At 29.8% G+C, this 45,195-nt stretch carries 42 protein-coding genes, 1 pseudogene, 1 riboswitch and 1 other annotated feature; of the genes and pseudogenes, 25 read left to right on the forward strand and 18 right to left on the reverse strand.

Translation table 11 applies throughout. The annotated features are described in order from the left end of the window. Nucleotides 1-135: 135 nt before the first annotated feature. The gene (locus I6U48_RS25840; RefSeq protein WP_218323361.1) at nt 136-459 is read right to left on the reverse strand and encodes a CC/Se motif family (seleno)protein; all 324 of its coding nucleotides are present in this window, start codon (nt 457-459) and stop codon (nt 136-138) included. Between the two features lie 249 nt (nt 460-708). Between I6U48_RS25840 and I6U48_RS25845 the strand changes: the two genes are divergently transcribed. The 3 genes from I6U48_RS25845 (at nt 709) to I6U48_RS25855 (ending at nt 3,047) form a co-directional block, all read left to right on the forward strand. Further along, complete coding sequence (locus tag I6U48_RS25845; protein ID WP_218323363.1) at nt 709-1,404, forward strand: GGDEF domain-containing protein; 696 nt, start codon at nt 709-711, stop codon at nt 1,402-1,404. A gap of 112 nt (nt 1,405-1,516) precedes the next feature. Next, on the forward strand, nt 1,517-2,455 hold the full coding sequence (locus I6U48_RS25850; protein ID WP_218323364.1) for a DMT family transporter: 939 nt from the start codon (nt 1,517-1,519) through the stop codon (nt 2,453-2,455). 307 nt (nt 2,456-2,762) lie between these two features. Next, nucleotides 2,763-3,047, forward strand: a complete 285-nt coding sequence (locus tag I6U48_RS25855) for an ArsR/SmtB family transcription factor (RefSeq protein WP_218323365.1) — start codon at nt 2,763-2,765, stop codon at nt 3,045-3,047. A 97-nt stretch (nt 3,048-3,144) separates the two neighbouring features. On the opposite strand, the gene I6U48_RS25860 is transcribed toward I6U48_RS25855, so the two are convergent. Next, on the reverse strand, nt 3,145-3,432 hold the full coding sequence (locus I6U48_RS25860; RefSeq protein WP_218323367.1) for a hypothetical protein: 288 nt from the start codon (nt 3,430-3,432) through the stop codon (nt 3,145-3,147). Nucleotides 3,433-3,455: 23 nt separating this feature from the next. Next, on the reverse strand, nt 3,456-5,270 hold the full coding sequence (locus I6U48_RS25865; RefSeq protein WP_218323368.1) for an urease accessory protein UreH domain-containing protein: 1,815 nt from the start codon (nt 5,268-5,270) through the stop codon (nt 3,456-3,458). A 447-nt stretch (nt 5,271-5,717) separates the two neighbouring features. Here I6U48_RS25865 and I6U48_RS25870 point away from each other — a divergent pair, with 447 nt between their 5' ends. From I6U48_RS25870 to I6U48_RS25885, 4 genes are all read left to right on the forward strand, one after another. After that, on the forward strand, nt 5,718-7,745 hold the full coding sequence (locus I6U48_RS25870) for a methyl-accepting chemotaxis protein (RefSeq protein WP_246615561.1): 2,028 nt from the start codon (nt 5,718-5,720) through the stop codon (nt 7,743-7,745). A gap of 68 nt (nt 7,746-7,813) precedes the next feature. Next, nucleotides 7,814-8,039: a binding site (T-box leader), on the forward strand. A gap of 99 nt (nt 8,040-8,138) precedes the next feature. Next, nucleotides 8,139-9,830: an arginine--tRNA ligase gene (argS, locus tag I6U48_RS25875; RefSeq protein ID WP_218323369.1), complete on the forward strand. Its 1,692-nt coding sequence runs from the start codon at nt 8,139-8,141 to the stop codon at nt 9,828-9,830. A gap of 132 nt (nt 9,831-9,962) precedes the next feature. Next, complete coding sequence (locus I6U48_RS25880) at nt 9,963-10,757, forward strand: ribonuclease H-like domain-containing protein (protein WP_218323370.1); 795 nt, start codon at nt 9,963-9,965, stop codon at nt 10,755-10,757. Nucleotides 10,758-10,815: 58 nt separating this feature from the next. After that, a complete protein-coding gene (locus I6U48_RS25885; protein ID WP_218323371.1) occupies nt 10,816-11,193 on the forward strand; it encodes a CBS domain-containing protein in 378 nt (125 codons plus the stop codon). A 50-nt stretch (nt 11,194-11,243) separates the two neighbouring features. Here I6U48_RS25885 and I6U48_RS25890 read toward each other — a convergent pair whose 3' ends face one another. Genes I6U48_RS25890 through I6U48_RS25900 form a run of 3 tightly spaced genes read right to left on the reverse strand, consistent with a single transcriptional unit; the run spans nt 11,244 to nt 13,429 of the window. Further along, entirely contained in the window at nt 11,244-11,390 is a 147-nt protein-coding gene (locus I6U48_RS25890) for a FeoB-associated Cys-rich membrane protein (protein ID WP_218323373.1), read from the reverse strand. Between the two features lie 21 nt (nt 11,391-11,411). Further along, the gene (gene feoB, locus I6U48_RS25895; protein ID WP_218323374.1) at nt 11,412-13,172 is read right to left on the reverse strand and encodes a ferrous iron transport protein B; all 1,761 of its coding nucleotides are present in this window, start codon (nt 13,170-13,172) and stop codon (nt 11,412-11,414) included. Between the two features lie 29 nt (nt 13,173-13,201). Beyond that, nucleotides 13,202-13,429: a FeoA family protein gene (locus tag I6U48_RS25900; protein ID WP_218323376.1), complete on the reverse strand. Its 228-nt coding sequence runs from the start codon at nt 13,427-13,429 to the stop codon at nt 13,202-13,204. Between the two features lie 188 nt (nt 13,430-13,617). Then, a riboswitch (SAM riboswitch) is annotated at nt 13,618-13,728 on the forward strand. A gap of 90 nt (nt 13,729-13,818) precedes the next feature. Here I6U48_RS25900 and I6U48_RS25905 point away from each other — a divergent pair. The 13 genes from I6U48_RS25905 to I6U48_RS25965 all read left to right on the forward strand — a co-directional run bounded on the left by I6U48_RS25905 (nt 13,819) and on the right by I6U48_RS25965 (nt 29,717). After that, on the forward strand, nt 13,819-14,775 hold the full coding sequence (locus I6U48_RS25905) for a methionine ABC transporter ATP-binding protein (protein ID WP_218323377.1): 957 nt from the start codon (nt 13,819-13,821) through the stop codon (nt 14,773-14,775). Further along, nucleotides 14,776-15,423 carry a methionine ABC transporter permease gene (locus tag I6U48_RS25910; RefSeq protein WP_218323378.1) on the forward strand — a complete coding sequence of 216 codons (648 nt, stop codon included), beginning with the start codon at nt 14,776-14,778 and terminating at the stop codon, nt 15,421-15,423. Nucleotides 15,424-15,588: 165 nt separating this feature from the next. After that, on the forward strand, nt 15,589-16,314 hold the full coding sequence (locus tag I6U48_RS25915) for an HAD-IB family hydrolase (RefSeq protein WP_218323379.1): 726 nt from the start codon (nt 15,589-15,591) through the stop codon (nt 16,312-16,314). Between the two features lie 120 nt (nt 16,315-16,434). Continuing rightward, the gene (locus I6U48_RS25920; protein ID WP_376774604.1) at nt 16,435-17,079 is read left to right on the forward strand and encodes a ribonuclease H-like domain-containing protein; all 645 of its coding nucleotides are present in this window, start codon (nt 16,435-16,437) and stop codon (nt 17,077-17,079) included. Between the two features lie 44 nt (nt 17,080-17,123). Then, nucleotides 17,124-17,819 carry a FadR/GntR family transcriptional regulator gene (locus I6U48_RS25925; RefSeq protein WP_218323412.1) on the forward strand — a complete coding sequence of 232 codons (696 nt, stop codon included), beginning with the start codon at nt 17,124-17,126 and terminating at the stop codon, nt 17,817-17,819. A gap of 486 nt (nt 17,820-18,305) precedes the next feature. Beyond that, nucleotides 18,306-19,814 carry an L-lactate permease gene (locus I6U48_RS25930; RefSeq protein ID WP_218323381.1) on the forward strand — a complete coding sequence of 503 codons (1,509 nt, stop codon included), beginning with the start codon at nt 18,306-18,308 and terminating at the stop codon, nt 19,812-19,814. Between the two features lie 86 nt (nt 19,815-19,900). Continuing rightward, nucleotides 19,901-21,175, forward strand: coding sequence for a nickel-dependent lactate racemase (larA, locus tag I6U48_RS25935; RefSeq protein WP_218323383.1), 1,275 nt, complete (start codon nt 19,901-19,903; stop codon nt 21,173-21,175). A gap of 34 nt (nt 21,176-21,209) precedes the next feature. Further along, nucleotides 21,210-21,998 carry an electron transfer flavoprotein subunit beta/FixA family protein gene (locus tag I6U48_RS25940; protein ID WP_218323384.1) on the forward strand — a complete coding sequence of 263 codons (789 nt, stop codon included), beginning with the start codon at nt 21,210-21,212 and terminating at the stop codon, nt 21,996-21,998. 159 nt (nt 21,999-22,157) lie between these two features. Next, nucleotides 22,158-23,357, forward strand: a complete 1,200-nt coding sequence (locus I6U48_RS25945; protein WP_218323385.1) for an electron transfer flavoprotein subunit alpha — start codon at nt 22,158-22,160, stop codon at nt 23,355-23,357. 77 nt (nt 23,358-23,434) lie between these two features. Continuing rightward, a complete protein-coding gene (locus I6U48_RS25950; protein WP_218323386.1) occupies nt 23,435-24,850 on the forward strand; it encodes an FAD-binding oxidoreductase in 1,416 nt (471 codons plus the stop codon). Between the two features lie 119 nt (nt 24,851-24,969). Continuing rightward, nucleotides 24,970-26,709 carry a sigma-54 interaction domain-containing protein gene (locus I6U48_RS25955; RefSeq protein ID WP_218323389.1) on the forward strand — a complete coding sequence of 580 codons (1,740 nt, stop codon included), beginning with the start codon at nt 24,970-24,972 and terminating at the stop codon, nt 26,707-26,709. A 339-nt stretch (nt 26,710-27,048) separates the two neighbouring features. Then, on the forward strand, nt 27,049-27,552 hold the full coding sequence (locus I6U48_RS25960) for a peptide deformylase (RefSeq protein WP_218323390.1): 504 nt from the start codon (nt 27,049-27,051) through the stop codon (nt 27,550-27,552). Nucleotides 27,553-27,863: 311 nt separating this feature from the next. Continuing rightward, nucleotides 27,864-29,717, forward strand: a complete 1,854-nt coding sequence (locus I6U48_RS25965; RefSeq protein WP_218323391.1) for a type IA DNA topoisomerase — start codon at nt 27,864-27,866, stop codon at nt 29,715-29,717. A gap of 185 nt (nt 29,718-29,902) precedes the next feature. On the opposite strand, the gene I6U48_RS25970 is transcribed toward I6U48_RS25965, so the two are convergent. The 4 genes and pseudogenes from I6U48_RS25970 to I6U48_RS30590 form a co-directional block, all read right to left on the reverse strand. Next, the gene (locus I6U48_RS25970) at nt 29,903-30,325 is read right to left on the reverse strand and encodes a SoxR reducing system RseC family protein (protein ID WP_218323392.1); all 423 of its coding nucleotides are present in this window, start codon (nt 30,323-30,325) and stop codon (nt 29,903-29,905) included. Nucleotides 30,326-30,491: 166 nt separating this feature from the next. Beyond that, complete coding sequence (locus I6U48_RS25975) at nt 30,492-30,920, reverse strand: EamA family transporter (protein ID WP_218323393.1); 429 nt, start codon at nt 30,918-30,920, stop codon at nt 30,492-30,494. Between the two features lie 49 nt (nt 30,921-30,969). After that, the gene (locus I6U48_RS25980; protein WP_376774605.1) at nt 30,970-31,635 is read right to left on the reverse strand and encodes a tyrosine recombinase XerC; all 666 of its coding nucleotides are present in this window, start codon (nt 31,633-31,635) and stop codon (nt 30,970-30,972) included. 36 nt (nt 31,636-31,671) lie between these two features. Continuing rightward, a pseudogene (locus I6U48_RS30590) lies at nt 31,672-31,851 on the reverse strand (recombinase XerC); the annotation flags it as partial. Between the two features lie 1,067 nt (nt 31,852-32,918). Here I6U48_RS30590 and I6U48_RS25985 point away from each other — a divergent pair. From I6U48_RS25985 to I6U48_RS26005, 5 genes are all read left to right on the forward strand, one after another. Next, the gene (locus tag I6U48_RS25985; RefSeq protein WP_218323396.1) at nt 32,919-33,842 is read left to right on the forward strand and encodes an acyl-CoA dehydratase activase-related protein; all 924 of its coding nucleotides are present in this window, start codon (nt 32,919-32,921) and stop codon (nt 33,840-33,842) included. Beyond that, a complete protein-coding gene (locus I6U48_RS25990) occupies nt 33,814-34,911 on the forward strand; it encodes an acyl-CoA dehydratase activase-related protein (protein ID WP_218323397.1) in 1,098 nt (365 codons plus the stop codon). The genes I6U48_RS25985 and I6U48_RS25990 overlap by 29 nt, the downstream gene beginning before the upstream one ends. Further along, on the forward strand, nt 34,892-35,854 hold the full coding sequence (locus tag I6U48_RS25995) for an acyl-CoA dehydratase activase (protein ID WP_218323398.1): 963 nt from the start codon (nt 34,892-34,894) through the stop codon (nt 35,852-35,854). The genes I6U48_RS25990 and I6U48_RS25995 overlap by 20 nt, the downstream gene beginning before the upstream one ends. Nucleotides 35,855-35,900: 46 nt before the next feature. Beyond that, nucleotides 35,901-36,212: a hypothetical protein gene (locus tag I6U48_RS26000; RefSeq protein ID WP_246615562.1), complete on the forward strand. Its 312-nt coding sequence runs from the start codon at nt 35,901-35,903 to the stop codon at nt 36,210-36,212. Between the two features lie 136 nt (nt 36,213-36,348). Then, nucleotides 36,349-36,810 (forward strand): ribonuclease H-like YkuK family protein, encoded by a 462-nt coding sequence (locus tag I6U48_RS26005; protein WP_218323399.1) that lies wholly within the window; start codon nt 36,349-36,351, stop codon nt 36,808-36,810. A 106-nt stretch (nt 36,811-36,916) separates the two neighbouring features. Here the strand turns inward: I6U48_RS26005 and I6U48_RS26010 are convergent, their stop codons facing one another. The 8 genes from I6U48_RS26010 to I6U48_RS30390 all read right to left on the reverse strand — a co-directional run bounded on the left by I6U48_RS26010 (nt 36,917) and on the right by I6U48_RS30390 (nt 45,019). After that, nucleotides 36,917-37,693, reverse strand: coding sequence for a formate/nitrite transporter family protein (locus I6U48_RS26010; protein WP_218323400.1), 777 nt, complete (start codon nt 37,691-37,693; stop codon nt 36,917-36,919). A gap of 148 nt (nt 37,694-37,841) precedes the next feature. Next, nucleotides 37,842-38,231: a hypothetical protein gene (locus tag I6U48_RS26015; protein WP_218323401.1), complete on the reverse strand. Its 390-nt coding sequence runs from the start codon at nt 38,229-38,231 to the stop codon at nt 37,842-37,844. 191 nt (nt 38,232-38,422) lie between these two features. Further along, a complete protein-coding gene (locus I6U48_RS26020) occupies nt 38,423-38,569 on the reverse strand; it encodes a hypothetical protein (protein WP_218323402.1) in 147 nt (48 codons plus the stop codon). Between the two features lie 162 nt (nt 38,570-38,731). Next, entirely contained in the window at nt 38,732-39,787 is a 1,056-nt protein-coding gene (locus I6U48_RS26025) for an HD-GYP domain-containing protein (RefSeq protein ID WP_218323404.1), read from the reverse strand. Between the two features lie 285 nt (nt 39,788-40,072). Continuing rightward, nucleotides 40,073-40,762, reverse strand: a complete 690-nt coding sequence (locus tag I6U48_RS26030; RefSeq protein ID WP_218323405.1) for a Crp/Fnr family transcriptional regulator — start codon at nt 40,760-40,762, stop codon at nt 40,073-40,075. 93 nt (nt 40,763-40,855) lie between these two features. Then, a complete protein-coding gene (clpA, locus tag I6U48_RS26035; RefSeq protein ID WP_218323406.1) occupies nt 40,856-43,093 on the reverse strand; it encodes an ATP-dependent Clp protease ATP-binding subunit ClpA in 2,238 nt (745 codons plus the stop codon). Between the two features lie 2 nt (nt 43,094-43,095). Further along, nucleotides 43,096-43,395 (reverse strand): ATP-dependent Clp protease adaptor ClpS, encoded by a 300-nt coding sequence (locus I6U48_RS26040; RefSeq protein ID WP_218323408.1) that lies wholly within the window; start codon nt 43,393-43,395, stop codon nt 43,096-43,098. 136 nt (nt 43,396-43,531) lie between these two features. After that, nucleotides 43,532-45,019: a S24 family peptidase gene (locus I6U48_RS30390; protein ID WP_218323409.1), complete on the reverse strand. Its 1,488-nt coding sequence runs from the start codon at nt 45,017-45,019 to the stop codon at nt 43,532-43,534. Nucleotides 45,020-45,195: the final 176 nt, after the last annotated feature.

The raw sequence follows: 45,195 nt of genomic DNA on the forward strand, positions 1-45,195 counted from the left end.
TAAGATTATTGACATATTTATAATATTGGGTTGAACCACACAGGGATTACAGTGGTAACAGCTATATGGGAGGGAAGGACCTCCCATAATTTTTAATATATTTAAAAACAAAGATTTAATTTATAAAAAATGTTCTTAGTATTTTTTCTTCCCCCAATTTTTTTCTTTATATGCAAGAACTCCATGTACAATTAAAGACTTATGCCCTAAAATATTCCGAAGTTTAATTGTAACATTAGGGTTTTCTTCATTATCCATTTTTTTAGGAATATAAACTGTGATTTCATCCTTTACAAAAGTCTCATAAATATCAATATCGTCTGGTCTTCCTAATTTTACTACAGGAACAAAAACGGGTCCTGAACAGCATCCTCCTCTGTTATCCATACCGATATAAATATCTTGAATGTTTTTTTGATTTAAGTACTCTTTAACATCTTGTTTAAATTCTATATTCATGACAACACATCCTTTACTTGAATTTTTAAATTTAAAAGTACTAAATTAATTATATCAAGTAATGGCAGTATATGTTACCCCTCTATAATGAATTAATTGATTATTTTCCTTTAATTACTTATAACATAGAAGTTTAACTTACTATCTTAACAATTATAAAGAGCAGAGGGTGTTTTGTCTTAAAAATTCAGCCTATACACCCCCTTATATTTAATACAATCTACGTATATATTGCTGGAGGTGTTATTAATGAAACAACTATATATAAAATTCTTTCCCATCATATTATCAGCATTTGTTCTACTTTTGCACATATTAGGATATATAGTTACAGTACACTTAACAAATTATTCAATACTTTTAATATGGTTATTATCAGGATGTATTGATACTATTTTTATTCTTATGCTTGGAAAAATAACACGTTCTTTTCATAAATCTATGTATATAGACACTTTAACGCAACTAAATAATAGGGACTTCTTTTATGCAAATATTTCTGTTTCAATGGAAAGACTACAAAAAAAGCAGTCATATATTTCTTTGCTAATAATAGACTTAGATAACTTTAAAGCTATTAATGATACATATGGTCATATTGCAGGTGATGAAATATTAAAACAACTTTCAAATGTTATAAAACGCAATATTAAAGCTACTGATATAGCAGCTAGATGGGGTGGTGATGAATTTGTTGTAACTCTTCCTGGAGTTACTGCAAAAGATGCATTAACTATTGCAAATAGAATCAAAAGCATTATATACAACCATGACTTTTATTACAATAATATTCTCTTTAAAATTACTGTTAGCATAGGAATTACTTCAATAGAGAATAAAATGGATATAAATGCATTTATAGACTTAGCGGATAAAGCTCTATATAAGGCAAAGACCAATAAAAATTCAGTAGCATTTTTAGATATGCCTATCCTGGATTTATAACTCAGAAAAGATAAATAAAGTCAGCTGATTTTTTTAAAAAAGTGTACTAATTAATAAATATATATTATACTTATATTTATACTTAAATTTGCATAAAAAGGGGCTGACTTAAATGAAAACACAAAGAATTAAATCCAATCTTTTACTGTTACTCACTGCTACCATATGGGGCTTTGCTTTTGTTGCTCAAAGAGTTGGTGGACAATATATAGGAGCTTTTACTTTTAACGCTATAAGGTTTGCCATTGGAAGTATATCTTTAATCCCACTCATTCTTTTTTTTAATAGTTCTAATAAGAAAAATGGGCATGTTAAAGAATTTAAAGAAGCGCTTTTACCAGGATTTATTGCTGGAGTTTTTATATTTTTGGGTTCATCCTTTCAACAGATAGGTATAACTCATACTACAGCAGGTAAAGCAGCTTTTATAACCGGTTTATACATTATAATAGTACCAATTTTAGGTGTATTTCTAAAACAGCGTATTGGTTTGAACACTTGGATTGGAGCCGTAATTGCTGTTTTAGGATTATATTTTCTATGTATAACAGATAAACTTTCCATATCCTATGGAGATTTTCTTGAACTAATATGCGCTTTTTTCTTTGCGGTTCAAATACTTTTAATAGATAATTTTTGTAAAAAAGTTAATAATTTAAAACTGGCATTTCTTCAATTTTTAGTCTGTTCAGTACTTAGCCTAATAAGTGCTTTGTTTGTTGAAAAAATAGCTATAAGTTCAATTATGTTAGCGGCTGTGCCTATTCTATATGGAGGTATTCTTTCATCTGGTGTAGCTTATACACTTCAAATTGTAGCTCAAAAAAATGCTGAACCATCTCAAGCAGCCATTATAATGAGCATGGAATCAGTATTTGGAAGCATAGGTGGCATTCTAATTTTGAACGAAAGTCTTGGTTCTCGAGGTATTTTAGGCTGTATACTTATGCTTGTAGGCATGCTATTAGCACAATTTCGCATTGGAAAAAGCGATAACTCAATTTCGGAGTCTACAAATGAAAAACTAAAGAACGAAAATAATTATTCTTAAAGAAAACTGAATTGATAAATAAAATAAGATATCAACTAACCTGATATCTTATTTTTGAGCTTTTTATTATTTTTATAGTAATACATCAATTTATCTACATGATTAATATATTCATTAGCATTCATTTCAAAGTATTTCATGAAAAAATTAATATTAGTTCATCCTAATTAAAGTTGTTATTTTAAGAAAAAATATTGACAAAACAAAAAATACAGAATACTATATGCATATAAGATTTTTCTAATATACTTATATTATTAGAATTTGTAGAAACTTAATATAAATATTATTTTTAGGAGATGGTTATATGTTAGTTGAAAGGGCAAAAGAAGTTTCAGAGTTATTAAAAGTAATATCTAATGAAAATAGATTAGTTATTGTATGTTACCTAATTGATAAGCCCATGACAGTTAGTGAACTCCATGAAAAATTAGATAACTTAACTCAGTCTGCATTATCTCAACACTTATCAATTCTAAAGGCTCATAGAATATTAGATTCTGCTAAAAATGGTTTAAATATTACTTATTCAATTCAAGATCAGAGAATTATTAAAGTAATTGAGACCTTAAAACAAAACTATTGCCATTAAGTTTTGTGGAAAATCAAATGATTTATAATATTTTTAAGAAGAGAACTTCTCATTATCGAGCATTCTCTCCTTAAAAATAATTTTATTATTTTAAACCTTATATTACTTCTTTATTATTGGAATTAATTTTTTTAGTATCGCAGCAGCTATCTTTTTTAGTACTACCCATCATCATTGGTACCATAAGAAGCATCATTAGTGGACATATAAATGGTGTTATTTTCCCAATTACATTACCAGCACTAGGACTAAATTTGGCTATAAACGGTAATAATGCTATGATAATTATAGGTAATCCACAACAGATAATCATATGAAGCACATGCTTTAATGAATTATGCTTATGTGTCGCTTGCTTTACTTTATTATTTCCATGACAATTCATACATATCCCTCCAAATTGTTTTTTTATTGAATATATGTTTGTCTAATCTTTTCTAAATCAGCCTTTTTAATATCATCGACTACTTCAATAATGCCAAGAATTTTACCATCTTTCATTATGTCGTAAGCGGAAGCTTCATTAAAAGTAATGTCTAGATCTATAACTCCCTTTCTTCCATCAAAAGATTTAATAGTATTAGAACTTTTTGCTAATACTATTTCAAATTTTCCTTCTGGGTTATCAAAGTCATTCAGGTCAAAAGTTAGTTTAGTTTTAATATTTTTATCTACTACAACTATAAGAGGTTTGAGCTCATATCCGATTCCCTTAATCGTTGAACTTTGGCTGTTGCCAATTACCGTTGCAGTTTTAACTATAATTTCAGTTGGAACTTTGTTCATATCGCTTCCGTAGATGCTTGAAGCTTGCTCCACAGTTGACGAGTTAGCACTAGGCGGTGTACTCACACTGCAGCAACTAGGAGCACCAACGGGAGGAGCCGAAGGATCTGTCTTAGACGTATCAACAGTATCTAAGTTATCTACTACCCGGATTACACCCCTTATCATTCCCATCCAACAGCTAAAGTTTATATCCTTGTCACTCGGAGTAAACTCTATTGTGTTTTCACCATTCTCTAATTGTTTCTTTATATTTAAGGATGGAACTACAATTGCATTATTACAGGAAGTTATTTGTTTTCCATCTATTATCCACTTAACAGGAACACCTTTCTTTACGTATAATACATTAGGCACATATCCATTTGCATCTGCAGTCATATTTATTATCTGAACCCCATCCTTTAAGATAGCTTTAGTACTGTTGCTTCCAGAAGAAGCAAGGGATTGGTTATTCCAAGGTAAAAGTGAAGCTATAGGTGGAACAAAGTTTATTCCAGCTAAAGACAATCCTCTGTTGCCCATTATCAGCCCTAGCACAACTACAAGAATTCCACTAAATTTTAAAATATTTTTGGTGTATCCTTTGCTTAGTAGACCTGAAACTGCACCAAAGGTTAACATTAAAGGCACTGTACCTAAAGCAAATATAAACATAGAGAGAGCACCTTTAGTAAAGCTACCTGTAGAGAGAGCATATAACTGCATAGTTTGAAGAGGTCCACAGGGCATTAAACCGTTTAAGATACCTACTATAAATGGATTCTTAGGCTTATTCTTTACAGAACAAAAGGACCAAGGGAGTTTTATTTGAAGCTTTCTAAATAGATTAAAGCCAGCCATATTAAAGCCCATGATGATCATAAATAAACCAGCAAACATTTGAAGAGCAGCTTGAGCTTTTATAGATAGTGAAAGTACAGACCCAAGAGCACCAACAATTGACCCTAGAACTGTATAGGATATTACTCTTCCTGCATTATAAAGTAGTGCGGGTTTAATTGCCTGAAGCTTATTTATGCTCTTAGTAGACAAGCTTTGAGAGAGCATTATTCCACCGCACATTCCTACACAGTGTATGGAGGTTAGAATTCCAACTACAAAGAGTATAAAATAGGTTGCTCCTTTAAGCATACTATTCATATCAAAACCACCAGTAGAATTACCTATAAGAATAATAGCGATTGCTACTATTAATATTCCGGCAAACCCAAAGTTAGAGGAGCTCTCAGTACTATAACCAGAATTACTTATAGAATCTTTTATATCCTTTAGGCTACAAAGCTCAGAATCATATTCTATGTCCACAAACTGACCACTGTAGTTAGCCTTTACATTAAAAACTCCTACTAATTTTTTTAATGTTCTTTCTATAGTTTTTTCACAAGATGTGCAGGTCATATTATATACTTTTAGTCTTATATTTTTGACACTCATAAATTCACCTCTTCAGTATATTGTTAATATTTAAATATTATTGTATATGGATACATATCACTTAATATAAATACATTTAATAGCTATAATATACAGAATAGTTGTGTAGAAGTTATGAAGATTCATATAAAAATGCTTGAATGCTAAAATTTGGTTTAAAATAAATTATTTAATCTTTATTTTTTCTACACATAAGACTTATATATAAGATATAAACAATGAAAAACGATTGAAAATAATAATTTTAAATAAAACAATAGATTTTTATAGTAAGTTATCTGTAGAAATCTATTGTTTCTTGTTGAATTTTTGTGAAAAAAATACTATTATAAGATTTTTTATAACTAATTATCTAAACAATTATTGATATTAACAAAAAATTAATATAAAATTTAAATATATAATAGTAATCGTTAAATTAATTAAACAAAAGAAGAGGTGTTTTTATTGGAGAGTATTAAGTTTAATAAAAAGTCATTAAAATTTAAAATAACTATCAGTTCACTAGTAATAGTTTTGTTATCTACATTATTACTTGCAGTGATTTCTTACAATGTTATTAGTCAAAAACTTCAAAATCAACTTAAAGAAGATGGGATGAATTTAGTAGAAGAGATTAGTTCTGAAATTAGTACAAACAACAATGTACTTAATCAGGTTGACAAATTGTTAGGGGAAAAAATTATATCTGCTGCATATTTAGTAGGAGAAAATCCGAATCATTCAAATGAGTCTCTTACCGAAATTGCAAAAACTATAAATGTACAAGAAATAAATGTAGTTAATGCGGATGGAGTAGTTATAAACTCTAATCTAGCAACAAACATTAACTATAAATATCCGACTGATCATGCTATACAGCGTCTTTTAAAGGGAGAAAGTAATCAAATAATTGAAAAGATAAGAAAAAGCTCCAGTTCATCTGACCAAAATTATTATAAATATGGAGCTGTTGCTTTAAAAGGTGGAGGAATTGTACAAGTAGGTGTAATTGCAAATGAAGTTGAAAAATTAAGCAAGGATGTTGAAGATCAAACATTATTAAATAGACTAGGGAAAAGTCCTAATATCGTCTATGCCTTAACAATTGATACAAATTTAAAAGCTGCAGCTCACACTGATAAAAGCAGGATTGGCATTACATTAGACGATGAAGGAAGTAAAACTGCTATAAAAGATGGAAAACCTTACTCTTCAGTATATAATTATAAAGGTCAAGAAAAAGTATATGATGTTATACTTCCCATAAAAGATGCTAATGGAAAAGTAACTAAGGCTATCGATATTGGAGTTTCACTTAAAAATCAATTCAATGCTTTAAAGAGCATAGTAATATATTTTGCAATAGCTTCAATTCTTATTGTTGTAATAAGCGGAATAATATTAATAAGGGCAATAAGTAGAAATTTAAAACCTCTAGACAAATTAATATGTACAGCTGAAAGTGTATCTCAAGGAGACCTTACTAACAATATTGAAGTAAACACTGAAGATGAAATAGGTGATCTTGGAATAAGTTTTAATAATATGGTGGATAACCTTAAAAACATAACTACTAAAATCAATGAAGTTTCTAATAACCTTGCAGATTCTTCAAAGGAATTACTGCTATCAACACAGCAAGTATCCCAAGTCTCAAGTGAAATTTCTAACTCGACTCAAGAAGTTGCAAATGGAGCAGAGAAACAAGTTAGAGCTACAGACGCAGTATCAGTTAACATGAAGAATGTTGTTAAAAATATAACTACTATACAAGAGCAAATTGGAAATGTAATGAATTCATCAGATGATACAAGCAGACTTGCATCGGATGGAAGAGAAAAGATGGGCAACATGGTTAAACAGATTAATATAATAAAAGATAGCGTAAATTACTCTTCAAAGGTAATAGAGGAACTTCAGAAAACATCAAAAGAAATTGGAAATATTGTAGAAATAATTGATGGAATTGCTGATCAAACTAACTTATTAGCACTCAATGCTTCTATTGAAGCTGCTAGAGCTGGAGAAGCTGGAAAAGGTTTTGCAGTAGTAGCTGAGGAAGTTAGAAAGCTAGCGGAAGAATCTATGCGGTCTTCAAATAGTATTAAGGACTTAATTATTACCACTCAACAAAAAACTGATAAAGCTTTAATCTCAATAGAAGAGGGAAACCGTGAATCTGAAAAAGGTCATACTATTGTACAAGTTGTAGGGACTTCATTGAACGAAATACTTAAATCCTTTGATGCTACTAGAATTAATCTTGAAAAAGTTAATGAAATCATTAATAATTCTAAAGAATCCATCGATACTATGAGCTCTAATATAAATGAAATACAAGCAATTGCTACCAATACTGCTGCAAGCACAGAAGAGGTTGCTGCTTCTACTGAAGAGCAAAATGCCGTATTACAACAAGTTAATGCAAGTGTTGAACAGCTTACTGAAATGGCAGTAAAGTTGGAAGATAGCATAAAGATATTTAAATTATAAGATATAATTACAATTTAAAATATTGACAAAAAAACACATATAGTAATATAATTAATTGTAAATTATATAATAATTCATTGAAGAGAAGAGTATTCTTTAGAGAATCTTAAAAAGCGAGCAGAGATGGTGAGAGCCTGTAGGAAATTTAGAGAAGAAAAGAGTCTTGGAGAAACTTATGAAAAAGATTTGGTTTTAAATCAGAAGTAAGTCGTTGACTGCGTTAAAGTTTTAAGTGGATTTGACAAGAAGTCATTTCAATAAGAGTGGTACCGCGGATAAATACCCGTCTCTGTTTTATACAGAGACGGGTATTTTTAATTTTATCTATCCCACTGAAAATATATATTATTTTATATAATTTATCATAAAAATAAACAATATGGAGGTAGCAATATGGATTATAAAAGATTAGTTGCAGAAAGAATAAAGGAAAATGTTGATTTAGAATTAGATTTAATCGAAAAACTAATAGAAATACCGCCTAAATCAGACATGGGCGATTATGCATTCCCATGTTTTCAACTTTCAAAAACTTTAAGAAAAGCTCCAAATATGATTGCTCAAGAGTTAAAAGAAAAGATAAATAATAAAGGCTTTGAGAAAATAGAAAATTTAGGACCTTATCTAAATTTTTTCGTTGATAAAGCATCTTTTACTAAAGATATAATAGAAAAGGTATTGGCCCAAGGTGAAAAATATGGATCGTCGGAAATTGGAAAGGGTAAAAATATAACTATTGACTACTCTTCTCCTAATATTGCAAAGCCTTTTCACGTAGGTCACTTATTCACCACTGCTATTGGTAATGCTATCTACAAAATGATGTCATTCCAAGGGTATAAATGTATAGGAATAAATCATCTAGGAGATTGGGGAACTCAATTTGGGAAACTAATATCTGCATATAAAAGATGGTGTAATGAAGAAGCTTTAGAAAAAGATCCTATAAACGAGTTATTAAGAATATACGTAAAATTCCATGACGAAGCTGAAAAAGATCCATCACTAGAAGATGAAGGAAGAATGTATTTCAAAAGACTTGAAGATGGATATGAAGAAGAAACTGAGCTTTGGCAAAGATTTAAAGATTTAAGTTTAAAAGAATTTAAAAGAGTATATGATATGTTGAATGTAGAATTCGATTCCTATGCTGGCGAAAGCTTCTATAATGATAAAATGGATGCTGTAATTGAAGAGATAGATAAAAAAGGCTTGCTAGTAGATAGTAATGGTGCTAAAGTTGTAATGCTTGATGAGTACAATATGCCTCCATGTATTATAAAAAAGGCAGATGGAGCTACTATATATGCAACGCGTGACTTGGCTGCAGCAACATACAGAAAGAAAACTTATGATTTTTATAAAAGTATATATGTAGTTGGAGTTGACCAATCACTTCACTTTAAACAATTATTTACTACTCTTAAGCTCATGGGACATGAATGGGCAAATGATTGTAAGCATATAGCCTTTGGTTTAGTTAGATTTGCTGATAAAAAACTATCTACAAGAAAAGGTGATGTTATATTCCTTGAAGACTTATTAAATGAATCTATAGATAAAACCTTAGAAGTAATAAATGAGAAAAATCCGAACCTAGAAAATAAGGAAGAGGTTGCTAAAAAGATAGGAATAGGAGCTGTAGTATTTACTTATTTAAAAAATAATAGGGAAAAAGACATAATATTTGATTGGAAAGAAATATTAAGTTTTGATGGTGAAACAGGTCCTTATGTTCAGTATAGCTATGCTAGAGGTAAGAGTATACTTAGAAAAGCAGGAGCAATCGAAGGCAATGCAGACTACAGTAAATTAAATTCAAAGGAAGAATTTGAACTTGCAAAAACTCTTGAAGGATTTAACAAATCAATATTGTACGCTATAGATAAATTAGAACCTTATGTAGTGACGAGATATGTTATATCAGTAGCTAAAGATTTTAATAAGTTCTATAACGCTCATAATATAATGAATACTGAAGATGAAGCAACAAAGATAGCTAGATTAAAACTAGTAGAAGCAACCTGTCAGGTAATAAAAAATGCTTTAGGTTTACTTGGTATAGGAGTTGTAGAAAAAATGTAAAACTCTATAAAAGGTGATGGATTTTTATTCATTGCCTTTTATAGAGTTTTCAAATTTGCTTTATTATTATATAATAAATACTATAAGTTAAATTTTGAACATACATAGTAGCACTAATTTTGGAGGATTGCAATGTTAATTAAAGAATATAATGAGTTGTTAAGCATAAGCGATAATGTGTTCAGCAGCTACAACATGGATATAATAGCTTATTTTGATATAGAAACTACAGGCTTTGATAAGGATGAGGATAGTATAATATTAATATCTTTTGGAAAATTCAATAATAAAATTTTTTGTATAAAACAGTATTATGCTGAAACTTTAGATGATGAAAAAAATATATTAAATAGCTTTTTAATTGATCTAAAGTCATATAGCACATGGTGTTCTTATAATGGTATAGCTTTTGATGAACCCTTTATAGTAAGTAGAATGGAAAGACATAATATTTCTCTTAATATACCAAAAAATCATATTGATTTGTATAGAAGCATAAGACCATATTATAAGCAACTTGGTATGGAAAGATGTAACTTAAAAGGTGTTGAAAGATATATAGGAATAGATAGAAAAGATCAGATAGATGGTGGAATAAGTGTAGATTTATACAAAGAATTTTTAGTTACTGGAGAAAGTAAATTAAAAGAAATAATTATGCTGCACAATTATGAGGATGTTTTAAATTTGCCTAAAATCCACGAATTTATTTTTGAAGTTGAAAATAATAAAAATCTGGTTAGAGAAAATGTAATTACCGATAAGCAACTTAACTATCTAAAAAACCTATTGAAGAAAAACAATATTTTGTTAAATATAGAATTAGAAAAAATGTCAAAAAAGGCTGCTTCTAGGACTATAGATCAAATATTAAAGGGCTGTAGAGATCGTGATGAGTTAAATAACATAATAAATAACAGCTATTAAAAATATTGTTGTATTTATTATATATTTTAATTTATAATTGAAACTAAGGGGGGATATTATGATAGAGAATATAATGAAACATGACATTATTAAACTAAGACCAGAAGATACTTTAATAAAAGCCTTAGATATTATGAATGATAATAACATTAATGGTGCACCGGTAATCGATGACAATCAAGAATTGGTGGGAATAATAGTTAAAGCAGATATATATAGATTCCTTATGGAGGAAGGACATTATGATACATGCCCTGTAGATTGGGCAATGACTAAAAAAGTTATATCTGCATCAAAAGATGAAGACATAACTGAAATAGCTAGAAGATTAAGAGAAAATGATATAGTGGCCATTCCAATATTAGATGGAAGTAATGTAATAGGCATAGTTTCTATCGAAAATATAATAGATTATTTTATAGACATAAACAAGTGATATAATTAAGAAAAAACCATGTATTTTATTTGGAATACATGGTTTTTTCTTTAGTTATTTGAATTTTTATAATTAGGGCAGTGACTTGAACAAGATCCACAATCACACTTACCTTGAGCTTTTTTCTTTAAGTTTTTATAAAAAATAGTTACTGCACATACACCTATAATAGCTGTAATTATTATTTCTATAGCCATTATAACACCTCCATATTACTTTTATAGTAGAGATCCTATTCTAAATACCACAAAGGATACAACCCATGCAAGAATTAATTGGTATGCAACTGAAAATACGGCCATCTTATTACCATATTCTTTTTTCATAGTTGCAATAGTAGAAACACATGGAGTATATAAAAGTACAAAGACTAGAAAGGCATAAGCTGAAACTGGTGTGAAATGTTGAGCAAGTGATACTTCTAGGTTTCCGCCAAAAATGACTCCCATAGTTCCAAGCACTACTTCTTTAGCCATGAGTCCTGTCAATAAGGAAATAGAACTTTGCCAATTTCCAAAACCTAAAGGTGAGAATATTGGAGTTATAACCTTTCCTATGCTTGCTAAAATGCTGTTATTTATATCTGTCATACCATGAAAATTAAAGTTAGATAAGAACCAAACAATAACAGATATTGCAAATATTATTCCTCCAGCTTTTTTCAAAAACCCTTTACCTTTATCCCAAGTGTGAAGCATTAAATTTTTAAATTCAGGCATTTTGTACTCAGGAAGTTCTATTATAAAAGGTTCTTCATCTTTTTTAAATAATGTATTCTTAAACAGTAAGCCTATTACAAAGGATAATATAATTCCTAAAAGATATAGTGAAAACACTACCGTAGTAGCCCTACCAACAAAGAAAACAGAAGTAAACATTGCATATACTGGTAACCTAGCATTACAAGACATAAGGGGTACTAAAAGGGCAGTTAACTTTCTATCCTTTTCACTTTCTAATGTTCTGGCAGACATTATACCTGGAACAGAACATCCAAAACCAACAATAAGAGGAATAAAAGCCTTACCAGATAGTCCTACTTTTCTCATTAATTTATCCATTATAAAAGCTGCTCTTGCCATATATCCACTGTCTTCGAGAAAAGATATTCCTAAGAAGAGAGCAAGTATAACAGGCAGGAATACTACCACAGAACCTACTCCGCCAACAATACCACCTACAACTAGTGACTTAAACCATGGGCTAGAATTAGCTAATATTGAGTTTATATTAGGCACTATTATATTATCAAGTAATTCACCTAATAAGTCCGCTAAAGGTTGTCCCACCCAACTGAAAGTGAATTTAAATATTAATGCTAATATCACAAAAAAGATTGGATACGCTAAATATTTATTAAGCAAAATTTTATCTAACTTTTCTGTTGGTGAGGATGTCTTACTTTTGTTATAGGACAAACACTTCTTGAGGACATCTCCTATGTAAGCATAGGCCTCTTTCTCGTGCTGAAATTGATAACCATTCTCAATTATTGGATTTAAAAAATCGCCACCAATAAGCATTTTCTTTAACTCATCAATTCCCTTGCTTTTGGAAGCTATTATAGGTAAAACAATAACATTTAATTCTTTAGATAGAATAGAGTAATCTATTTTTACACCTTTAGCTTCTGCCACATCTATCATATTAAGAACTAATATTATTGGCTTATTAAATTCTTTAAGCTGGGTTGTTAAATATAAATTTCTGTCTAAGCTAGAAGCATCTACTATGTTTATTATTACATCTGTATCTCCATTAATTAGAAAGTCTTTAGAAACCTTTTCTTCATTTGAATAGGTATCCATAGCATATATTCCAGGCAAATCAACTATTTTTACCTCATTTTCTAAATAACCTTCTTTTTTTTCAACAGTTACTCCAGCCCAATTCCCTACATATTGATTAGAGCCAGTTAAAATATTGAAAAGAGAAGTCTTACCTACATTAGGATTGCCAACCAAAGCTGCTGTTATCATATAAAAATCCTCCTATTTATTGCTGCATTTTAAAATGAACTTTTAACAAATATATTCTCTGCATCTTTTTTTCGTATAGCCAAATCAAAGCCTCTTAAATTTATAACTAAAGGATCTCCAAAAGGAGCTGTAACTTTTAAAGATACTTCCGTTCCTTCTATACATCCTAGAGCTAACAATCTTTTAATTAATTTTTCATCTCCACTAATTCCCTCAATTAGGGCTCTTTCACCAGGTCTTAAATCACATATACTCATATCCATCACCTCATAATGAAAATCATTATCATTTACTATGTATTAATAATATCATCATTAATTGATTATGTCAATATCATCAAAGAAGGCTTTGAATATAATTTTATCAATTTAAACATTGTTAACAACTGTTGACATTAAATTTTTCTGCTGTTATAATAATGGATGTCAATTGAATACATATATCTAACTTATCAAGAGTGGTGGAGGGACTGGCCCTATGAAGCCCAGCAACCAGTATTATATTTATATATAATACAATGGTGCTAAATCCTGCAGCAGTAGCTGGGAGATGAGAGGGAACTGTGAGTTTTTAACCCGAGGTTTTCCTCGGGTTTTTATTTTACTATTGATTTTATGAAACTAACGAAGTTAAAGGAGGAAATGTAATGATAGAAATTAATAGAGTCAATAAAAGTTTTTCAGAGAAATCCGTACTAAAAGATGTAAGTTTAAACATAGGAAAGGGAGAAATATTTGGTGTTATAGGCCATAGTGGTGCTGGTAAATCAACATTGCTAAGATGCTTGAATGGATTAGAATCCTATGATAAAGGTAGCATAAAAATCATGGAAAAAGAGGTAAAGAATCTTAATGCACAAGAATTAAGAGCTTTCAGAAAAAATTTAGGCATGATATTTCAAAATTTTAATTTATTAAATAGAAAAAGTGTTTTCGATAACATAGCGCTTCCTTTGGAAGTTTGGAGGGAAAATAAAGCTAGTATTAAAGATAAAGTTGAAAACTTATTAAAACTAGTAGGGCTCGAAGATAAAAGAAATAATATGCCCAGAGAGTTAAGTGGTGGCCAAAAACAAAGAGTTGCAATAGCAAGAGCACTTGCATTAAATCCGAAAATTCTACTTTGCGATGAAGCAACCTCAGCTCTTGATCCAAATACTACTAAATCTATATTACAACTTTTAAAAACTATAAATGAGGAATTAAATATCACAATAGTCATTGTAACTCATCAAATGGAAGTAATAAAAGAAATTTGCAGTAAAATTGCAATTATGGATGCTGGCGAAGTAAAAACTGTTGGAGATGTAGAAGATTTATTCCTAAAGCCAGATATCAACTTGAAAAAATTGCTAGGCGAGGATAAGACACTTCCTGAAAGTGGAGTGAACATAAGGATATTCTTTCCTAAGGCAATAAGCCAAGACAGCATAATAACTTCTATGGCCAGAGCTTTAGATATTGATTTTTCAATAGTTTGGGGAAAATTAGAAAGATTTCGAGATGATGTACTGGGAAGCCTAGTTATAAATACTAATGAAAATGACAAGATAAGAATTTGTGATTATTTAACATCAAAATCTATAATTTGGGAGGTAGAATAAATGGATTTATTTAATGAGGTTTTGTTTCCTGCTTTAGCTGAAACTTTTTATATGGTATTTGCTTCAACTTTATTTGCAATAATTTTAGGTTTTATTCCAGCAATTTTATTAATTTTAACACAAGAAGGTGGTTTAAAACCTAATAAGACTGTTCATAAAATTCTCGATGTTATTATAAATTTATTAAGATCATTTCCTTTTATTATATTGATGATTGCAATATTTCCATTTACTAAATTAATAGTTGGAAAATCAATTGGTACAACTGCAGCCATAGTTCCACTTACTTTAGCATCAGCACCTTTTGCTGCCAGAGTAATAGAGTCTTCTTTAAAGGAAGTAGACCCTGGAGTAATAGAAGCTGCAAAATCCTTTGGTGCTTCTAATTTTCAAATTATCTTTAAGGTTATGATTAAAGAGGCAATGCCATCTATTATTCTTGGCATAACCTTGACAATAATAAGTATAGTAGGCTATTCTGCTATGGCTGGTGCTGTCGGTGGTGGCGGGTTAGGTGCCGTAGCTGTAAATTACGGTTACTATAGATTTAAAACTGATGTTATGGCATACACTGTAATAATGCTCATAATTTTAGTGCAACTTTTCCAGAGCATAGGTAATCTAATTTATAAAAGATTAATAAAATAGTTACAAGCTCCAAGAGAAATTAATTCTCACGGAGCTTATTATTACGAAATAAACATCTATGTATAAAAAAATTTAGTTGGAATAATCTAATTTTAGGTGTAACATTATAATGTATTAGCATATATTGATTTAAATAGTATAATAAAGCTTTTTAGGGAGGAAACTATGAATATAGCAGCATTTTTTGATATTGATGGTACTTTATATAGAGAGGGACTAATTGCTGAAGTTTTTAAGAAATTAGTGAAATATGAACTCATACCTTCTGATAGGTGGTATAAAGAAGTAAAGCCTGAATATGAAAAATGGGATAAAAGGCAGGGAAACTATGATAATTATCTGTTAAAAATGGCAGATATATATATTGAAGCTATAAAAGGACTACATAAATCACAAATTGAGTTTATAGCAAAAACTGTAGTTTCACAAAAAGGAGATAGAGTTTACACTTTCACTAGGGATCGAATTAAGTGGCATAAGGAAAAGGGGCATAAGGTTATAACTGTTTCTGGAAGCCCATCTGAGCTTGTAAGACAAATGTCCATAAAGCACGGTTTTGACGATTATAGAGGTGCCATATATTTAATGGATAAAAATGATATATATACTGGCGAGGTTCTTTCAATGTGGGATAGTGTAAGTAAGAAAAATGCTATTAATGCTTTAATAAAAGAATATAACATTGATATGTCACAAAGTTATGCATATGGTGATACTGCTGGAGATTTTTCTATGCTCAAAATGGTGAAATATCCAGTTTGTGTAAACCCAACAAAGGAACTCTTAAAGAAGGTTTTAAATGATGATGAGGTAAAAGAAAAAATAAAGATAGTGGTTGAAAGAAAAGATGTAATATATAACTTAGAGCCAGATTGTATTGACATATTTTAATTTAAAATATAATAATGTAATTTTATATTAAAAAGTGTTATAATATAACAGCATAGAGTAATTTGCATAACTAATTTAGAAAAGAGTGGTAGAGTGATAGAAAGACAGAATATTGTAAAAATTGGTAATTTAACAGAGGGAAACTCTTTAGTGATAGATGAAAGATGCTCCTTGTATAAAGAAGCCATTTTTTTTGATTTAGAACATTATATTTATAAAAAACCAATTTGCATAGGAGTGTTTGGATGCTGTTATTTTAGTGAAGAAGAAAATATTTTAAAGGTAACTCAATATATGATAGAAAATAAGAATGATGTGAAAAACATCCTTTTTCTTGCAAAAGATTATTTTAATTTAATGCAAAGCAAATATAAGAAAAAATATATAGTTACTTTTTCTGGAAACAACGATTTTACAGTAATTAATTATTTATTTAAAAAATATAATATAGAGTTTGATATAGAGCAATATTTTTTCCATATAGACTTACAAAAACAGTATGAGAAAGAGAAACTTACATCCATAGGATTGAAAGCATTAGAGGTAAAGTTTAATATTTTTAGAGATACTGAACTTATAAGTGGGTCTAACTTAGCTAAAACCTTTAGCAAGATTATAAAAGATAATGATTATATAACTAGGATGCCTAAAGAAAAAAAGGAAAAGATCCTCTTATATAATGAACAGGATGTAGTTAGTTTATTTCATATATACACTAATTGGAATAATGCTATTAATAATGATTTAATCGTTGCTGAAGAATAAGTCGATTTAATTTATTTTACAATGGAGATAGGGGTTTGATTAAGTTGTTTAAACCAATAAAAAGTACAAAAGTTTACGAACAAGTAATAGAACAAATTAAAGGTATGATTGTAGGTGGAAATCTTAAAAAAGGAGATAAATTGCCTTCTGAAAGGGAACTAGTTGAACACCTTCAAGTGAGTAGAACTTCTATAAGAGAGGCATTAAGAGCTCTTCAAATTATAGGATTAATTGAATGTAGACAGGGTGAAGGAAACTATATAAGAAATAATGTAGAAAATAGTCTTTTTGAGCCTTTATCCATAATGTTCATGCTTCAGGAAAGCACTCCTGCTGAAATTATAGAAATTAGAAAAATACTTGAAGTTGAAACGGCTGCATTAGCCGCTCAAAGAATCTCAAGTGAAGAAATAGAAAATTTAGAAATATTAATAAAAGCTTTTAAAAGTTCCGATAGTGAAAATGACAATGTTAAAATAGATAAAAAGTTTCATTATCTAATAGCACAAGCTTCAAGAAATTTTTTGATTGTTAATATTTTAAATGCCATATCATCTTTAATGGATTCATACATTAAAGAAGCAAGAAAAAGAATACTTTTAGATGAGAATAACAGAGAAGTATTATCAAAGCAGCATGAAGATGTCTATGATGCTCTTAAATCTCGTAATTCTAAGAAAGCAGCAGAAGCAATGAAAAAACATTTGGATTTTGCGAATGAATATTATAGAGAATTTTAATTTAAAAAGAGTATTAACTTAATGAAAAAAGTTAATACTTTTTTTAAATTAAAGCAAACCAAGATGATTTTTATCAAAGCTGGTCATACCATACTACCAAAACTTTTGTAATATGATTATATAAAAACTAGGGCTGTCGCACTTAGCGAAATATAGCCGACACTTAACTTATTCTCCGTGATATATTATCACTCTTCTGGAATATGAGTTAAGTATCTGGAGTTTTTACATTCAACAATTGTCTTTTACATATTTGTTAATTAAATAACCTTAATTCAGTTTTTATATAGATTTAGCTTAAGAGTTTTAAAAACTTTTTTAAAATAATAATTATATTAAACTCTTGCAAGTGTAACGTTTACATGGATTTATAAAATTTTAACATTGATGTTAACAAAATAACTATTGTAGCAATAGTATGAATGTTATGCTAAAATCAAATTATTCAATGGTCATACCATACTACCAAGTTAGGGGGATAAAAAAATGAATATGTATTTACTCTTTGTTATTGCATTAATTCCAATAATTTGGCTCATGCTTTCACTTGGAATTTTAAAAATACCAGGACATAAAGCAACGCCAATAACTTTAGTTATAACGTTACTATTAGCAATTATTGTTTGGAAAATGCCTCCAGTCGATGCTGTAAAAGCTGGACTCGAAGGTGCTGCAAATGCGTTATGGCCAATAATCATAGTTATAATCGCAGCGGTATTTATCTACAACTTATCTATACATACAAAAAGTATGGACCTGATTAAAAAGATGATGACTGGTATTACGACTGACCAAAGAATTTTAGTTCTTATCTTAGCATGGGGATTCGGTGGCTTCCTAGAGGCTATTGCAGGATTTGGAACAGCAGTTGCAATTCCTGCTAGTATAATGGCTGCACTTGGCTTTGATCCTATATTTGCAGCAATTATATGCTTGATAGCAAATACCACCCCTACAGCTTTTGGTGCCATAGGTCTTCCGGTATCAACACTAGCTAAGCTTACAAATTTAAATCCCAATTTACTAAGCTATGCAGTGGGATTACAACTTTCACTATTAATTATCATTGTGCCAGTAGTACTAGTAATGCTTACTGGTAAAAGCGTCAAAGCTATTAAAGGAGTTCTTGGTATAGCATTAATATCTGGATTATCTTTTGCAATACCAGAAGTATTAGCAGCAAAATATATGGGAGCTGAACTTCCAGCAATACTTGGTTCTGTAGTCTGCTTAGCTGTAACTATAGGTTGGGCTAAAGTATTTCATAAAGATAAAGCTGCTAAAGATGCTGAACAAATATCTTTTAACAAAGGTTTTATGGCTTGGGTTCCATTTATATTAGTATTCGTAATAATAATATTTACAAGTTCTCTGTTCCCAGGAGTTAGTAAGAGCTTGTCAAAGCTCAGTACTACAGTTACGATTTATCATCAATACACATTTGCTTGGATTAATAACCCAGGTTCACTAATTATAATAGCAGGAATTGTAGGTGGATTAATTCAAGGTGCTAAATTAGGTGAAATTTTACGAATTCTTGGAAAAACTGCTAAACAGATGACTAAATCAGCTGTTACAATAGTGGCAATAGTTGCACTTGCAAAAGTTATGAGCTATAGTGGAATGATTAAATCTATAGCAGTAGTTTTAGTTGCAGTAACAGGACATACGTATCCAATAATATCACCAATAATAGGAGCACTTGGAACTTTTGTAACTGGAAGTGATACATCTGCTAACATATTATTTGGTCCACTTCAAGTAGAAGCGGCTAAATCCTTAGGATTAAATCCTTATTGGTTAGCAGCAGCAAACACTGGAGGAGCTACAGCAGGCAAAATGATATCGCCTCAAAGCATAGCAGTTGCTACAGCAGCTACAGGACTTGCAGGGGCAGAAGGTAAAATATTAAATGCTACTCTTAAATTCTGTATAGTATATGTAATCGTTTTGGGAGTTATAGCATATTTTGCAGGCTCTATGTTCGGTTTTTAGAAGCATTCTTAATTTAAAACTTTAAATATAATAAACTCAAGTTTAATAATATATTAAAATTTAATAATTATAAGGAGGTACCACATATGACAAAAATCAAAATACCTTATCACAAGGAAATGTGGGAAATAGAAGTTGAAGACAAGAATCTCGTAGGAATTTTAGAATCAAAGGCTGCAGAGTATAGAACAGAACTTACTGAGCAGCAAATTGTAGAAAAAGCTTTAGACAACCCTATAGATAGTCCTACGCTGGAAGAGTTAGTAAAAGGAAAAAATAACATGGTTATTATAACGAGTGACCATACAAGGCCAGTTCCAAGTAAAGTTACAATGCCTATACTACTTAGAAGAATCAGAGAAGTAAATCCTAAAATAGATATAAAGATTCTTATTGCCACTGGTTTTCATAGAGCAACTACAAAAGAAGAACTTATTAATAAATTTGGAGAAGAAATAGTTGAGAAGGAACAAATTATAATCCATGACTCAACAGATAATAATAGTTTAGTGAAATTAGGAACTCTACCTTCTGGTGGAGAGCTCATAATAAATAAATTAGCCGTTGAAACCGAGCTGCTTATTGCTGAAGGATTTATAGAAGCTCACTTCTTTGCTGGATTTTCTGGTGGAAGAAAGAGCATACTTCCTGGAATAGCATCTGCTAAGACTGTAATGGCAAATCATTGTTCAGAATTTATAGCTAGCCCTTATGCTAGAACCGGTATACTTGAAAATAATCCAATCCACAAAGATATGCTTTATGCAGCAGAAACAGCAAAACTTGCTTTCATATTAAACGTAGTAATAGATAGTGATAAAAAAGTAATAAATGCTTTTGCTGGACATAGTGAAAATGCTCATAAACAAGGATGCAATTTTGTGTTACAACTTTCAAAGATTGACAAAGTCGATGCAGATATCGCAATTTCAACTAATGGTGGATATCCTCTTGATCAAAACATCTACCAATCAGTAAAAGGTATGACTGCTGCTGAAGCTACTTGCAAAGAAGGTGGAGTAATCATAATGGTATCAGCTTGCAATGATGGACATGGAGGACAATCCTTCTATGATAACCTAGCGAATGCAAAGTCACCAGCTGAGTTACTGGATAGGATATCTAAAGTACCAAGAAATGAAACTGCCCCTGACCAATGGGAATTTCAAATATTAGCTAGAATGCTTAATAAATACACAGTTATATTAGTAACTGATATGTGTGATCCAACAATGATAAAAAATATGCATATGGAACATGCATTTACCTTTGAAGAAGCCCTTGCTAGAGCCTATGAATTAAAAGGTAAAGATGCAAAGGTTGCTGTTATACCTGATGGTGTTTCAGTTATAGTTAGATAAACAGATTTTCAATATAGATTTTGGAGGTATAAAAATGGATATATTAGTATGTATTAAACAAGTACCAGGAACTTCAAAAGTAGAAGTAGATCCAGTAACAGGTGTATTGAAAAGAGATGGAGTAGATTCAAAAATGAATCCATATGACTTATATGCACTTGAAACTGCATTAAAAATAAGAGAACAAGTAGGGGGAACAGTAAAAGTAATCAGCATGGGACCTCCTCAAGCAGCAGAGGTTATAAAGGAAGCCTATATGATGGGAGCAGATGAAGGAGTACTACTATCGGATAGAAAATTTGCTGGCGCAGATGTTTTAGCCACTTCCTATACAATTTCACAAGGTGTTCAGCAAATGGGAAATGTTGATTTAATACTTTGTGGAAAACAAACAACAGATGGAGATACAGCACAGGTTGGACCAGAAATGGCAGAATACTTAGGAATACCTCATATAGCTAATGTAATAAAACTAGAAGAAATAAAAGATAACGCAATGGTAGTTGAGATGGATATGCCTAATACAATCGAAATTGCAGAAATTAAATTTCCTTGCTTGCTAACTGTTGAGAAAGATATATTTCAACCAAGATTACCATCCTATAAGAAAAAACTTTCTACTAAGGATAGAGAAGTTAAGATGTTAAGTCTAAATGACTTTAAAGATCAAAATGAAAAAAGATATGGACTAAATGGATCACCAACACAGGTTGAAAGAATATTTCCACCAGCAGTTAATACAGATAAAGAAATGTGGGAAGGTAATGGAGATGAGCTTACAGACAAGCTCACTAAGAAACTTAAAGAACTAAAATTTATATAAATATAATATTATGATTAAAATTAGAAATTATAGATGTTAATATACAAATGCAGTAGAAGAATAGGAGTTTAAAGGCCTAAATGACACTTAACGAATAGTTCATAAGCGGAAGCGAGTAGTATTGACTACTCTGTGTTCCGACTAAAAGGAGGAATAAAAGTGGGTAAATTAATTGTAAATGCGGAGAAGTTAACTCCTTCAATTATAGAAGAATTAGTAAATGTATGTCCATTCGGAGCAATAGAAGAAAAAGACGGAAAGATAGAAGTAAATGCAGCTTGTAAGATGTGTAAGCTTTGCGTTAAAAAGGGTCCAGCTGGTGTAATGGAATTTATCGAAGAAGAAATTCCACAGATAGACAAGAGCTTATGGAAGGGTGTAGCTGTATATGTTGATCACGTTGAAGGAGATATTCACCCTGTAACTTATGAATTAATTGGAAAAGGCAGAGAGTTAGCAGCTAAAGTTAACTATCCGGTTTATGCAGTGTTTGTTGGACATAATATAAAAGACAAAGCTCAAGAAATATTACATTATGGAGTAGATGAAGTATTTGTATATGACTATGAAGAATTAGAAGACTTTAGAATAGAACCATATACAGCAGCAATGGAGGACTTCGTAAATAAAGTAAAACCATCAACATTACTAGTAGGAGCAACTACAATAGGAAGATCTTTAGCACCAAGAGTAGCTGCAAGATTTAAAACAGGACTTACAGCTGACTGTACAATACTTGATATGAAAGAAAATACAGACTTAGTTCAAATAAGACCAGCATTTGGTGGTAATATAATGGCTCAAATCATAAATCCAAATAATAGACCACAACTTGCTACTGTTAGATATAAAGTAATGGATGCACCTGAAAGATCAAAAGAGGAAACAGGAAAAATTACTGTATGTGATATGGACGCATCTAAATTAGGTTCAAATATAGATGTATTAAAAGTAACTAAAAAAGAAGTAGAAACAAGCATTTCTGATGCAGATGCAATAGTAGCTGTTGGAAGAGCACTAAAATCAGAAAAAGATTTAGAAATGATAAAAGAATTAGCTGATTTGCTTGGAGCTCAAATAGCTACAACAAGACCATTAATTGAAGCGGGTTTTGTAGATGCAAAGAGACAGATCGGATTAAGTGGTAGAACAGTAAAACCAAAATTAATAATTACTTGTGGAATATCAGGAGCAGTTCAATTTACAGCAGGTATGAATAATTCAGATTGTATAGTTGCAATAAATAAGGATCCAAAAGCTTCTATATTTAATGTAGCTCACTATGGAATAGTAGGAGATATATATGAAATAATACCTAAATTAATAAATAATATTAAAGAAGGAAAATCAATAATTTAATTATTTACTAATAGATTTAGAGTAAAAAGCTAATAAATTAAAGAATATAATAAAGTAGAGATTTGGAGGTAAGCAAAATGGCATGTAATTGTGCGGACCAATATAAAAAACTTGATCAAAATGATATAAAATTCCTAGTGGACTTACTAGGTGAGGATAGGGTGTTTACAGGAGAAAATATAAATGAAGACTTCAGCCACGATGAATTAGGTGGAATTAGCAAGATGCCTGAAGCTGTAGTAGAAGTATTAGAAACAGCAGAAGTTTCAAAAATTATGGCTTATTCCTATGAAAATAATATTCCAGTAGTAGCAAGAGGTTCAGGAACAGGACTTGTTGGAGCATCAGTTCCTCTTTATGGCGGTATAATGATCAACTTATCAAAGATGAATAAAATTGTTGAACTAGATGAAGAAAATTTAACTTTAACTGTGGAACCAGGAGTTCTATTAATGGAAATTGGAAAGTTTGTGGAAGAGCATGATTTATTCTATCCACCAGATCCAGGTGAAAAATCAGCTACTATAGGAGGAAATATAAGCACAAATGCTGGTGGTATGAGAGCAGTTAAATATGGAGTAACAAGAGATTATATAAGAGGACTTGAAGTTGTACTTCCAAGTGGAAAAGTAATTGAAGTAGGTGGAAAAGTAGTTAAAAACAGTTCAGGCTATAGCGTGAAAGACTTAATATGTGGTGCTGAAGGAACTTTAGGAATAGTAACAAAAGCAATATTAAGATTATTACCATTGCCAAAGAAAGCTATTAGCTTACTTATACCTTTCCCTGATCTTGATAAAGCAATAAACACAGTACCAAAAATAATTAAATCAAAATCAATACCAACAGCAATAGAATTTATGCAAAGAGAAGTTATTTTAGCTGCGGAAGAATTCTTAGGAAAGAAATTCCCGGATAATTCATCTGATGCATACTTGTTGTTAACTTTTGATGGTAACAGCAAAGAAGATATAGAAAGAGACTATGATAAAGTAGCACAAATTTGTCTAGGTGAAGGTGCTTTAGACGTTTATATAACAGATACAGATGAAAGAAAAGAAGCTGTTTGGTCAGCAAGAGGAGCCTTCCTTGAAGCAGTTAAAGCATCTACTTCTGAAATAGATGAATGTGACGTTGTAGTTCCAAGAAATAGAGTAGCAGAATTCATAAAGTATACAGATGAACTTCAAAAGCAATTTGATATAAGAATTAGAAGTTTCGGACATGCTGGTGATGGAAACTTACACGTGTATGCATTAAAAGATGATATGACTCAAGATCAATGGGAAAAGAAACTATCAGATGTATTTGAATGTATGTATAAAAAATCTGTTGAGTTAAATGGATTAGTATCAGGAGAACATGGAATAGGTTATGCTAAAAAACCATATTTATTTGAACAATATGGTGATGACTATATGGAATTGTTAAGAAATATTAAGCTAGCTTTTGATCCAAAAAATATATTAAACCCAGGAAAAGTTTGCCAATAAATTACACAAAAGGCACGGTGGAAATCACCGTGTCTTTATATTTTCCTTCTAAAAGTACTGTCAATATTGAAAAACTTATTTTAAAATATTAACATAGCATTAAAAAGGCGGTGACAAGGATGGATAATATTTTATGGAAAATACAAGATACAGTTAACAAATATGTTGTAGTGCTATCTGAAATACTTAAAGTGGATGTTGTAATTGCAGATTCAAACTTAATAAGAATAGCTGGTACAGGTCAATATAAGGAGAAAAATAATTTAAATATGCTTGATGAAGGACATATAGCTAAAATGGTCATCGATACTGGAATGAAGAAAATTATTGAAAATCCTAGGGAAAATGAAGTTTGTGCCAATTGTCCTGATAGATTAAATTGCATTGAAACTTTTGATATGAATGCACCAATTAAGTTAAATGAAAAAGTTATTGGAATAATAGCATTTGTATGTACTACAGAAGCACAGAAAAAGCACATATTGGAAAACTATAATACTTTTATCAACTTTATTGATCAAATTTCAGATTTAATTGTTTCAAAAGCCCTTGAGGCAGAAGAAAACGAGAGAAATTTAGCACTTATAGGTTTTTTAAATGAGATTATTGACAATACAGAAGAAGGCATTATTGTGTTAGATGGAAATAGTAATATATCAAGGGCAAATGAAGCTGGTAAAAAGATATTGGGAATTAATCTCAATAATAACAAAAATATTAATGTACAGTTAAAGTCTACAGGGGATATGTTAATGGGTTTAATGGAATATGAAGTACAAATAGAGAATCGTTTTGTTGATACTATAGGAAAAATGTATCGTATAAATAATAATGACTACAATGAACTCTTTATATTTAAGGATCCAGAGGCTGTGCAGCAAAAAGCCCTTAGTGTAACTACAACTAAAGAAAAGTTTAACCTAAGTAATATTTTAGGGGAGTCCAAAGAAATACAAGTATTAAATCAAAAAATAAAGAGGCTTGCGTCTTCTGCATCAACAGTATTGATAACAGGTGAAAGTGGTACAGGTAAAGAACTTTACGCTAGAGCTCTTCATAATGAAAGTGAAAGATCTGAGGAGCCTTTTATTGCTGTCAACTGTGCTGCAATTCCTGAAAACCTTCTTGAAAGCGAATTATTTGGTTATGTGAAAGGAGCTTTTACAGGAGCTGACCCAAAAGGTAAAATAGGTAAGTTTGAGCAGGCCAATAACGGAACTATTTTTTTAGATGAAATAGGTGATATGCCTATATATATACAGGTAAAGCTACTAAGAGTACTAGAGCAGAGAGAAGTTATAAGATTAGGTTCTAATAAAACAATAAATATTAATGCAAGAGTAATTGCTGCTACAAATAAAGACTTAGAAGATATGGTTAAAAATAATACCTTCAGAGAAGATTTATATTATAGATTAAATGTAATACCTATTTTTCTTCCACCCCTTAGAAAAAGAAATGGCGATATAAAGCTGTTAACCCACTGCTTTATCCATAAGTTTTCGAAGTTATTTAATAAAAATGTATCCGCCATCTCACAAAGCTTCTGGAGTTTTATTGAAAAATATAATTGGCCTGGTAATGTAAGAGAACTTCAAAATACAATTGAATATGTTATTAACATGATGGGAGAAGACGGAAATATCGATGAAGATTTACTACCTGCAAAAATTAAAAACTCAACTAAAGCTTTGAGCTTTAATAATTATGCTATAGAATGCATGGAGAAAGAGCTTTTTAAAAAGGCAATTGAACTTTATGGTTCTAATGGAGAATCAAAAAAAGTTATTGCAGAGAAAATGGGGATAGGTATTGCTACCTTATACCGCAAATTGAAGAAATATAATATAAAATTATAGAGAAGAAAGGCATGATTATCAAAAATGATAGACTTATCATTTTTGATAATCATGTAACTTGTATACAAAATAATTCTACATATCAGCGTTGTTTTTCAAGCATCATAGTTACTTATTAGCAAATAAAAAGATATCATTAATATCAATATTCCATTATTATAAACAATTTAAATTATCAAAAATGATAATTTGAATTGTCTGTAACCTAGTTTTAAAAATACAGGCAACCCTTATTAATACAGAATATATCAGAAATTTCATTTTATTAATTAAAATTGGTATGCATTTTGCTGTATATAATTTAAAATAAATAATTTTAAAATTAAAGGAGAGAGAGTAATGGCTGTAAGAGAAATATTATTACTTGGCAATGAAAGTTTGTACGAGGTATGCAAAGAGATTTCACAAAGTGAACTTGGGAAGGCGAAACAAATAGTTGAAGATTTACATGATACAATGATGAACTTTAGAGAAAAATATGGTTTTGGAAGGGCCATAGCAGCACCACAGATAGATGAAACTTATAGAATAATTTATATGAATTTTGATAATACCTCTATGGCGTTCATAAATCCTAAAATTGAATTTTTTGAAGACAAAAAATTTGAAATGTGGGATGATTGTATGAGCTATCCTGGTTTAGAAGTTAAATTATATAGATATGAAAAGTGTAGAGTATATTACAAAGATTTGGATTGGAAAGATTGTGTCTTAGAATTCGAAGGAGATCTATCTGAATTAATACAGCATGAATATGATCATTTAGATGGCATATTAGCAGTGCAAAGAGCTATTGATACTAAATCATTTAGAATAAATAGGAGTAAGTCAGGCTGTTTCTAAACTTCATAGTTTATTTAGTTGACATAGCTTTTCTATATCTTTAATAAACATATAGAAGGACTCGGCAAAATTTTGATAGTCCTTCTATATGCAAAAAGTATTTTTTAGTTAACATAATATTTAATATGTATCCACATACTGTCAGTTACATACAAAGTATCTCTATAGTTACATAACCTTATCATGTAGATTAAATAATGTATTTATTTAGTATTAAAAAAGTAGTATAATATTATTCTGTTACAATTTATAAGGTAACATTGTATATAATTTTGCATATATGAATAGAAGAATGATTACGGGTGAGTTAAATGAAGAGAATGATATTAGCAGAAAAGCCTTCAGTAGCTAGAAACATTGCTGAGGCACTTCAGTGTAAAACGAAAAAAACTGGATACATAGAAGGAGAAAACTATATAATAACATGGGCTTTCGGGCATCTATTAACGCTCTATGATTGTAAAGATTATGATCCTAAATTAGCATTATGGAGCTTTGAAAATTTTCCTTATATACCAGAAAAATTTAAATATAAAGTAAAAAACGATAGTAAAAACAGAAATATAGTGGACTCTGGTGCAAAAAAACAACTTGAAATAATAAAATATATTGTTAACAGAGATGATGTAGCAGATATAATTGCAGCTACAGACTTTGATAGAGAAGGAGAACTTATTGCTCTTCTTATCTTTAATTATCTCAATATATCCAAACCTATACATAGAATATTAATTAATGAATGGACTCCAACAGAAATAAAAAAAGGATTAAACAATCTAAAGAAAAATTCAGAAATGAAGCCTCTGCAGGATGCTGGTGTAAGCCGTCAACTGGCCGATTGGGTTATAGGAATAAATTTCACCTCTATAGCTACGATGAAATACACAAGAGGCAAGGGGAATCTATTAAATATAGGAAGAGTATTAATGCCAACCCTTAAAATGATATATGATAGAGAAATGCAAATAAAGAATTTTAAAGTGGAAGAGTTTTTTGAATTAATTGCAACCTTTAAAAATGAAGCAGGAACGTACAAAGGAAAGTTTTTTTATGGGAAAAAAGATAAATTTCCAAATAAGCAGAGTATAGAAAGACTTAAGGATGAAATACAAGGAAAAGATGGCATTATAACAGAAAAAACAGTAGAAATAAAAAAAGAAAATGCACCTAGCTTATTTAACTTAAGTAATTTACAGGGTTACGTGACAAGTAAATTCAAAGGGTTTACAGCAGACAAAGTATTAAAAGTAGCGCAAAGCTTATATGAAAAAAAGCATATTACTTATCCAAGAACAGAAAGTACAGCTTTAGAGGAAACTATAAAGGATAAGGCTAAAAATGTTCTAGAGGTATTAAAAAAGAATTTACCTTTTAAAGATGAAATAGTATTTAATGCTTCTAAAAAAGTGTTTAACAACGAAAAGGTAGAAAGCCATAGTGCTATTATACCAACTTATATTATTCCTAAAAATTTAACTGAAGATGAAAGAATCGTATATGATTCAATAAAAAACAGATTTATATCTCAATTTATGCCTTCAGCAGAATATGAAAATACAGAAATAATAACCAGTGTGCAAGGAGAAAATTACGAAAGATTGTTCTCCACTAAAGGAAAAATACTACGAGTTAAAGGATGGCTTAAACTTTATGATGAAGATAAAAAAGATGAGTTGCTGCCACCGGTTAATAAAAATGATGTAGTTAAAATGACAGAAATCAAAGTAGCATCAAAGAAAAGTAAACCTCCAGCACATCATACAGAAAAGACTCTATTAAAGGCTATGGAGACCTGCGGCAAAAACTCTAATTCAAATGACGAAGACGGAGAAGAAGAATCTTCTGTACTTTATGGGTATTCCATAGGGACCGCAGCTACAAGAGCTGAGACAATAAATAAACTTAAATATGCTGATTATATAACTACGAAAGGAAAGTCATTATTGATTACTGACAAGGGGATTAAACTTGTTGAAAATTTCCCTTTGAAAGAGTTGATGGATACAGATTACACTGGTAGATTAGAGAAAAAGTTATATGATGTTGAGAAGGGTAACTTTAAGAAGGAAGATTTCTTAAATGAAATCTTTGCTTTTACTAAAAATGGTGTAATAAAAATAAAAAAAATTAAAGCTGAATTAATATGTGATACTAGGGGAAATTAATATGTGAGGCGCCGCCGTGCTTAGAAATAAGCAAAGCTTCTGTCACAATTATCTATTTGGAATATTCCTATTATATTAAAAATAAAAAGTGTTAGGTATAAAATTAAATACCTAGCACTTTTTTAATTACACTCTTTATAAGGGACTATTTTATAACAAAAGCATATAGTTATAAATAAAACCTTTTAATTCTTCGAAACAATACTTGTAATTACTGGCTGCATTTTTTCGTTACTGCGAGTGGATTTTTCGAAAAACTTTATATACAAAATCGATAATGTAAATGCAACTGCAGCACCAACAATCTGCAATATTATAGTTTTTAGTTCGATTCTTTGAGCTATCATAGTTCCGAATATAGCTCCGATAAAAATTGATATTAACGGTAATATATAAACAATAAATGCAGCTTTTAACATATTTGTTTGTTTTATTTCAAAGGTAACACGCTGTCCGGCTTTAGCTCCCAATGGATTTAGTGCGTCTACAACCATAGCTTGATCTCCAGGGCACGCTCCGCAATTCTTACAATCTCCATGTCTATTTGTTTTAATTTTTGCAGTATTACCAGCAACTTCTATTACAGTGCCTTCCGATTCTGTTTTCATATCATTCAACTCCTTCAAAATATGTGTAATATATTTAATAATATAAGTATAAATAATAGTTATGTAGAAGTTATGAAGAAAATGTTATTTATTGGCTTTACTAAATTATATGAGTTTACAAAATTTTAAGTGACTACTTAGGATAAATAGAGCAGGTGAATTTCCTTTATTTTTTATTTATAAATATCAAACCCAAAATACAAAGAACTATTCCTAATATCTTATTAGGTCCAAAGCCTTCTTTAAAAAATAATATTCCTATTGGAATAAGTAAAAGTGCAAGAGTGATATTAGCTACCAAAGAGCCTACACTTATGTTCCATCCTGCGCGGTATGCCATTATATATCCAAATTCAAGTCCAACTATAGTAATTCCGAGTACTATACTAGTCCAATTTAAATCCTTAAAAGATTGAAAGAATCCTTTATCTGTCTTATAAAAGTTAAATGCAATAGCAGACATAAGTGCTGCAGTTAAATACGTGATAATCAATGAAGAAAAAGGATTGACCTTTGCAGGTACTAATTTAGAACATGTTTGATAAAAAATATTTGATGCTACTATAATACAAATAGGGAATATATACATAAACATAACTTTACCTCGCTTGTTAATTTAATTCTATTTTTTCTAGTTAAATTCTCTAAAGATCTTCATCACTAAGTGGATTAGAACGTACTGCTTCTCTTAATTTTTCATCATCAACATGAGTATAAATCTGAGTAGTAGATACATTTTCGTGACCTAATATTTTTTGAAGACTTCTTATATCTACATTTCCGTATTTATACATAAGAGTGGCAGCAGTGTGCCTTAGCTTATGTGGAGTATATTTATCCGTATCCAATTCGGCTTTTCCTAAATATTTTTTAAGCATCATTTCTACAGACCGTTTGTTTATTCTAGTATAATTCTTACTAATAAAAAGGGCATCTTTATCTCTAATTTTATCGTAATCTTGATTTCTGACCATCAAATAATTATGTATAGCTTTCATGCAAGCGTTATTTAAATAAACAGTTCTTTCTTTATTGCCTTTTCCTATAACAGTTAAAGTGTCTTCTTTAATTCTAGAAATGTCTATGCCGCACAATTCCGAAAGTCTTAACCCGCAGTTTAAAAACAGTGTTATTATACAGTAATCTCTTTCTTTGTATTTTCCATCTATACAATTCAAAAGAGCTTTACTTTCTTCTAAAGTAAGATAAATAGGGTTTCTTTTGCTTATTTTAGGTGATTCTAATTCTAAAGCAGGATTTTCATCTATTATCTTGGCTTTGCCATTAAGATACTTGAAGAAAGATTTCAATGTAGCGACTTTTCTAGCTCTAGCATAGCTGCCGTTATTTCTATAATTTTCTGCAAAAGATATAAAAGCGAACAAATCACTAAGTTTTATCTTCTTTATAAAAGAATCATCTATGTCATTTATTTTTATATTTTCGAACTCCTGGTCATTTGAAACTTTTCCTCTATAAAGTTTTAAAAATCTAAAAAACATAATGAGATCAACTTTATATCCATCAATAGTATTTTTAGACTTACCACGAATAGTGCCGAGGTAATTTAAAAAATTATTTAAGTGATCAGGAATATCTGGATCATATATATGGTTTAAATTGTAATGCATTTTGGCTTGTCCCCCTCTAAATTTCAATACAACTTCGCTAAATGTGTATTTAGCGAATATAATATTAGGCAAAATAGTATATAAATCCTTATGTTCTACATACTTTATTATACATTATTTAACGGATTCCTGCTAGTAGAACAATTCATGAGTACAGATATATCAACATCCGTACTCGGCATCATAGTGTTAATTAAAATACAATGCAATCAATCATTATTTCACTAACAAATTTCTTGTATATATTTGTAAAATCAATTCTTTATATTTCTACATCTAGATTTCAATTGATAATATTCTCAATTAGCATAAATCTATTTTCACGACAATTTAAATTCATTTTTCACTATATAAACTTTCATTTGTTGAGTTAAAATTCGTTAACGGTTATCAAATTATCATATTCCCACAATCTGGTGATAACTTTGTGGATTCATTTTTCTTCCATTTCCCCCACTCTTCCCTATGCGGTAGGTTACAAGAAATAATTTGTAATTTAAAGTCATTTCTTTAATTGTCATTGTCGTAAAACATTATACATTTATTTATAAAAATACAAAATAAAAATTCTCTAGTTGTATTTTTGTACAATTAAACAATTTTAAAAATTATTTTTTTGCCAGAAATCGTTTCGTTTCTTTCCTTCTAAACCTTAAACTTATTTACAGCTGTTTCGATTCTAACTTCAGATCAATCACATCTTGTCTTTAAATTTTTCTAGTTTATCAGATTTTTGATTCATAGCTATTAAAAAATAATGATAGATATTTTTAAAATGATATTTATAAGTCTGTTTAAATACCTTGAATTTATTCTAATCATTTTTATATAGTTAACATAATAATTAATATGTCATATACATGTAATATTAAAATGAATAATATTTTTATAATAAGGTAAAATATACAAATGTGAGTATTTGTTTTATATATTTTTATTTACTAATCAAAGGAGAAATTTAAATGAAAATCGGTATACCTAAAGGACTATTGTATTATAAATACCAACCATTTATTGAAACCTTTTTCACAGAATTAGGAGCAGAAATTGTAACCTCACCAGAAACTAATAAAAACATATTAGATATGGGCATAAAATATTGTGTAGATGAAGCCTGCTTACCTGTCAAGGTATTTCATGGCCACGTTGCATATATTAAAGATAGCTGCGATATACTATTTATTCCGCGAATCATGCAAATAAATCCCAAAGAATATATCTGTCCAAAATTTTGCGGTCTTCCAGAAATGGTGATAAACAATATACCCAATATGCCTAAAACTATTACCTCCCCTATTTATGCATTCTCGAAAAACAGCCTAAAGAGTTGGGTTAATGATACCGGATTTCTATTTACTAAGAATTATTTAAAAATCCAAAGAGCATATAATTCAGCTATAGATGCACAAAAAAATTATAAAGGTGGAATAAAAAACAGCGGATTTAAATTGAATGTAGCATTAGCAGGGCACCCTTATAATATCTATGACAAATTTATCAATATGGATGTAGTTAAAAAATTAAACAATTTGGGTATAGGAATAATAACAGAAGAAAATTTAGAAAACTCTTTTATAAAGAATCAAGTTAGATCTCTTTATAAAAAACCCTTTTGGACTTTTGCTAAAAATTCTTATGGCTTTTCAACTTATTTAGCCGAGACAAATAAAATAGATGGGATAGTATATATATCTTCTTTTGCTTGTGGAATTGACTCTGTAGTAATAGAGCTCATAAAAGATAAACTGAATAATTTTCCGTTTCTTATTTTAAAGATCGATGAACATACTGGTGAAGCAGGTTTTAACACAAGATTAGAGGCCTTTGCAGATATGCTTGAAAGGAGGTGTAATTTACATGAAAATAACCTTTCCTCATCTTGGTAATACATATTTCGCGGCTAAAGCTTTATTTGATGGTTTAGGAGTAGATTATGTTATACCACCTTTGAGCAACAAAGCAGCTCTAGAGATAGGCTCTTTATATTCTCCAGACGAAATATGTTTACCTTTTAAAATAATGATAGGCAACTATATTGAGAGTATCAAACAAGGGGCCGATACCATCTTGTTTGTAGGGAGTTGTGGTCCTTGTAGATTTGGAGAATATTGCGAGTTACAAATGAAATTACTAAAAAAATTAGGACATAATTTAAATTTTATAATAATGGATAACCCAAGAGACATAGGAATAAAAGAACTTTTCAATAGAATTAACTCGGTTTTATCTGCTAGCAGTCGCAATAAAAAAGAACAACTTAAGGCTATTTACTATGCTGTAAAAATTATAAATCAAATAGATGATATAGAAAGCACTGCTCGATATCTTGCTGGATATGAATTAAATAAAGGAGAGTGTAAACAACTTTTAAGTCGTTGTAAAGCAGAAGCGTTAAAAATTGATATTCCAGAACAAATGTTTGAGCACTTTAAAAAATACAAACATTTATTAGATTCCGTGCCTATTGACAAAGAAAAAAATCCAATCAAAATTGCCATTGTAGGTGAAATTTATACTATAATCGAACCTTTTTCAAGTTTTTATATCGAAGATAAGTTAATGGATTATGGAATTTCAACCAAAAGGCATCTCACGCCAAGCTGGTGGTTTAAGAATATGGCATTGACTAAATTTAAAATAAATTCCTTAGATATACGAAAAGCCTCAAAGGAATATCTTCCACTGTATATTGGTGGTCATGCAAGAGAATGTATCGGTGAAACTATACTGGCTAAGAAACATAATTTTGACGGAGCAATTCAAATATTTCCTATGGGATGTATGCCAGAAATTGTTTCAAAAGCAATACTTCCATCTATATCTAAAGATAAAGACTTTCCTATTTTAACTTTAGTTGTAGATGAATTGACTGGTGATGCTGGATATGTAACTAGGATTGAGGCATTTTTAGATTTACTTGAAAGGAGAAAGAAAAATGTATTATATGGGAGTTGATGTTGGCTCTGTAAGCACCGATATCGTACTTGTAGACAGTAATATAAATATTGTAGACTCATTATATTTAAGAACTAAAGGAAGACCAATAAACGCTATACAAGAAGGTTTTAAGCTATTACAAAGTAAATACGATACAAAACAAATTAAAGCTGTTGGAACAACAGGCAGTGGAAGACAAATCGCATCATTTTTAATCGGTGCCGATGTTGTCAAAAATGAAATAACAGCTCATGCTGTTGCATCCCTTGAAAATAACAAAAATGTCAGAACTATAATTGAAATTGGCGGTCAGGATTCAAAAATAATAATTTTAAACAATGGAATCGTAACAGATTTTGCAATGAATACAGTATGCGCTGCCGGAACTGGTTCTTTTCTCGACAGACAGGCTGAAAGACTTGATATTCCTATTGAAGAGTTTGGAAATTACGCTCTACAAGCTAAGAATTCAGTTAGAATAGCCGGAAGATGTGCCGTTTTCGCCGAGTCAGACATGATACATAAACAACAACTGGGATATAGTGATAAGGATATTATTAAAGGTCTTTGTGATGCTCTTGTCAGAAATTATCTTAATAATGTTGCTAAAGGAAAAGAAATAAAATCAGAGATATTCTTTCAAGGAGGTGTAGCCGCTAATATAGGCATGAAAGCTTCTTTTGAGGAAGCTTTAGGATGTGATGTAACAATTCCAGACAACTACAAAGTTATGGGAGCTATTGGTTCTGCAATTTTAGCTAAAGAGCATTTGGAGAAAACAAATGAAAAAACCAAATTTAAAGGCTTTGATTTAGCCGATATAGAATTCATCTCCAAAAGCTTCGAATGTACAGGATGCCCTAATGGCTGTGAGGTAGTAAAAATATTAGGTAGTGAAACGATTGTTGGATATTTCGGCGATAGATGCGGAAAATGGAGCGGCAGTGTATTAGCGGTTTAAAGGCTTTTCTATAAAATTACACATTATCTAGAGAGGATGTTGTAGATTGAATATTGACGAATTATTGATATGTCCAAAATGTAACAATAACTCTTTTAATATAAAAAGAGAAGCTACATATGTATACACTTATAAGCTTAATACACCAGATACAAAATTACGCAGTGATAATAAATCAGCTCTACCCTTTCTATTTGACAATAGAGAAAAGACTTGTTCAAAAGAATATCTAGAATGTACTAAGTGCGGTGCGCATTATCCGTGCCCCTTTTTTACAGATACAGAAAAAATTGATTTAACTATTTTACAAAAAGCTATACGTTCCGATTTCAAGGATGAACCTGAATTCTTTGGGTAAATAAATGTATTTTAACATTTATTTAAAGAATTTATATACTATAATAAAATAAAGTTAACAAAATTGTTATATTATCAATATAATAATGTAAATATTATTGATGGACTTTAGAATTAAATCTAAGGAGAGATATATTATGCAAAGTATCACGTATGGAGATGTATCTTTTAAATCAATGATCCAAATTATTAAAAAATATATTCAAAGTGATCAAAGCCGTAAGTATGAAATAGCTATAGGAACCGACTCACAAAACTTTGATATTACAAAGGTAGTTGTGGTTGTAGCTATTTGGAGAGTTGGAAATGGTGGTATATTTTTTTATGATATTAAACGTGTGAATAAGATATCTAACCTAAGACAAAAAATTTTTTACGAAACTAGTTTAAGCATTGAACTAGCTCAGCGATTATCAGAAAAGTTCAATGAGGAAGACTTTAAATGTGATATAAGTATCCATGTAGATGTAGGTGATGATGGATTAACCTCCAAAATGATACCTGAAATAGTAGGATGGGTTAAGAGCTGTGGTTTTACTTGTAATGTGAAACCTTATTCCTATGCCGCTTCCAGCATAGCAAATAAATATTCAAAGTAATTTCTACGTTAACTAAATCAGATGTCAACTTAACTAAATTTGTTATGTTAACATCTGATTTAGTTTATAACATTATATTGATCTTACATTATTACATCAAAATTTTTTATGAATTACATTTATTATTGGAAACATACCAATAAGCAAACCCAACAAATATCATGCCACCAATAATATTACCAAGAGTTACCGCTGTTAAATTATAGGCTAATCCACTTAAAGATATTGGAACTTTATGTGGTAGCAACAAAGATATGGATAAGAGGGTCATATTAGCTATACTGTGTTCAAAACCTGAAGTTATAAATGCAAATAAACACCAAAATATCATAATAAGCTTTGCTGTTTCTTCTTTTAATTTAAAAGAACACCATACTGCTAAACAAACAAGTATATTACACAAAATTCCTCTAATTAGTAATTCCATAAATGGTGCAGACATCTTTGCCGCCGAAATCTTAAATATAAAATCCGCTGTAGGCCCTTTTGCAAGTCCAGAATATGCAAAAAGTAAGGCTAAGACTATTGATCCAATGAAATTTCCTAGATAACTAAAGAACCATACGCTAAACAATGATTTCAACTTAATCTTTTTCTCTAAAACACCAATTGTCATAACCATATTGTTTCCGGTGAACAGCTCAGAGCCTGCCATAATTACAAGACTTAAAGCAATTCCAAAGGAAACTCCCATCATTATCTTAGTGCTTGGCGAATTTACAGCAGATAGCATACCGCCAATAGTAAAAATTAATAAAATGCCAAACCCAACAAACATGCCTGCTAGAGCAGATGCTATTAAATATTTACCTTTTTCATTTTTTACAAAATTAGCTTTTTTTACAGATGCTTCACTTATTTTAATTATTTCTTCTTTGAACACTAGCAACACTCCTTTATATTGTTATATATTTAACATAACATCTTTATCAAAAAAATAATGTGATAATTATCACATTATTTAAAAATTGATTAAAAATTTTTCGTTAAATAAAAAGAGCTGCCATTTATTAATGACAACTCAAATTCTATTATTTCTTTTCTTTCATTTCTTCATAACTAACATCCTCTAAATATGTTTCTTTAGTATCTTCAATTTTATCTTTATTTATATCATCAATATTAGCCTTTATTGAATCAAACATTGTTTGAAGTGTTTTGCTGGCAAAGGTCTCCAGTTCACCAAATATTTCTTCTGCACCCTTTAATTTTGACACAAATATATCTATCTGATGATTAGAAATATTCTTCACTACTTTGCTCACAATAAACTCTGAATTTTCATCCTCAGGAAGAATTACATAGTCACCTGCTTGTAGTGTTAGATAAATTAGATCCTCAGTCTCAATCCCTATTAGCAAATCTTCATAACTATCATCCACATCTTCATATAATAAATAAAAATTAAATATTGTTTTCATATAAGACTCTTCCTCCTCGAACTATATAAAATTAGGCAGCTCAGCATTTCACATGATCAGAAACCACCACACTCATATTATATTAATCTTGTATTAAAGATGTGTATATAATCTACTGCCTAATTAATATAGTTCTATGTTTCACTTAATTCAGAGGAGTTAACAACAAATTCTTAAAAAAATCCATAAGTTTAGAAATTTCTAAGTATAACTTTTTCAAATAGAAATGCTGCTACCATAATTAATATAACTACTATAAAAAGAATTAACAAAAGTCTTTCTTTCTCCTTTTTCTTCTTCTTTTTATTACGCATTTGTCTCTTGTTTATTATCTCCATTAATATCCCACCCTTTTATACCATTGTATAAATACAATTATATATGGTTATTTATGGAAATTCAATGCTTTATATTTTTAATAAGTTATTTTAGATAAGCAAATATATAATTAAACTGCCAAAGTTGTATGTAGATAACCGCACAAGATACTTACCATATAGCTATAGTAATAATTTCGTTATATAAATTTCTTTATGATTTTTTAAATCCAAGAATTCTGATCCATCAAATAAAAGAGGACGGGATATTTCATCTGAATTAATTCCTATTACTGTACATATTTTATTTGTATTTAGCAGAACACTTTCACCCATGAGAAAAGTTAGCACATGTTCTATAAATACTTTGCAATACTCATAATCCAGTTTTCCTAAGCTTTCTCTTTTTAGCGTTGCTAATGCTTCAAAAGGTCCTAGACTTTTTCGATATATTCTATCAGAATTTATCGCATCAAAAGTATCTGCAATGGCAATTATTTTTGCAAAAGGATGAATTTTATCTGCTTTAACCCCAAGAGGATAACCACTACCATCTAATCTTTCATGATGCATAAGTACCCCATATATTATAGATGGATCTATGGAAGTTATACCTTTTAGGGAATTATATATATAAACAGGATGTTTTTTTATTTCAATCCAATCTTCACTTTTTAAAGGTAATATTTTATTTAGTATTTTACTATCAACTTTTGTCTTTCCAAAATCATGTAGTATAGCTGCATGATTTAAAAGATTTATTTCATTTTCGCTAAATCCAAGCCACTTACCAAGAACAGAGCTTAAAGCTGTTACATTTACAGAATGCCTGTATATTACATCTTCTCCACTGCCAGATAATATTACATTTTTTATAATGGATTTTGTTGAATTCAATTCTTCTCTAATTTTTTGAGCAAAAGTAGTTACTTCTTGAGTATTAGTTGTGATGTTTTCTTCTACATTGTTGAATATACCCTTTATATCAACTGAAAGTTTAATGAAAATCTCTTCTATTTCTTCTACACTTTTATTTTGGTAAAACTTAAGAGTGTCCGCACCATCACTATAAATAGCAACTTTACCATAAAAATATACTTCTTTCAACTTGTCTATTATTATGCCCGTAAGTTTAGTTCCTTCATTTAATAATAGTATACCATCTGCCCTAAGTTCCTCTGCTACCACCATATCTGGTTTTAGTTCACTAAGAGTTAAAAATATTTTCTTTTTGGTCATGTTTATAATCCCCCTATGCATGGCAAATATTAAAGATAAAATGTTAAAGTCGTTTTATTTTATCTATATTCGACAACAATTTATATTTCCCTTTAGTTTTAAATAAAAACTTTATTTAAAATCAAATTTTTATTAACATTCCAACTTATGATTTATTCTACTTAGTTAGTCATAATTTTTATTATGTAAACATTATATCCATATAAAACTTTTAAACTTCTTAAATAAAAAACTCAATACCTCAAGAGTACTGAGTTCTAAAATATAATAATTCTATTATACAATCTACTTACCTCTAAAATATAGAGATAATTCATCTGGATTTCTCACTATCATTCTTTTACCAGAAAACTTTATCATTCCTTTTTTCTCGAAATTATTTATGCACCTTGAAATAGTTTCTCTTGTACTGCCAAGCATATCTGCTAAGTAAGTTATACTTATATTTAAATTTATTAAGACTCCATCTTCAGTTGATACTCCGTAGTCCCTACATAACTTCCAAAGCTTAGCAGCTAGTTTCTTATCCATTTTTATTGGAACAGTATTTTTGAGTTGTCTATAAAGCCTCCTAATTTTCTTTGACATTGAGGTAATTATAATTTTAGATAAGTTAAAATCTTTAGACATTATTTCTAATAAATCTTTTTTTAGTAAGTAAATAACATAACTATTTTCAAAGGCCTCACAATTTATAGATGCAGATAGGCTGTCAAAAATAACTTCATTTATAAATTCACCTTGACCTAAAATATATATAACTCTTTTCTGACCTTCTTCTGAGTTTCTAAACATAGTCACTTTTCCTCTTAAAACTATATATATTTTATCCACTTCTTCTCTTTCCGCAAACAGGAGCTCTCCCTTATCTAGTTTTATTTTTACTGACTTTGTTAATAATTCTTCCTTGATAAAATCATCTAAATCATCGAAAACACTTAATTGCTTTAAATCTTCATAAGTAACTTTCCCCATATTATATCACCCTTACATTACATAAAACATTAATATCTATTTTAAGAAAATGCATACTAATTATTAATAATGTATGTTTTTCCATGTTTAGCTCTAGCTGCTAATTATAATTTTCTCATTTTTGACATCTACAATTATTTTTTTATCTTGAGGTATTTCTTCAAACAATATCTTATCTACAAAATAAGGCTTAATTTCCTTTTGTACTAATCTATTTATTTCTCTTGCACCATAATCAGAATTTAATCCTTTTTGTGCAAGCCAAGTATAACAGTCATCAGTTACACTAATTTCTATATTTTTGTTTTTTAATTTTTCTTCAAATTCACTTATAGCCTTCTTAGCTACTAAAACAGCCATATTTTCATCCATTCTGTTGAAAATAATTATTTCATCTAATCTATTTCTGAATTCTGGTGAAAAAACTTTTTCAACTTCCGTATCTATAGCATCAAGGCTAACTTTTCTGTTCCCAAATCCCATAAGAGACTTTCCAATAGCTCCTGCTCCGGCGTTAGATGTCATAATTAATATTACATTTCTGAAGTCTGTCTTTCTTCCTGTACTATCTGTTACTGTTGCATAATCCATTAATTGAAGCAGGATATTCAATACATCTTGATGAACTTTTTCAATTTCATCTAAAAGAAGCACACAATAAGGTGTTTTTCTTATGGCATCTGTTAAAAGTCCACCTTCTTCATATCCTACATATCCTGGAGGAGCTCCAATAAGCCTCGCAACTGTGTGTTTTTCCTGATATTCACTCATATCAAACCTAACTAAAGGAACATTTAAAGATTTTGCAAGCTGTTTACAAATTTCAGTTTTTCCTACTCCTGTAGTTCCAACGAATAATAGATTAGCAACCGTTCTGTTTTCATCATTAAAACCAGCACGTGACCTTTTAATAGAACTTACAATTGTTTCTATCGCTTTATCCTGACCAAATATTTTTTTCTTCAAATTGAGTTCTAAATGTTTGAGTAATTCTAACTCATTTGAAGAGATACTTTGCTCTGGTACCTTAGCTATAGATGAAACTATTTTTTCTATAGCTTTTGAATCAATACTAACTGTATTCTCATCTTCTGCATGTAGTCTAGCATAAGCTCCAGCCTCATCGATAACATCTATAGCTTTATCTGGAAGGTATCTATCATTAATATACTTCGTAGAAAGTTCTACTGCTGCTGTTAACGCTTCTTTAGTATATTTTACATTATGAAACTTTTCATAGTTTTCTTTTATTCCCATTAGGATATTATAAGTATCTGTTATGGAAGGCTCTGACACCTCAATTTTTTGAAATCTTCTAGATAAAGCTTTGTCTTTTTCAAAAATCTTTTTATATTCGTCATAGGTTGTAGATCCGATAAATCTTATCTTACCTTCCGCTAAAAAGGGTTTAAGTATATTAGATGCATCCAAAGCTCCACCAGAAACTGAACCTGCACCTATTATAGTATGTATCTCATCTATATAGACAATGGGTTTCTCGTCTTTAGAAATAGTTTTAAGTACTTTCTTAATTCTTTCCTCGAAATCTCCTCTATATTTTGTTCCTGCAAGCATAGCACCTAAGTCAAGAGAATATATTTTGCTTCCTTTAAGTGATTTAGATACTTTATCTTCTGCTATCAATTTTGCTAATCCTTGTGTAATAGCAGTCTTTCCTACTCCAGGATCACCTACATGTATAGGGTTATTCTTAAGTCTTCTAGATAATATTTGAATAGTTCTATCAAGGACATCATCTCTACCAATTAACGAGTCTATTTTTCCTTCTCTTGCTTTTTCCGTAAGTTCAACTGCAAATTCATTCAATATGTTTCTACTACTAGTATTCTCTTCATCAAGAATACTATCAAAATCCTCCTCAAAAGATTCCTCAACCTCAAAATCTATTTCTGATATACCATGAGTTACATAGTTTAATATATCTAATCTTTTTATACCTTGTTTTTTTAAATAATAACTAGCAAAGCTTTCTGGTTCATCATATATAGATACAAAAATATCTCCAAGCTTAATTGTATCTTTATCTGCTGCTAGCACATGCTCTCCAGCAGCTGTTAATATATTTTGAACTCCAATAGTTTCTACTGGTTCGTTTTCTTCTATTGTATCAATATTTTCCTTTAAATACTTAGCTAACTCACTTTTTAACTTTTCTACATCTCCTCCTATAGCTTCTATTATATTCTTTCCTTCTTTAAAAAAAAGTAATGCATATAATATATGTTCAGGAGTGAAATATTCATGTTTTGAATATTTTGCTTCGTTATAAGCAGCAGAAATAACCTCATTCACTATTAAATCTAATTTCATATTTACTCCTCTTCCATACTAAATTTTAGCGGAAAGCCACTTTCTTCCGCCATAGTCATAGCTTGTACTGTTTTGGTTGCTGCTATATCATAGGAATATATACCTGCAACCCCAACTCCTTTTTTATGTACATCATACATAATTTGCGTAGCCTCAACTACTTCCTTTTTAAAAACTTTAACAAGTACTTTTATGACAAAATCCATTGTTGTATAGTCATCATTATGAATAAGTACTTTATACATTTTAGGCTTTGCAAATTTAATCTTAGTTTCTTCTTTTAAATCAAATTTTTGAGACATTTTAACAACTCCATAAAATAACATATTATATTCAAGATTATTTTAACATATACATTTTAAATTTAACAACGCATTATACAATAGCCTCTGTAATTTACCCTAAAATAAACTATAAACATCAAAAGCAAATTTTAAATTATTTTCCTTTTATAATTCCTATGGCTATCCCTATAATATTTGTTCCATCATCAGTTACGGGTATTGGACTAAACCTACTGTTCTCAGGCATTAGATTAATGCCTTCTTTACTTATAGAAAGTCGCTTCAATGTGGCACTTCCATCTATTTCTACTGCAACTATATCTTTATTTTGAGCAGAATACTGCTTTCTTATAACTACATAATCGCCGTCAAAAATGTTAGCACCAATCATGCTCTCACCTTTAACTTTTAATATAAAGCAGTCATTTATACCTTTAAGCCAATATTTTGGCATATAAAATTTATTCTCTATGTCAGAATTTATTAATATAGGCTCTCCAGCAGCAATATCATTATAAACCGCTAGTTCTCTCAACTCATCCTTTTCATATTCATACTCCTTATCTTCTTCTTTTACTATAACATCACATATATCGTTTATATCTCTAATAAAATTAAACTTTCTATTATGTCTTATATCATGATATTCAAAAGTTTCAATTGAATATCTATCCTCATAATTTTCAGTTTCACTTTTTATATTAGTTTTTAACTCTAAATCAGATTTATATGTGTTTTTTAGATTATAAGTTTTAATTTTACCATCTACTCCAATTCTATTCAACTTTTTTCCTTTTATAAACCATGCATTACGATTTAAACTAATATCTTTGTTATCTACCAGTGTCATACTGAAATATGCTTTTCTATATAATAATAATTTTATAATTTCAAATTGAACCTTTGTAAAGTTTTGAAATTCGTCTATTATTATGTGAGTAAACTTATCATTAGAAGTTTTTACTTGCTCCAAAGCTATAATGTCTATATCTTCACAATCAATACTTTTACTCTTTTCCAAAATTTCATTATATAAAAGCATAAGATTAAAAATGGCTTCTCTTGTATTTGAATTTTTGAAAATTCTAGAAGGACCTTCTCCTTTTTTTACTTTTCTTCCTGTCCTTTCAGCATTTTGATATTCCTCTAAAGTAGTATAATTACAACATTTAATCCAACTGATTTCATCAATAAAAAATCTTGTATATTTTTCGTGCAAAAATTTTATATTCTTATAATTTTTCTTTACATCGTGTAAGCACTTACTTATTATATTTATTTTTTCAGTATCACTAATTATATTATATTTATTCTTTTTTCTGTTTAAATTAAAATATTTATAAACAATTTCTTTAATACTATAAAAGCTCAAATTGTCCTCTCTTTTGGAAAATAACGTTGAATATTCTGTTTCACTTTCAGATGATATTTTATTATACATAATTTGAGCAGTTTGAATGTCTTTATTACTATCTGATACTATCAGTATCTTATCGTCCTCATATAAACAGTATTGATTTTTCAAATATATAGCTCTATGTACTGCTGCTGTGGTTTTTCCTGATGAAGTTTTTCCTTTTAATAAATTGATTCCTAATTGCTTGCTTAATACTAATTTCTTTTGAACTGTATCTAACTCCACCCTTTCACCTCCAAATCAGGAATATAAATTAATACATATATTATAACTCAACTATTACTATAATGGTTATAAAATATTTCATTGTTAATGAAATTTAAGATTGGTAATTATAAATTTTAAAAAGAGGATTTTTAATATGTTTGGCTTAATTATAAAATAAAGGGGCTGTCCTGAAA

The sequence above is a fragment of the Clostridium thailandense genome, from assembly GCF_019207025.1.
Lineage (GTDB): Bacteria > Bacillota > Clostridia > Clostridiales > Clostridiaceae > Clostridium_AM > Clostridium_AM thailandense.

Excerpts from the sequence above, each read along its gene's own strand:
- I6U48_RS25840 (WP_218323361.1), bottom strand. The coding sequence starts at position 459 with ATGAATATAGAATTTAAACAAGATGTTAAAGAGTACTTAAATCAAAAA.
- I6U48_RS25845 (WP_218323363.1), top strand. The coding sequence starts at position 709 with ATGAAACAACTATATATAAAATTCTTTCCCATCATATTATCAGCATTT.
- I6U48_RS25850 (WP_218323364.1), top strand. The coding sequence starts at position 1,517 with ATGAAAACACAAAGAATTAAATCCAATCTTTTACTGTTACTCACTGCT.
- I6U48_RS25855 (WP_218323365.1), top strand. The coding sequence starts at position 2,763 with ATGTTAGTTGAAAGGGCAAAAGAAGTTTCAGAGTTATTAAAAGTAATA.
- I6U48_RS25860 (WP_218323367.1), bottom strand. The coding sequence starts at position 3,432 with ATGAATTGTCATGGAAATAATAAAGTAAAGCAAGCGACACATAAGCAT.
- I6U48_RS25865 (WP_218323368.1), bottom strand. The coding sequence starts at position 5,270 with ATGAGTGTCAAAAATATAAGACTAAAAGTATATAATATGACCTGCACA.
- argS (WP_218323369.1), top strand. The coding sequence starts at position 8,139 with ATGGATTATAAAAGATTAGTTGCAGAAAGAATAAAGGAAAATGTTGAT.
- I6U48_RS25880 (WP_218323370.1), top strand. The coding sequence starts at position 9,963 with ATGTTAATTAAAGAATATAATGAGTTGTTAAGCATAAGCGATAATGTG.
- I6U48_RS25885 (WP_218323371.1), top strand. The coding sequence starts at position 10,816 with ATGATAGAGAATATAATGAAACATGACATTATTAAACTAAGACCAGAA.
- I6U48_RS25890 (WP_218323373.1), bottom strand. The coding sequence starts at position 11,390 with ATGGCTATAGAAATAATAATTACAGCTATTATAGGTGTATGTGCAGTA.
- feoB (WP_218323374.1), bottom strand. The coding sequence starts at position 13,172 with ATGATAACAGCAGCTTTGGTTGGCAATCCTAATGTAGGTAAGACTTCT.
- I6U48_RS25900 (WP_218323376.1), bottom strand. The coding sequence starts at position 13,429 with ATGAGTATATGTGATTTAAGACCTGGTGAAAGAGCCCTAATTGAGGGA.
- I6U48_RS25905 (WP_218323377.1), top strand. The coding sequence starts at position 13,819 with ATGATAGAAATTAATAGAGTCAATAAAAGTTTTTCAGAGAAATCCGTA.
- I6U48_RS25910 (WP_218323378.1), top strand. The coding sequence starts at position 14,776 with ATGGATTTATTTAATGAGGTTTTGTTTCCTGCTTTAGCTGAAACTTTT.
- I6U48_RS25915 (WP_218323379.1), top strand. The coding sequence starts at position 15,589 with ATGAATATAGCAGCATTTTTTGATATTGATGGTACTTTATATAGAGAG.
- I6U48_RS25930 (WP_218323381.1), top strand. The coding sequence starts at position 18,306 with ATGAATATGTATTTACTCTTTGTTATTGCATTAATTCCAATAATTTGG.
- larA (WP_218323383.1), top strand. The coding sequence starts at position 19,901 with ATGACAAAAATCAAAATACCTTATCACAAGGAAATGTGGGAAATAGAA.
- I6U48_RS25940 (WP_218323384.1), top strand. The coding sequence starts at position 21,210 with ATGGATATATTAGTATGTATTAAACAAGTACCAGGAACTTCAAAAGTA.
- I6U48_RS25950 (WP_218323386.1), top strand. The coding sequence starts at position 23,435 with ATGGCATGTAATTGTGCGGACCAATATAAAAAACTTGATCAAAATGAT.
- I6U48_RS25955 (WP_218323389.1), top strand. The coding sequence starts at position 24,970 with ATGGATAATATTTTATGGAAAATACAAGATACAGTTAACAAATATGTT.
- I6U48_RS25960 (WP_218323390.1), top strand. The coding sequence starts at position 27,049 with ATGGCTGTAAGAGAAATATTATTACTTGGCAATGAAAGTTTGTACGAG.
- I6U48_RS25965 (WP_218323391.1), top strand. The coding sequence starts at position 27,864 with ATGAAGAGAATGATATTAGCAGAAAAGCCTTCAGTAGCTAGAAACATT.
- I6U48_RS25970 (WP_218323392.1), bottom strand. The coding sequence starts at position 30,325 with ATGAAAACAGAATCGGAAGGCACTGTAATAGAAGTTGCTGGTAATACT.
- I6U48_RS25975 (WP_218323393.1), bottom strand. The coding sequence starts at position 30,920 with ATGTTTATGTATATATTCCCTATTTGTATTATAGTAGCATCAAATATT.
- I6U48_RS25985 (WP_218323396.1), top strand. The coding sequence starts at position 32,919 with ATGAAAATCGGTATACCTAAAGGACTATTGTATTATAAATACCAACCA.
- I6U48_RS25990 (WP_218323397.1), top strand. The coding sequence starts at position 33,814 with ATGAAAATAACCTTTCCTCATCTTGGTAATACATATTTCGCGGCTAAA.
- I6U48_RS25995 (WP_218323398.1), top strand. The coding sequence starts at position 34,892 with ATGTATTATATGGGAGTTGATGTTGGCTCTGTAAGCACCGATATCGTA.
- I6U48_RS26005 (WP_218323399.1), top strand. The coding sequence starts at position 36,349 with ATGCAAAGTATCACGTATGGAGATGTATCTTTTAAATCAATGATCCAA.
- I6U48_RS26015 (WP_218323401.1), bottom strand. The coding sequence starts at position 38,231 with ATGAAAACAATATTTAATTTTTATTTATTATATGAAGATGTGGATGAT.
- I6U48_RS26020 (WP_218323402.1), bottom strand. The coding sequence starts at position 38,569 with ATGGAGATAATAAACAAGAGACAAATGCGTAATAAAAAGAAGAAGAAA.
- I6U48_RS26025 (WP_218323404.1), bottom strand. The coding sequence starts at position 39,787 with ATGACCAAAAAGAAAATATTTTTAACTCTTAGTGAACTAAAACCAGAT.
- I6U48_RS26030 (WP_218323405.1), bottom strand. The coding sequence starts at position 40,762 with ATGGGGAAAGTTACTTATGAAGATTTAAAGCAATTAAGTGTTTTCGAT.
- clpA (WP_218323406.1), bottom strand. The coding sequence starts at position 43,093 with ATGAAATTAGATTTAATAGTGAATGAGGTTATTTCTGCTGCTTATAAC.
- I6U48_RS26040 (WP_218323408.1), bottom strand. The coding sequence starts at position 43,395 with ATGTCTCAAAAATTTGATTTAAAAGAAGAAACTAAGATTAAATTTGCA.